Below are 57,671 nucleotides of genomic sequence, written 5' to 3' on the forward strand. Positions count from 1 at the left end.
TGGCATCATACGGTACTCTAGTGTTAGATAAACATATATGTCTAAATATGTATTGTTGATGTCCCAAGCATCTTACAGGCAAAAATGTGATGTCTATCACCTGTAGTAGGATAAGATAGTATATTTTTATTCGCATTTGAATCTGTAAATATAAGCACATTTCTGTGTTGTTTTTTTCTTAAGGACCGAATTGTCGGTCTATATGTACAGAGGGCTGTACTTATTATGCCTTTTGCTTTTTATACACATAAAATACTTTATGTGCGCCTGACCGTGTCCCGATGTCCTTGATGTCCAACAAGGAATCACACATCTGTATGGAAACAGCTCTATAAGACCTGATGAGGCATCACACTGCATGCCTGTACCTGCTGAGTAACAGAAAATACAGAATCTTGTGAAAGCAGCACCGTTAGATCAACAGCAGAACATATTCTTGTCCTGTTTCCTTGTAACCTGATTTCACAACCGATTTAGCACCTGGATTTTTCCTCGAAATGAACCAGACCTCGTTAGACAAAACACTTGAAGCCAGCGCCATTCAGGCTCACCCGGACTTCCAGCGTATACGCAAGGCCGTAGCGAGCAGCGCCAGCTCACGCCTGCGAGAGCGCTATGAGGTAATTCTGAAATTTGCCGAGCTCCAGTCTATATCCAAGGTCAGCAGTGAACTTGGTCTTGATCGCAAGACTGTCAGAAAGTGGCTTAGCCGCTTTCAGGAAAAGGGCATGGAGGGTCTTGCAGACAAGCCCCGCTCCGGCCGCAAGACTGTTCTTAGCGACAGCAAGCAGGACATGATTGATAACGTAGTAGAAAAGAGACTGACCTCAGACAGCCCTGATGAGGCCCGTGACGTCAAGTCTATCGCAAACTACCTGAACCTGCCTTACCACCCTGTTCTTCGCTACCTCAAGAGCAAGGGCATTAACGTTGGCGACCTGCAGAAATCAATGCAGCGCAAGGACGGTGCCGCTGAGCGCAATGCCGACAAGCAGTCAGCTGCCAGAAAAGATACCGACAGCAGCGATAAGAAATAGCCAGGGCTGGCGCGCCCATTCCGCCCACGAACAGCTTCATAAATCTCAATACGGGAGCAGCTGGTTGCGCAGTTTCCGAGCGCCATAACGCTATATCTAAAGGCCAAAATAACGAAGGGGACAGCCTGAAAACTCAGACTGTCCCCTTCAGTTTTTACGCTCTGCAGGGATCCACCATACATATACTAATATCGATTTTAATAGAGCGAGAAAAGGCGGGTATGCCCCGCCTGGAATGATAATAAAAGAATACTGTATTAACGACCTAACAGGCTAAGAGCGATTGTAGGACGCTGGTTGGCCTGAGCAAGCACGGTCTGGGAGGCCTGCTGGATAATGTTGTTCTGGGTCAGAGCTGCGGTCTCAGAGGCGAAGTCTGTGTCTCTTATGCGGCTGCGGGCATCAGACTGGTTCTCAGAGATATTGGCCTGGTTACGAATAGTGCTTTCCATTCTATTTTGTAAAGCACCCAGACCAGCACGCTTGGAATCAACAGCCTGAATAAGAGCATCAATATTCGCCAGAGTATTGGTTGCTACCTGAGCAGTACATACACCAAATCTGATAGTGACATTACCACCAGCTGTCGACTTAACAAGGCCTTTGTCGCCAGTGTCTTTCATATCATTAGCTTGAATGCCGGCTAAAAGACCAATGCCACTTAAAGTGAACTCATTGCCCCAGTCAAGCTGCAGGGTATTACCTGCGTTGGCACCTACCTGGAAAGTAAGCTTGCCGTCTGCTGGAATGAGACTGTTACTATTTTTAGCAGCGTCATATTTTCCGTTAAGCACGAGCTGACCGGCGAAAGTAGTCTGCTTGGCGATACGTGTGATTTCGGCAGACAGCTGGGTAACCTCTTCCTGCAGAGCCTTACGGTCAGCAGCTGAGTTGGTACCGTTGGCAGACTGTACCGCCAGCACACGAATACGCTGCAGCATGTTGGTGGTTTCGTCCAGAGCACCTTCAATGGTCTGGGCCAGAGCGATACCATCATTGGTGTTGCGGTTGCCCTGATTAAGGCCATTGATCTGGGAGGTCAGGCGGTCAGAGATCTGCAGACCGGCTGCGTCGTCCTTGGCTGAGTTGATACGCAGGCCTGAAGAGAGGCGCTGATAGCTGGTATTCAAACTCAGGGTTGCATTACTCAGCTTGCGCTGAGCATTGATCGAACTGACGTTCGTGTTAACGTATAAAGCCATATTCTACTCTCTAAAACCTTTTATACCATACAGGTCACAAGGTATCTTTCTGTATTATTTTCAGTATTGAAGCAGCAGTACGAAACTGGTACTGCCTTCAAAAAAACGTTGTGTGCATACAGCTGAAGCTTCCCTGTTACACAGGGAGCTTAGAAGCACATCAACTTCAGATATAAGAGAGAAATAAGAGAGAAAGTATCGAAAAAATTATGGGGAAACAGAGCGTAGTCTGTTAACCTCCAAGCAGGCTCAGAGCGATAGTTGGACGCTGGTTGGCCTGGGCCAGAACAGACTGAGAAGCCTGCTGGATAATGTTGTTCTGAGTGAGTGCAGCAGTCTCAGAGGCGAAGTCTGTATCTCTTATGCGGCTACGGGCATCAGACTGATTTTCAGAGATATTAGCCTGGTTACGAATGGTACTTTCCATTCTGTTCTGTAAAGCACCAAGACCAGCACGCTTGGAATCAACTGCCTGAATCATCTTGTCGATGTTCTCAAGGGTCTTGGTAGAAGTACTGGCTGAAGATACAGACCAGCGATAGTCAAATTTATTGTTACCAAGTGCGACCTTTGTCAGGCCGTTATTCTTAGCATTAGGCTGATTAATTCCAGCCTGCTTGGCAATGCCTGACATAGTAAAGGCATCTGACCACTCTAAATCTAAGGTATTACCAGCATTGGCACCAACCTGGAAAGTCAGCTTGCCGTTTTGAGGTATAAGACCAGCTTTAGCTCCGTCCAGAATCTGTTGTCCAGCAAATGTTGTCTGCTTGGCAATACGGGTAATTTCAGCAGACAGCTGGGTTACTTCCTCCTGAAGGGCATCGCGGTCCTTCTGGGAGTTAGTACCGTTAGCAGACTGTACAGCCAGCACACGGATACGCTGCAGCATGTTGGTGGTCTCGTCCAGAGCACCTTCGATGGTCTGGGCCAGAGCGATACCGTCATTGGTATTGCGGTTGCCCTGATTAAGGCCATTAATCTGGGAGGTCAGACGATCAGCAATCTGCAGACCGGCAGCGTCGTCCTTTGCGGAATTGATTCTCAGGCCTGAAGAGAGGCGCTGATATGAGGTGTTTAAGCTCAGAGTGGCATTACTGAGCTTGCGTTGCGCATTGATGGAACTGACGTTCGTATTAACGTATAAAGCCATAATCTACTCTCTAAAACCTTTTGAACCTCATCAGCTCACTGGTTGTCTTTATGTAATATTTTTAATGCTGAAAAGCAGTACTTAACAAGTACTGCCTTCCAGGAGTGTTGTGTGCATGCTGGTTACGTACCCTGAATAACGACGGGCTTCACAGCACAGCAACTTGATATGAAAGAGAGAAATAAGAGAGAAAGTTTCGAAAAAGAATTTTCGCTGGACAGAAAACTTTCTGTTAGCCTCCCAGCAGGCTCAGAGCGATAGTAGGACGCTGGTTGGCCTGGGCCAGAACAGACTGAGAAGCCTGCTGGATAATATTATTCTGAGTGAGTGCAGCGGTCTCAGAGGCGAAGTCTGTGTCTCTTATGCGGCTACGGGCATCAGACTGATTTTCAGAGATATTAGCCTGGTTACGAATGGTACTTTCCATTCTGTTCTGTAAAGCACCAAGACCAGCACGCTTGGAATCAACAGCCTGAATCATCTTATCGATGTTCTCAAGGGTCTTGGTAGAGCTACTTGCAGAGGAAACAGACCAGCGGTAGTCGGCCTTGCCTTGACCAAATGCATTATCAATCTTAAACAGACCGTTGTCCTTAGCTGCCGGCGCATTGATGCCTATCTGCTTAATAAGGCCAGACATGGTAAATGCAGCTGACCAGTCAAGAGACAGAGTATTGCCGGCATTAGCACCTACCTGGAATACGATCTTGCCCTTGTTATTACCTGTGCCCGGAATTAAACCTGCACCTGCGCCATCAAGAATCTGGTCGCCGGCAAAGGTGGTCTGCTTGGCAATACGGGTAATCTCAGCAGAAAGCTGGGTTACTTCTTCCTGGAGGGCATCGCGGTCCTTCTGGGAGTTGGTACCGTTGGCGGACTGTACAGCCAGCACACGGATACGCTGCAGCATGTTGGTGGTCTCGTCCAGAGCGCCTTCAATGGTCTGGGCCAGAGCAATACCGTCATTGGTGTTACGATTGCCCTGATTGAGACCATTAATCTGGGAGGTCAGGCGGTCGGAAATCTGCAGACCAGCTGCGTCGTCCTTGGCTGAGTTGATACGCAGGCCTGAAGAGAGGCGCTGATATGAGGTGTTTAAGCTCAGCGTAGCATTGCTCAGCTTGCGCTGGGCATTAATGCTGCTGACATTCGTATTAACGTACAGGGCCATTCTTTATCTCCATGTTCTGGTTCTAATACTGACCCTGACGGGCCTGAAAAACTATGGAAGCCACGCTCATTACTTGTATTTAAGCGATGACACGGTATTCGATCAATCCAGACACTGCAAGACACTTGCCAGACAGAAATTACGTATCTATGTAATCTGACAGCAAATTGCCCTGCATTTGCCTTATTTATCAGTCAGACAGCCATTTCATTATTTCTAAAAATAACTGAAACTATTTTTCCAGCTTTCAATCATCACAGTATCCGAAAGACACATGCAAATCCTTGTGTATAAGCAGTTTCGCAAGTCATGAACTGCTCTGCCTTATGCCACAGGAACTGCGCTATGCTGGGTCCAGAAAATACATGCGTCAAATTAGCTTTACATTTTCAAAATTTTGAAGACCTGCGCTATCTGCGCAAAAAGAAGGGGACAGTCTGATTTGTTCAGACTGTCCCCTTTCTGTTCTGGCATGGCCAATGGACTGCCAGGATAAATGGACTGCCAGGGCCACCGTCCAGCATGGCCGCCGAATCGGTGGATCGTGGATCCGCTGATCGGTGGATCGTGGATCGGATGCTCGGTGGGTCGGCGGATCTTCGGCCGGTTAATAGTTACTTGTGAGGTGGCCACTCGCGGGTGATGCGCTCGAGCTCGCTGTAGATACGCTTGTCCGAGATTGGGCCATTCACACCAAGATGCTGTGCAAAGTAGGATACGCGCAGCTCCTCAATCATCCAGCGTACATCTTTGAGCGGCGGAGGCAGCAGATCTTCGTGATAACTGCGTATAACCTTCTGGTACTCCTCATTGAGGTTATCAAGAGTACGCATATACATCTGGTCACGTACTACATCGCGGTTGAGGCGCTGCAGGCGCTCAAGAGCGGCCTGAAGATAGCGTGGCAGTTCGCTTAAATGTTCAGTGCCACAGTCGCTGATAAAGCCCTTATAAATCAGGCTGTCCAGCTGGGCCTGCATGTCAGCATAAGAGCGGGCCTGATCAAAGGAAATGCTGCGCTTGAGCAGACGACGAAGCTCGTGAGCCTTAATCAGGCTGTCCTCTATGCTGCGGGCAATGCTCAGAGCTTCATCATTGAGCTCACCTCGTACTATCTCCTTGATGCGTACAAAGCTTTCTTCATCCCATGGCACACCGCCATTGCGATCCATGATGTTTCTGATGGCACAGAGCATAAGATCGAAAATCAGCTCTTTGATAGATCCCAGAGGCTGATAGTACATCGACAGCTTGGCCCTGTTAGGCAGATGAGTTTCAAGATAACCAGTTGGGCTCTTGAGACTCAGAGCAATAAGCTTTACTGCGCCCTGCTCCATGGCACGTGCCTGACGCTGCGGATTGTCATAAAGCTCAAGGGTTACACCATCTCCTCTGTCAGTAAGAGCCGGATAGGCAGTAATACGCAATGATCCCTGGCGGGTAACCTGCTCTTTCTTGATAGTGCCATACTCCCACTCCTGAGCCGGAGCACTGACCTTATGAGTACGCACCACCTGATGGAGCACCTCGCGGGCCTTGCCCTGCAGTCGTGATGACAGAGCAGTAAAGTCCTTACCAAAAGCTATTTCCTGACCATTGACATCCTCAATGGAGAAATTGACAAAAAGATAATCAGGAATAAGGCTGCGATCAAAATCATCGGCAGTAACAATCTCACCGCCCATACGGGTAAGCTCGCGTGCTACGGCAGTAAAGAGATTGTCAGAGCCACGGGCAGACTTTGCAGCCATGGCAGCAAGACCGCCTCCCCTTGCAGGATTGCCCGAACTGCCTGCGCCCGCACCTGCGCCTTGTGCAGAGCCTGCGGCACCGGCTGCAGTTGCTGCAGAATCAGGGTTATTGATACCGGATGTGTATATGGACAGGCTTTCCTCGAGGGCCTTGGCATACTCAGGTGCCGGAATCAGATTGCGGCGCAGACGCTTTGGCAGTGAGCGGATTAAGGTAGCAAACAGCTCGTTTCGCATACCTGGAATCTGCCACAGGAAAGCCTCAACCTTGACCTGATTGAGCACAGTAATAGGAATATGTACTGTGACACCGTCTCTGTCAGAGCCTATATCAAAGACATAGCTGAGCTTGAAGCGCATGGAGCCCTGATGCCAGAACTCAGGATAAGAGCGCTCCTCAATGCCCATAATGTCTGTGCGAGCAATAAGCTCATAGCTGAAGTCGAGAAAATGCGGATCTTCCTTGCTCTTTGTCTTCCACCACTTGTCAAAATCGCGGATGTTGCAGATATGCTCAGGAATGCGTTCGGCATAGAACTGCTCAAGAGTGCTGGCATCTACCAGCAGATCACGGCGACGCACCTTGTCTTCAAGATACTCTACATCATCGATAAGAGAGATATTGTGCTTGAAGAAGCGATGGTTGCACTCAAGGTTGCCCCCAACAAAGCCATCTGAAATCATCAGCTCATGACACAGACGAGGATCAATATCCTGATACTGAACCATGCGCTTTTGCACAATAGGCAGACCGTAGATGCTGCGGGTCAGAGAGGCCATAACAGCACCGTTCTTCTTGGACCAGTGCGGCTCGTTATAGCTGTTCTTAATCAGATGACCGGCACAGGCCTCAGCATAGACAGGGTCAATGGAAGCTACAGTACGGGCAAAAAGACGGCTGGTCTCTGAGAGCTCAGCTGCACAGATCCACTTAGGAGGCTTTTTGGCCAGAGCCGAAGCCGGGAAGATGACAAAACGTGAGCCACGGGCACCGATATAGTTGGCGCCATTTGGCTCAAGCATACCCAGATGACTTAGAAGGCCTGATATAAGAGAACGGTGAATGGACTCGTAATCAGCCTTTTCCTCATTGAAGTTAAGCCCCATGAGCTGAGCACTGGCACGCAGCTGACGCAGCACATCAAGCCACTCACGCACTCTCAGGAATGAAATAAACTCCTGCTTGAGCTGACGGCGCAGCGCAGAACCGGACAGTGAGCTCTGCAGCTCTCTGATGTAGTCATAGAGCTTGAGGATGGAAAGGAAGTCAGACTTCTCATCGTTAAAGCGACGATGGTACTGAGCTGCGGCTTCTTTCTTATCAAGCGGGTACTCACGAGGGTCCATGACTGCCAGAGCTGACACAATGACCAGTACCTCGGTGAGAGCACGGTACTTTGATGCCTCAACAATCATACGACCAAGACGAGGATCGCAAGGCAGACGGGAGATCATGCGGCCAACCTGAGTAAGATGCAGCTGATCACCATCACCATTGCGGACACGGCCACTGTGGCCTGAGTTACGCCTACGTACCTCACCTGTATCGCCATCAGCATTGCTGTCACTGCCGCTGCCTGCAACATTTACGTTACCGGAGTCATTGCCACTGCCGCTCCATGGGCGCTCGCTTACAGCGCCAAGCTCATCGAGCAGACGAAGACCATCACTTACCTGACGTGGGGCCGGAGCGTCAATGAAAGGGAAGTTCTCAATTCTGCCAAGACGCAGTGAAGCCATCTGCAGCAGAACCGAGGCCAGATTGGTTCGCAGGATTTCCGGATCAGTAAACTGTGGACGGTTGTCAAAATCCTCTTTGGAGTACAGGCGCACGCAAATACCGTCACTGACACGACCACAACGGCCTTTACGCTGATTGGCACTGGCCTGGGAAATTGGCTCAATTGGCAGACGCTGCACCTTGGTACGTGATGAGTAACGTGAAATACGGGCAAGACCAGGATCAATAACATAACGTATGCCCGGTACGGTCAGCGAGGTTTCAGCAACATTGGTGGCCAGCACAATACGTACACCGCTGTGCTCGGTGAAGATTTTGTTCTGCTCTGCAGTAGCAAGACGTGCATACAGTGGAACAATCTCGGTGTCACGCAGACCGGCCTTGCGCAGGAACTGGGAAATTTCCAGAATATCGCGCTCGCCAGGCAGGAATACCAGGGTATCGCCACGACCACGCTTTTGCAGATAGTGAATGGCCTGCAAAATACCCTGACGCAGATCCATGGTGTCAGCCAGATCACGATCATCATCAGCTGCATTGTTGCGGGCAGCTGCGGCACGGGCAGCAGCAGAACCGGCACCTGCAGAAGATGCAGATGAGGCTGCAGATGCGGCTGCGGCGGCACGTAAAGCCGCCATGGAGCCACCACCTGCGCCAGGACCTGAAGTCTGATAATCACGCCATGCGCCCGGGCCTGAATCGCTCAGAGCTGCATCAATCAGGTCATTACGGTTGCTAAGAATATGGTTGGCACTGCCATGATCATTTTCATAGCGGCCCTTACCATCATGTCCCTCAATGTACAGACCACGGTTGTCATCCATAAGCGGCATATAAACCACTTCCACTGGATAGGTGCGACCGGACACCTCAATAATTGGAGCATTATCGAAGTGGGCAGAAAAACGCTCCACATCAATGGTAGCGGAGGTAATGATGAGTTTGAGATCAGGACGGCTGTGCAGAAGATTCTTCAGATATCCCAGCAGGAAATCGATATTAAGAGAGCGCTCATGAGCTTCGTCGATAATGATGACGTCATAGCCCAGTAACAGACGGTCAGATGCCAGCTCAGAAAGCAGAATACCGTCAGTCATCAGCTTGATGTAAGACTCAGGTGAGCTTATATCAGTAAAACGTACCTTGTAAGAGACACTCTTACCCAGCTGCTCATGCATTTCTTCAGCAATACGGGCAGCGACAGCACGTGCGGCCAGACGACGTGGCTGAGTATGACCGATAAGACCGCGACGTCCATAGCCGGCCTCAAGGCACATCTTAGGAATCTGAGTGGTCTTACCAGAGCCGGTTTCACCGGCAATAATAACCACCTGATTTTCAGCAATGGCTTTGACAATTTCCTCACGGCGCTGACTTACAGGCAAAGACTCAGGGTACTCAAGTGGCGGCACATTGTTATTGCGGCGCTCAATATCAGCCTTCTGCTCTTCAAGCCACAGCAGCAGCTGTTCACGCTTTGCGCTTACAGCAGCACTGCCCAGTGCCAGCTCCTTGAGTTCATCACGACTAAGCTCCCTACCCTGAGCAGCCGCAGCACCAGCAACAGGAGCTGTAACTTCAGCAACTGAAGCTGCAGCCCCTGCAGCCACCTTACCTGGCTGCTCCATGGCTGACTCAGCAGCTGGCGATACAGCGTCCAATGCTGCTGCGTCAGCAGGCTGCTCCATGGCTGACTCAGCAGCTGCCGATACAGCATCCGATGCTGCTGCGTCAACAGGATGCTCCATACCCTCAGCTGGCTTGTCCTGAGAGGCAGATGACTGGTCTTTTACTGGCTGAACATCGGCTAAAGGAACTGATGCATCTGATGGTGCAGCAGCTGCAGATGCAGCCGATTCTGCCTTTCTGGCATCGGCTGCCTGCTCATCCATGAGATCCTGCATGGTTTTGAGGATCAGACTGTCAATATCGTTCAGGCGGCGATAAGCCTGACGACGGGCCTGCCAGGAAATAACATCATCAAGAGCACGTACAGCCTTGAGAGCCTCCAGATCAAAATAGCGTCCCTGCAGGAGCGGAGCACGGTTTTTACGTGCAGCCCTGTCTGAGCGATCCTTGCGGTCGCGCCCCTTTTCTTTTCTGTTCTGTGAAGCATTATGACGCTCTGCAATATATTCTGCAGAGTGTTCTGAAGAGCCGCCAGATCGGCCCCTGTTACGACTTGTGTTGTCCCTGCCGCCCTTGCCAGATGCGCTCTGTGAGCCGTTGCCATTCCTGTTGCGGCCATTATGCTCATTGTGGTCACTGCGGTCGTTGCGCGCATTACTGTCATTGCGCTCGCTGTCTGCATTGCGCTCATTATTTTTAGCGGCGGCGGCAGCTCTTTGCTGATCTTTTTGATGGTGACGGTTAAGAGAGTCAGCCTTGTTCTGCAGACGGTTTAAGGCCTGCTCAAGGCGCTCTTCGGGAGTAGCCTCGTTCTTACGACTATTGCGACGATCACTGTTTCTGCCATGATTGCCATGGGCATCATTGCTGCTCTGGCTGTTACGGCCATGTCCACCATTACCGCCCCTGCTGCCCTGACCATGGTCACTGGCAGCACGACCGGAGCGATCTTTGCGCTCACTGCGGCTGCTGTCATTGGCATGCTCACCACGACCATGGCGCGGCCTGTCGTCCCTGCTGCCTGAATGACTACGGCTGTTACCCAGCCCCTGATCACTGTCTGTATGCGAAGCATTGCCTGTATGCGAAGCACTGCCTTTCTGCTGGATACTGTCTTTCTTCTGAGCACTGTCTTTACGCTCAGCATCACGGTTCATGGCTGCAGTAGTGTACTTCTCAAGACGGGCAGCTTTCTGCTTGAGTGGATTGGTATGTTCAGCGCCCTCCTTTACAACGATGGCATCTGCCTTTGCCTGGGCCTGATCGGCCTCCTGGCGGCGCAGACGTGCCTGCAGATCCTTAAGATCGGCAAAAGAGCTGAAAGAAGTGGAGGATTTATCACTCATCGCAAAAGCTTCCCAAAAGGTAAAAGCCCGCCCCGTCTTACACGAGGTTACAGGCTGAAATAACCATGTCTGCATCAGATTCCCACTGCCAGAGCCCAATATCGGTGCCACTGATGGAAGCCGTTTTCAGCCCCCAGGGCTGTTGCAGCCGCAATATTATACGATAAGCATGGGAATCATGGTATGTACGCCCGCCGCCCACCCTGAACAGCCAGGCCATGAGCACTTCAGCCGCCTGTACAGGTCAAAGCAAAGTCTGGCAGCATGCCGCTCCGGCCAGACCACAGACCAGCTGCCGACTTGCTGGACCAGCCCCAATCCAACAGCCTGCCCTTCAGGCACGATCACATTCCGACAGCCAGACGTGCAGGCCCGGATATAGTCCGCCCCCACTGCCTGGGCTGAGGTTCCATATACGCATGGCTGAGCTGCTACTCGATGACCAGGATTACGCTCTCGCCCCTGCTCTGGTTATAGACATGGCGCCCTGCTATGGTCAGCAACTGCCTGATGTCCTGCACGTCCTCTCCCTGAAACTCCAGGTAGCATACATCCTGGCTGGCCGAGTTTTTGGCTTCATAAAAATCACTGACAGCCACCATGAACCTGTCCAGAATGTCCTCAAGTGGATATTCGGAAATGTCTGACGGTCCACTGCCCTCTCCAAGATCACTTTCCTGCTCGAAACTCAGCGAGGTGACATAGCATGGCTCACCGCTGAGCCTGTCAATGGTGCGGTAGATGTGCTCATCCACCTTTTCATAGCGCGAGCTGTCGCTGTAGCGCTTATCCTCGTAAACACATATGTTTTTCATAACAGTCCCTGCTTTCAACAGTTTCCACGTTCAGCGGCTACAGTCCCTGATCAGCCGGTGCTCAAGCCCGTGCTGCAGACGATGCTGATGCCCTTGATGCCGCCTGTGCTGAAGTCCGTACTGCTGCTCTTGATGCCGCCGGTGCTGCAGACGGTGCTGATACCGATGATGCTGTATGCCTGGCTTCAATTAACACACCATGTTTTCACCTTGCCACCAGGACAGGCTCAGCTCAGGCTGACCTGACCGGAGTAATGATATGGCGGTTTTGCTGCAGTAGCTGGACAACTGGTATCTACATGATGCCGGCCTGCTGGCTGGCCGGCCGGTAGCGCATTGAGCACCAGCGGGCCGGGTATGGCAGACATGGCGGGCTTATGTATGGCGGTTCTTTAAATGAAAAAAGCAGCCACAGGGGCTGCCTTGATGTCTGGTAAGGCCGGGCTGCTGCGAGCTGCCCGGCTGGTGCCGCCGGGGCGGCACCTGAGCATATCCGGGCTGCGCGGCAGACCGGATACGGGCGTTTGCTTTTAGTACTGGAACTTGGTGTTGCCAGGAGCATAACGCGACAGAATGTGAGAGGAAATAAGCTCGTCCATGCTCTCATCGGATACAAGAGAGGAGCTCTCGACCACATCCATGCGCAGTACCTTGACGCTGTGTGCGGCGCACATGCTCTCAAGACCAGACTCGTTGGAATAGCGTCTTGGGACGCCGTCCTCCTCTGAGGAGTCAATCAGGGCATGCCAGTAGCGATCGTGAAGAATGCTTGGCATACGGAACATGAGATCCCTGTCCTCATTGTTGAACATAATGCACCAGCGCTCACCTCTGTAGTTGCGATCACCCACATAGAGCATCAGGTGGTTAATCTCATGGGAGTGCCAGTCTTCATCGCGCAGCAGGCGGCCGTCAGAGCGACGCCACTTGGCAATGTAGTCGTTTTCGTACTTGTAGAAATCATCATCAAAGAGATTGATTTCATTGAGCACACGGCTGGTCTTGAGGGCACCGATAAGCTTGGCAATGAAGTCCTGGAAGTAGCGCTGCTCCTGGGAGATATTCCAGTGCAGATAGTTGAGATCATTGTCCTGACAGTAGGTATTGTTATTACCCAGCTGAGTACGGCTTAACTCATCACCGCCCAGGATATGAGGAATACCCTGTGACAGAATCAGAGTGGCCATGAGATTGCGCTTCATCTGCCAGCGGCGCTTGAGAACCTCAGGATCCTTGGTATGACCCTCTACACCGCAGTTGGTGGAGAAGTTCTCACTGGTACCGTCGGTGTTGTTATCAAGGTTAAGCTCATTGTGCTTGTAGTTGTACGATACCAGGTCCTCAAGAGTGAAACCGTCATGATAGGTAACGTAGTTGACCGAGGCATTAATGGAGCGCTTGCCCTTGTGGAAGACATCACGTGAGCCCAGCAGACGGGTAGCAAGTTCACCAAGCAGACCACGGTCACCACGCCAGAAGCGGCGTACGCAGTCACGGTACTTGTCATTTTGCTCAGACCAGCCACGAGGGAAGTTGCCCAGCTGATAGCCGCCAAGGCCCGGATCCCACGGCTCGGCCACCATGAGGGCCTGATTAGTGTCCTGATTGGCAAAGCATGCCTTGAAGAAACCGCAGTTGGAGTCAAAGGCATAGTAGGTATTGGTATGACTCTCACGACAGATAGTCACAGCAAGGTCAAAGCGGAAACCGTCAACCTGCATCTCATTGAGCCAGTACTTGAGGGTATCCATAATCAGACGGGTAGAGATAATGCTGTCGGCATTAAAGGAGTTACCGCATCCGGTGGCATTGATGAACTGTCCGTAATTTAACGAAGAGTCCTGATTACGCTCATAGGCGTAGTAGTTACGGGCATCAAGGCCCTTGTAGCTCAACACTGGACCATCAATACCGGCTTCGGCAGTATGATTGAAGACCACATCAAGAATTACGGCCAGACCGTTCTGATGGAAGGTCTTGACCATGGTCTTAAACTCATTGACCGCATCATCAGGATTGACGGCATAGGCAGGATTTGGAGCCATGAAGCATACAGGGTTGTATCCCCAGTAATTGCACAGCTTGCGCTTGATAAGGAAAGGCTCTGACATGGAGGCAGCTACTGGCATCAGCTGCACGGTAGTAATGCCAAGATGCTTGAGGTGGGCTATCACGCTTGGATGGCACATGCCAAGATAGGTGCCACGATGCTCAGGTGGTACATCCTCCTTGAGTTTGGTCATACCGCGTACATGAGCTTCATAAAGGATTACGTCAGCACGGTCACGGAAGACCTTGGGAACATTTTCCCAGTTAAAATCTGATTCGCCCTGAATAACAGCCTTTGGAATCCACTTCTCATTGTCGTTGAGATATCTGTCTTCATCATAGACAAAGGCCTTGTTAAGCTGCCTGGCATAAGGATCCACCAGGAAACGTCCTTCCCTGAAATAAAAGCCTCTGGAAGGATCTTCAGTGCCTTTGGCCTCAATGGCGTAGCAGTCGCCTGCTTTGGCGCCCTTTATAAGGCCGTACCACACACCACCTTTTTTCTTCTGCAGAGCAAATTCGCCCAGCTTTTCGTCCTTTTTGGTGTAGAGATGAATAACAATCTCCTGGGCATCAGGCGCCCAGACGGAAAAGTAGCAACCATCAGGACAGAGTGTTGCGCCAAGTCCAACCTGACGCTGTCTGTCCTCAGTAATAAGCTCGAGCATAATGGGTCCTTACCGCACTCACGTCCTGCATGCTGCGCCATGGCGCATCTGCAGGTTCTCTGTGCGGAGCGGTGCCTGCTTTAACAGATCTTAAGCCTGCACAAAAACTGAATAAAAAAACAGCTCTGCTTTCCTTCATCCCCTGACATACCGGTACAGACCGGGCACAGCCAGGCCATGTGACTTGCTGACTGCAAAGGCCGCCATGTCATAAGTCATGAGCCCTCAGGGGCTGTCATGACATCCGACCTGACATGCCAGACTGGCAGTCTCATCACAGTGCTCAGGTATGCGTCCAGTACTTCCATAAGACCACTGTATATCCCACTGACCATAAGTACTGGCTGCCTGATTTACAGCAACTGCCTGCAGCTGCCAGCAGCTTGCAGCGGCTGGCGCCTGCCGCGTCTGATGCCGTATCAGTGCGGATCAGACAGTTGCAGCACTGCAGAAAATGCAGCAATGCTGGAAAGAGCAGCACTGCAGTTCAGGACTGTGGGGTATGTCAATGGCCCTGTCAGCTCATTTAAGAGCCTCAGGCTCTTAAATACCAGCAGTCAGGCCCTCTCCACCTCGGGGAAATGACCTGATGGTGCTGCAGGCGGTACCTGTACTGTCAGCCTGCAGCTGCCGGTGCGGCCTGATCTGCTGGCCGGAAAATGTGCCAGAGTCAGGACACAGGAGCTTTGCAGGGTGATACAGGTGCCGTCCCGTGTAACAAGGATCAAAGGAAAACAGAGCTGTTGTCTTAACGATCAGCTAAAACGGAAAAGACTGATCGCTTAATTAAGCCTGTAAAAAGGGCCGTCGTCTGTACCAGGGGCAGCAGACAGACGGCCCCGGAAAATCAGGCAGCCTTCATAAGATTTAACTGAGGCTGCCATTTATCCGTATCAGTCACCAACTCTCTTGATGAAGATGGTGGCCAGTGGAGGGAGATCCAGCACGAGGCTGTGATACTGACCCTGCCAGGAAATGTTGGAAGCCTCAAGGTTCTCAGGGCCGGTTGAATAACCTGAACCCCAGTACTTCTTGTCATCGGTGTTAAATACCACCTTGTAGGTACCAGGACGTGGCACACCCAGACGGTAGGCCACATAAGGCACAGGAGTGAAGTTGGAGACCATGATGATCTCGTCCTTGTTCTGACCTGATCCTTGAGCATTGTCTCTGTCAGGCAGAGTACGCAGCATGGCAAATACGGAGTGCTCAGCGTCAGATACGTCCAGCCAGCGGAAAGCATCAGGATCGTAATCGTTAGCCCAGAGCACGGCATTTTGCCTGTAGAAGTGGTTGAGGTCCTTGACCAGAGCCTGAACACCCTTGTGCTTGTCGTACTGCAGAAGCCACCAGTCAAGGCTGGCGTCGTGATTCCACTCATTGCCCTGACCAATTTCAGTACCCATGAAGTTGAGTATCTTGCCTGGGTGACCGTACTGGTAGGCAAGGAAAGAACGCAGATTGGCGCACTGCTGCCACTCGTCACCAGGCATCTTGTAGAGCATGGAGTGCTTGCCATGAGTTACTTCATCATGGGAAATGGAGAGGATGAAGTTCTCGTTGTAGGCATAGATCATGGAGAAAGACATTTCGCCATGGTGATACTTACGGAAGTAAGGATCCTGTGACATGTACTCAAGGGAGTCATGCATCCAGCCCATGTTCCACTTGAAGCCGAAGCCCAGACCACCGGTATAGGTTGGACGGGATACGCCGGTGAAGGCTGTGGACTCTTCGGCAATGGTCATGGCGCCAGGGAACTTGCGGTAGACAATCTCATTGAACCACTTGAGGAAGGAGACAGCCTCATAGTTGATGTTGCCGCCGTTTACGTTAGGAATCCACTCACCATCCTTACGTGAGTAATCCCAGTACAGCATGGAAGCTACGGCATCAACACGCAGACCGTCGATGTGGTAGTAATCAAGCCAGATTAAGGCAGAGGCTACCAGGAAGTTACGAACGGTATCACGGCCAAAGTCGTAAATCAGGGAGTTCCAGTCAGGGTGCCAGCCACGGCGTGGATCTTCGTACTCATATACTGGAGTACCGTCAAAGCGGGCCAGACCATGGGCATCGGTTGGGAAGTGGGCTGGTACCCAGTCCAGAATCACACCGATATTGTTCTGGTGACAGGTATCAACGAAGAACTTGAAGTCGTCAATACCGCCAAAGCGGGAGGTAGGTGCAAACAGACCTGTTGGCTGATAACCCCATGAGCCTGAGAATGGATATTCCATTACCGGAAGCAGCTCAATGTGGGTGTAGCCCATTTCCTTACAGTAGTCGACCAGCTCACGGGCCAGTTCACGGTAATTAAGGCTGCCACCGTCCTGACGGCGCTTCCATGAGGCAAGATGCACCTCATAAATGGACATAGGCTGGGTAAGCTTGTCATTGAGCTGAGCTTTGCGCCACTCGTCATCGTTCCACTTGTAGGTGGTCTGATCGGAAATGATGGAGGCAAAGGAAGGATACTGCTCGTGGAAGAAGCCTACAGGGTCGGCCTTGTGAGGCAGACGGTTGCCATTGTTGTCCTTGATTTCAAACTTGTAACGCTGGCCGGCCTCAAGACCTGGGACAAAGAGTACCCAGTGACCAAGGAGGGAACGGGCCATTGGGTGACGACGGCCATCCCAGAAGTTGAAGTCACCGATTACGGCTACGCTGGTAGCTGAAGGAGCATATACGGCAAACTTGGTACCACGTACCTTGACACCGTCAAGCTCGATCTCAACGAGCTGAGCACCCAGAGTCTTGTAGATATTCTCAGGGGTCTCATACATGGTGTTCAGACCGTAGAAAGCCTCCTCACGGAACTGGTAAGGATCAATAACCTCTACAGTGGCATCGTTGTACTGAACTTCAAAGTAGTAATGGAACGGGCCGGTGGCATCCTCAAAGACCTTCTCAAAAAGGCCGTCAGGATTGACCACGTTGAGCTGTCCGAGTTCTTTTCTTCCTTTCAGAGCAAACACACGGCAGGCAGTGGCACCCGGAAGCCAGGCACGCATGATATAACCCTTGCCGTTAGGATCAGGCTGCAGGCCCAGAACCTCAAAAGGTTTGGTCAGACGTGCACTGTTAAGTTCATCAATAAGCATTTGTAGCTCCTTTGTGTTTGGCATTCTCAGGCTGGCCAGCCCTTAGGGCCGCCATGAGCCGCGAGCGCTCAAATCAGGCTGATTGGAGTATATCCTGACAGATTAAGGCGCCCTGAGACGCACAATCCTTTTCCTGCCGGCATAACAGAGCATATGCAGGACGTAGCTTCAGAAAGGACAGCTCCTATGTTATTTCCACACGGATAAAGCACCTGCACGGCAGGGCCTGTGGCTTTCGGGCAAAGATGCCCTGGCTTTCAGCCGCTCTCCTGAAAAACAGCTCTGTATGTCCGTACATGGCATGTCCCCAATGATACTGGCCGCCATATCAGGTGCATCATGTGCACTCAGGGACAGGCGCCAGCAGCTGGGTACAAGGTCCTGCGGTCCATACTCATGAGCCCGGGCTCACTGTGAGCAGGTTTTCAGGAGAACAGCAACAGCTCTGCACAGTTCACACCTGCAGGTTAAACTCAGGGATCAGACTGTTAGCGCAAGGTGCTCAAAACACTACAGAAATCAAAGTACAGAATTAAAGTAAAAATTCAAAGCATGCGTGATTAAGTCTGTTAGGCGCTAGGCGCGCAGCTGTCAGATCTGCCTCCATTAGTTTATATCATGCACTGGCCGTGTGAGTAAGCTAAAAGCCATTATCGTGGCGGGGTTCTCATTATTGATAAATCTAATGCAGCTTTTGCAGCCAAAAGTTTGCGCTGTGATCGAAAAATGGGCGCAACCCCCGCACAGCTTGCCCTGACCACGCAAAAGCCCGAATCAACGGACCATGCACCGGCTCCGGAACAGCCCCGGACATGCCCCTGACAGGCCCCGAACAGGACACACAACTGACTGTACACAAAAATAAACAATGGACATCAGCCATTATAGCCCGCCAGCACGCCCTTGTACTATGACAGCCGTCCTCACCCCGACCAGTTGCAACCCACAGCTGGCCTGTCCTCATTGAGCATGCTTGCAGTGGGCGGCTGGCCGCCATACGTCCATTGGCAGTACGCCCAGACCTCAGGGCCGTGATCGATGACCGGCGTTCGTACTTCCGCCCTGCGAGCCATTGACCGTTCGCCCTGCCTGCGCCCTGGGGCCATTGACCGTGCGGCACGCCTGCGCCCTGCGGGCCATTGACCATGCGCCCGGATCTCGGGGCCATGGTTTCTGGCCGTAAGCCAGACAGTGTCCCCATGGATCCAGGCACAGGCTCCGGCCGCTCCGCATCGTTCAAGACAAAAAGACAGAGGGCCCTGCACTTCATTGCTGAAATGCAGGGCCCTGCAAAGTGGCAGCTGCCCCGGCCGGGGCAGACTGGCGCTTACCGGCTGACCGGTGAGCGCTCTGGCAGCGCCATGGCGCTGCTGATGCAGCGCGGCCATGGCAGTGCGCAGATTTTAGTGGCGTCGATTTGAGGCTTCCTCACGTGCCTGAGTCATGGCACGGGTGAGCTCCTTGACGAAGTTGTCCTTGTCGAGGTCCTCAACATTGACGGTGAGCTTGCGTCTCCAGTTTGGATACTCACGGAAGGTGCCAGGAACGTTCACAGGCTTGAGCACACCGGTCCAGTCCTCAATCTGAGATGAGAACAGAGCACAGGAGCCACGACACATGTGACGCTCAATACCAATGATGAGATCAGGGGTCATTTCAGGAATATCGGCGGCACGACGTGGCACCTCATCACCAATGGAACCAAGGCCATGGAGACTGTCGAGTATGCGCTGCTTGTTCCAGTGACGCTCATCGCCGATCTGCTTTACATTCTCGTCGTTGTAAATGCCCAGCTCCTTGCCCAGCCTGAGATCGTAATCAGACCACCAGCCCATCAGAGTTGGCATGTCGTGAGTGGTTACGGCACTCAGAGCCTGAGGCTCATAGTCCTGAGGCGCGATATAGCCGCCATCGGCAGCCTTTTCACCAAAGAAGAGCTTGTAGGACAGTGCACCTGATTCCTTAAGAGCAATACGCAGCTCCATAGGGATAGTGCCCAGATCCTCAGCAATGATAAGGCACTTGTTGCGCTGTGATTCCAGAGCCAGAATACCCAGCCAGTCGTGGATATTGTTGTAAATATAGGCGCCTTCAGTTGGCTTGTGATCGACAGGTACCCACCAGAAACGGTACAGACCGGCAGCATGGTCGATACGCAGGGCGCCACAGGACTTCATATTGGCACGGAAGAGCTCAATAAGCTGACTGTAGCGGCTGCGGCGCAGGGCATGAGGCTCCATTGGAGCAAGACCCCATGACTGGCCCAGCGGACCTAAAGGATCAGGTGGCGCACCTATCTCGGCAGAACCACGGTAGATATTGTCAGTGTCAGACCAGACATCGCAGCTGCCCTCGCTTACGCCCACAGCCAGATCACGGTAGGTACCAAGCACCATGCCGTCATCCCTGGCAGACTGGTAAGCCTCCTCAAGCTGCTCCTGAGCCAGGAACTGCAGATAGCAGTAGAAGTAGACCTTTTCCTTGTGAGTTTCACGCCATTTTTCAACAAAAGGCCCCTGACAGTCATGGTACTGCTTAGGGAACTTCATCCATCCCCAGGCATTGATACCCTCGTCATAGAACTCACGCTGCATGGCATCGTAGGTGGCCATATTGAGCAGTGACTCACCGCCCTGACGGACGAACTCAAGGAACTTCTTGCCACGGTTGGAGCGACGGTCGGTCATGCGGTTGTAATCGAAGACCATGTCAAGAACCTTGAGCTTGAGATCGAGTACAGCCTTGTAGTCAACATAGTCACGGTCACGCAGCGAACGCAGCTTCTTGGCAAATTCCTGAGTACCGGTAAATTCACGGGCAGCATCACAGCTCATGAACTCAGGGACCTCAGGTACGCTGATGTAAATGATGTTCAGCCAGCGGCGTGAGGAAGGGGAATAAGGGCTGATCATATCAGGGTCAGGATTGGCCGGATAGCCCGCATGCAGCGGATTAAGACCGACAAACTGACCGCCACGGTCATGAACAACCTTGAGCAGCAGGCGCAGATCGTGGAAATCACCTACGCCCCAGTTAACACGGGAACGCAGAGAGTACAGCTGAACGGAAACACCCCACATCTTCTGACCGGCCATCATTGGCTCAGGTACATAACATCTGAGCGGGGTCATGATGAGCAGCTGCTCAATAGACTGAGTGTGCATTACGCCATCTTCAATCACAACCTTAAAGGAGTGATAGCCAAGAGGCAGGCAGCCCAGAGACATTGGCAGCTCATTGGTAAGAATAAAGCGGCGGGTATCGTAGACCCGGCCCTGAACTTCCTCGTAATCGGCAATTTCGATTTCATCAAGCGGGGTGACGCCCTCATGCACATCACCGTTTTCAAGAGTAAGGGTCCAGCGCAGTACTGCAGCCTCGCTTACCTTCTCAGGGGTGCGCACCATGATAAAAGGATGCTCACCCATGCGGATTACGCATACAGGATCAAGAATTTCCTGATAAGGAGTGATTTCCTCCTTAAGCATGCGCTCCTGAATAGCCTGTTCATTGCTAAGGTCATAGCCCATGGCTCCGAGCGTGGCCAGACGGGCTTCTCTGGTGATCCGGGTGTACTGGCCATTGCAGTCTAAATAGTCGCGTGCAATGCCTACCCGATCGGCAAAATTCTCTAAATCAATCATCTGTTATAAACCTCACAGCCAGGCCTCTGCCGCCTGAGCTTCAAAAGGCACAGGCATGGCTGGCGGCAGCCTTATATTTACCTTGTCGCAGCATGGCTGCATCCCGGCCGCATCCCGGCCGCAGTGCGGCCACAGCATGGCGCAGCCGCGTGGTCTCACCAGGTCCTGGTCAGGGCTGTTACTCCCTGATGCATGTGACCACACAGCAAAAGACAATGCCCGCAACGCCACTTTTGAACACGACACATCCCTGCTGACGACATACAGTCCTGACGGCATCAAATAAGCAATCCCATTCCACCCCTGCCCTGTGTAGCCTGAGCAGGCAGCTGCAGGCGGCACAGAGCCGGTCTTTATGGAGATTCCCTCAATCCGCACAGGATAAAGTCCTGTCAATAATGTACCCGATAATTGGGACAATATTAGTCGATCACGTCAAATTTTCACTATCAGGCCCTATAAGCACTGCATTTTGCTGCATTACCGGCCCTGTCCCGGGGAACCTGGCACCAGAGCGCTCAGGTGATGCCCCGTGTCTGGCAGCGCAGGCTGGAACCTGAACACAGCCTCAGGACACATTCAGGGAGCGTGCACCGCCACCCCTGCAGCAGAAGCTGACAAACAGACAGAGTAAACTGATAAACAGGCTAAAGTTCTTAATTTATATCCATGTGTAAACTCAGCAGAATCACGTGGGCACAGGGAGGAGAAAAACAGCTGGTGGCAAAATGGACAAAATTACAAAAATTGAACGATTTTGGGCACTTTTGCCCCTTTTCAGGGCTGAAAATGGCAAAAAACAGCCCCAAATGCTCAAATCTCTAAATCATGGTTCACACGTATGACATGGGCCCTGCAATTTTTCTTTCCATTACGATTAAATGGTCAGAGGCAGGCCTCCGACAGCCTCAAAGCTCATATATAAGCCAGTTACAACATTTAAAAGCTGTGAAGTGTGTGGATATTTGCAAAAATATTTGGTGGAAACTGTACTGGCGAACAAAGAACTTGCTTGAATTTCTCAACAACTGGAGTATATTTGGAAACACTTATCCAAACTAGTAACCACACAGATAGGATACTTTTATAATGACTATTAAAGTTGGTATTAATGGCTTTGGCCGTATCGGTCGTTTCGTATTCCGCGCTTCCATCTACCGCCCAGAGCTCGGTATTCAGGTTGTAGGTATCAATGACTTACTCCCACCTGAGTACATGGCTTACATGCTCAAGTACGACACCATGCACGGCGCATTCAAGGGCACCGTTGATGTCAAGGACGGCAACCTGGTCGTAAATGGCAACGTAGTTCGCGTAACTGCCGAGCGTGATCCTGCTCAGTTAAAGTGGGGTGACATCGGTGCAGAGTATGTTGTTGAGTCTACTGGTTTATTCTTAACTGACGAGAAGGCCCGTCTCCACATTGAAGCTGGTGCCAAGCGCGTCGTTATGTCCGCTCCTTCCAAGGATTCCACCCCAATGTTCGTAGTTGGTGTTAACGACAAGACCTACGCAGGTCAGGACATCGTTTCCAACGCCTCCTGCACCACCAACTGCTTAGCTCCATTAGCCAAGGTTATCAACGACAACTTCGGTATCGACCTGGGCTTAATGACCACTGTTCACTCCACCACCGCTACCCAGCGTACTGTTGACGGCCCATCCTTAAAGGACTGGCGTGGTGGCCGCGGTGCTTCTCAGAACATCATCCCATCCTCCACTGGCGCTGCCAAGGCTGTAGGTAAGGTTATCCCTGAGTTAAACGGCAAGTTAACCGGTATGTCTTTCCGCGTTCCTACCGCTGACGTTTCCGTAGTTGACTTAACTGTTACCTTAAAGAAGGGCGCTTCCTACGCTCAGATCTGCGAGGCCATCAAGGCTGCCTCTGAGGGTGAAATGAAGGGTGTATTAGCTTACACCGCTGATGAAGTTGTTTCCTCTGACTTCTTAGGTAACACTCACACCTCCATCTTCGACGAGAAGGCCGGTATTGCCTTAACCGATAACTTCGTTAAGCTCGTATCCTGGTACGACAACGAGATCGGCTACTCCAACAAGGTTCTCGAGTTAATCCGTTCCATGGTTGACTCCGGCAAGTAATCTGAATTTCAGATAACTTCAGGACCTCGTTTTGAGTTCCAAAAGGAAGGGGCCAAAGGCCCCTTTCTTTACTTTCATAAGGGCGCTGTTTCAGGCAGAGCCCTTTGACATTTCTGGAATATCGATACAGCATCAGGTTACATGGGACCCAGGGCCCGGCAAGGCTGTCCATGCCCGCCGCGCCCTTACAGGCCCGGCCAGGCCGGCAACACAGGCTCTGCCCGGCTCAGCCCGGCAGGCTGCAGCCACTGAAGCTTAACCTGCCCGATACGGCCCCTGCAGGCTACAGCCACTAAGGCTTCGCCTGCCGGAGACGGCCCCTGCAGAAAGATTTCTGTCAAGTAACCTTCCCTGTGTGAGCTGCCCATACCACAGGAGCAGCTGACCTCCAGAGACTCCAGACCACTGCAGGCGCTGCTGCTACCCTGTTGCAACAATAAGGACAGCTTCGCCACGGTCGACCTGAAGCATGTTTCCTACCGGTATTACACCGGCGTGTCTGAACAGCCCTGCCATAATGCGGCTTCAGTCAGGAGGCTTTTGCCCCCGGCTGCAGACATGAAGGCTGAGCATGACTTTCTCCGTGCTCGCGCCCCGGGGCCCTGAGCCCCTGCCAATTAAATCTGTGTGTATTGCGCCCTTTTCAGGGCGCGCTTTGTTTACGGGCCCTGCATTTGCCCCAGACAGCTGCCAGCAGGCACCACCAGGTTACCCCCAACCACATCCAAATCTCTTCCCCATACTATTCACACCTACTCCCTTACCCTGTTCCATCAAGCCTGCACTGCCAGAGCAACCTTGCTTCACTCAGTTATATTGATTTATATAAATCTTTATAAACGCACGTCACCGCTGCCTGGCCGCTGCTACGCAAGTGATTGCAGTGCACTGCACCCTGCAGCTGGGACAGCTCATACTCCTGCTGACAGCTGGTCTGCATACCAGCATGCCTGCCGGTCCGACATAGCAATCGACTTAAGCCGGGCAAGACAGTCCGACATACCAATCGAGTCAGCCTGGCAAGACAGGCCGACATACCGATCGGGCCAGGCCGAGCCTGCTGGCGGGTCGGGCTGGGTGACATACTGGCAGAGAGGGCAAGGCCGGCAGGCTTTATTGAGCCAGCGGTCCTTTTGGTGAAGCCTGAATTAACAGAGCCCTGCTTTTATGACAAAGACAGGGCTCTGTGTGTTTACAGCTGCTGCACAGGGCCATACTGATGAGCTGACATCAGCAGACACTGACGGGCAAGGCCTATGATAAGGCTAATGCGATAATGGAGCCTACTAAACAGACAATAGTGAAGGCCAGAACAATACGCAATTTCTTTGGGATTGGGCACTTGCTGCCGCTGTTCTGCTCGCTCATGTTAAACCTCGTAATTTGAGTGAAAGAAAAGAATTATAGTAACAGATCCTGAAATAAATCCTGAAAGAAGCTCAATCAGCCAGCCCTAATACACGCTGTACTGACCATGAGGCTGGCGTTTATGCCGGCCATGGTGCACAAGCCGGCAGGCATTTAAGCCTGCCAGGTGCTCAAGCCAGATTGTGATTCTTTGCCGGCCATGGCTCAGGCCATGCTGGCCAAAGCTCTTTAGAAAAAGGTAAAGGCAACAATAGCGCCTGCCAGAGCTGCAAGGACAAAAGCCAGTACAACTCGCTTATTATCTGGTGGCGGAGACTTGCCTCCGTTATTCTGCTCGCTCATGTTAAACCTCGCATTTTTAGTGAAAAGTCGGACCAATTAACAGTTAATGTGACGGGTCCTGAGTGGAATCCTCAATGTAATACAGAGATAAGACCTTTTGCCGGTACTCATGCACACTGTGCGTATGGCAAAGCCACAGCCGCCCCTGAGTGTCTGCAAGCCTGGTGCTCAAGCCGCGCCGAGAACACTGATAACTGTCTGCTCATGCGCAGACATACTCTCCTCAAGGCACATAAAGAACAGGAATATACCAGGTCATCATAATGAGCTGAATAGAGCCATTGTATCAGGTGGACTAATAATCACTGCACAGTGCATGGTCTGTGCACTATAGACGGGCATATCTGATACGGAGCACGTCTGTCATACAGACGGGCAGGCTCACACAGCGAGGCGGCTGGCTGGCCACAGTCCGGCCCGGCATTGGGCGCAGCCATGGCAGGCCGCTGGCGAATCAACCATGCTCAGGCGCCGGCGGCATGACGTCATGGCGGCATGGGGTATGCGCTACTGGCCTTTGGCCAGGGAGGCGCGGATTTGCGGGACGAGGTCCTTGACGGCTGTATAAGGGGCCTTGTTGTCCTCAAGGTAAACCATAGTATTGAGATATGGAACCATAGCCTTGAACAGAATTTTGTAACCCTCGCAGAAATAGGTCTTTGGAGCTCCACCAGTTAGATCAATGCGGTGTTTGATGCAGCCACCATTGCACAGCTGCAGATAAGGGCACTGACTGCAGTCGCTGCTCAGATTGAGCTTATGGGCGCTCAGTCGTGAGGCTTTAAGCGGCTTTAAAGAGTACAGCTGGTCACTTTCAGTCTGCGGAGCGTGGCTCTGGCCATTGACCTGACAGTTCAGAGGTTTGAGGTCAGCGGCTCTGGCAATATCGAGTATATTGGCAAGGCGGTACCTGGGATAGACAGCCTGATCGCACTCGTAAATATCACCGTTGGCCTCCAGGACAAAGTTGTCCGGACAGCGGTTTTCAAAGACACAGGAGTGATGTCCCATCCCAAGGGTACGGGAAATAATGCTTTCAAACTGGCGGACTACAATTTTGCCAATGTCCTTTTCTATCCACTCATTGAAAATGGCCGACATAAAGGTGCCGTAGGCAGCAGGTCTGATGGAAAATCCCCTGGTCTCATAGGCAGGAGCAATATTGTCAAAATCGCTGTTTTCAGGAGCAGTCTCCACTACCTCGGAAAACTGCATGAAGGTTGAGCCCAGCTCCTTGAGGAAATTGTAAACCTCAAGAGGGTGATCACAGTTGCTCTGACTGATACAGGTAAGCGTGTTAAAAGGTATGTCATGCTTTTTGAGCAGCTCAATGCCCCTGACTACCTGCTCATGAGATCCCGATCCATCCCGGCCCTTGCGGTACTGGTCATGAAGAAGAGCCGGACCGTCAATTGAGACACCAAGGAGCACCTTATGCTTTTTGAAGAGCTCACACCACTGGTCATCAATCAGCGTGGCATTGGTCTGTACGGCATTTTCAATAACCTTACCCTCGGCATACTGACTCTGAATGGCAAAAGCCTTTTCAAAAAACTTTCTGCCAGCCAGCAAAGGCTCGCCACCCTGCCATGTAAAGAGCACATGATCTGACGGACAGTCCCTGATATAGCGGGGAATAAAGGCCTCCAGCACCTCATCACTCATAATGCCCTTATGAAGCATGCCCTGCTCTTCACCCTTAGGCAGATAAAAGCAGTAAGCACAGTCAAGATTACAGGTAAAAGAAACCGGTTTGATAGTGAAATGCATGGGCAATCCCAGTATTAAGGCACAGACAGAAGCAGCGGCCGCTGATGCGGCTACAGCTGCAGCCCCTGCGGCCACAGCTCCATCTTAAAGTCAGATCCCGAAAAACAAGACAGCCTGCTGCTGACAGCTGACAACTGTCATCCCAGGCTTAAGGCAAGTGCACTGTCCACTGTCCTGCAGCAGAGAGCTGCAGGGGCAGCACCAGTGCATGATAAAAATTCAGGGCCGACAGCTCCGCCGTCGGGCTGCGCCTGGCTGCAGGCTGTGGCAAGGATGCAGCCTGGCAGGCTGGCACCTTTGGCGCCGTAGCGCCAAAGGCGGCGGGACGGTCGGCCCTGAACTCTCATATTACAGAAAAGCCGGGTTTCCGTTAAGCATCAGCCTAACATCGGCCCGGCATGGGAGCAGGTATGGTGGTCCATGCTATCTGGTCAGTCCATCAGCACTGCCATCACCTGCCAAACTGGTCTGTCTGCGCTCATGGAGAGCTGACAGACCTGACTGTGCGCCTGTTACCTGGCTAAGGCATCAACAATCTTCTGATACTTAGGCTGGTTAATCTGGTTTAAAGGTGCCACTGACTCATTGAGACGATCATGGGCAATCTTCTTGAGCTGCTCAACAACCTGAGGCTTGTCCATGGTGAGATCGTTCTTGAGCTGGAGGTCACGCAGATCGTACAGACGGGTAGCATTATCCTCAGCGGTATAGATAAGCTGATAGTCGTTGGTACGAACAGTGTAGGTAAACTCGCTTAAGTTCTCAGTGTTAGGGTTATGAGGATAGTGGTCTGACTCAAAGCGTACGTACTTGTGGTAGTTATCCCAGAATGGAATATTGCGTACGTCAAACCAGTGTGAAAATGAAGTCAGCCATACCAGAGCTTCGTGAGGGTTGCCCTTATTCTTGCCGTTTACGTATGGCAGTAAGGATACGCCGTCAAGCTTGAGGTCCTCTGGAACAGGAATGCCGGCAGCATCCAGAGCTGTTGGGTAGAAGTCCATGGCAGATACGAGCTTGTCGTACTTGCCGGTCTTGAGCTTACCCTTCCAGTACATGAACATAGGGGTGTGAACACCGCCAGGATAAGTCAGGGACTTGTAGCCGGCCTGAGCGCCATTTAATGGCAGAGGTCCGTCAATAACAGCACCGTTGTCAGAGGTAAAGAAGATTAAGGTGTTGTCCAGCTGACCGTTCTTGTCCAGCTGCTCAAGCAGACGCTTTACACCCTGGTCTACAGAGTAGACAGAGGCATAGTAGTTGTCAGCAGTCTTGGATCCGGTGTTGAACTTGCTCTGATAAACATCAGGAGCAGCTACGTCATTTGGAAGGTGAGGAGCGCTGTAGGCCAGATAGAGCATAAATGGCTGATCAATGGCATCAGCGCGGTTTACTGCCTTAATGGCAGCTTCAGTGAGCTGGTCGGAGATATAGCCCTCAGCCTTTACATGCTCACGGTTTTCAAAGAGAGCAGGTGAGTTGTAATAGGCTGTGCCAGCTGGATGGAAGCCAAAGAAGTAAGTGAAGCCGCGATTTTGTGGCTGACCAGGCTCGTCGCCATAGGTGACGAAATTGTCATGGTAGTCACGGGTCTGCTGCTCTTCAGGAACTGGAATATTGGTAATCTTGGACAGATGCCACTTGCCCACACAGGCAGTGTAGTAGCCGTAATTCTGGAAAAGCTCTGGCAGGAAGGTCTCTGATGTTGGAATACCGTCCTGGGAGTCAGTATTACCGTATACACCATAGCGTGATGGCTGACGGGCGGTCATGATGGCGGCACGAGATGGGCCGGACATGGCATGAGCAACATAGCCCTGAGACAGACGTACGCCGTCGTCCATTAAGGAACGCAGTGTAGGAGTGGAGTTACGGGCTGCTTCAATGGCCTTCTGAGGATCGATCTTGAAAGTGGCAACCTGCTCGCGGTTTTCCATGGTCTTAGGATCGAATGAGGTCTCATCGTATGGAAGCTGACCGTAGCCGAGGTCATCCATGGTAATCACGATGACATTTGGCTTTTCTTTGGTGGTGTATTCAACAGGAGTGAAGTCAGCAAAAGCTACATTGGTAGCGGTTGCCTTGCCGTTGTCAGCAGCAAAGGCTGCAGAGCCAAAAGAGGAAAGGGCTACGCCCACTGCCACTGCAGTTGCGGAAAGTTTCAGATTCTTCACAGACTTGTCCTCTGATATATCTAAGTCGTGTACCTGACCTTGTCAGGGTCAGGCCGCATCATCAGCCCTGTAGATAAGAGCACCTTCAGACCGGCAAAAGCCCATGAACTCATGGCCTTAAAGTAGCGGGCATCAGGCTACATACCGACTGTTGCTTACACCTTCCCTCAATGCAAAGTAAGGAGTCATAACAGAGGGAAAATGAGTCAGACCAGTAAGACCTGAGAAAGATAAAGCATACAAACAGCATGTGATCGTGGAAATTCTTTCCCGACGGGCATTGCAAAACAGCCTGTGAGCCTTAAGGCTCAAAGGAGCAATACCGCAGGTTAAGGCATCATCCCCATGTATCAGGCAAGGCTCCCGGGAAAAGGGCACGTGCACGGTGTGGTTGAGATACGATCCGGAGATATTTCTATAACAGACAGGCCTCCACGGTCCAGTCGTGTCATTAATAAAGAGCCAGGAAAGCATTTTCAGGGCGTCAGATGCGCCTTTGCCATCAGTTCAACCTGCCAGTTATCAGTCACACAGACTGTATCAATCGGTAACACATACTGTATAAATCAGTAACACTGACTGAATAAGGCAGGAGGCAAAGAAACTGATGCACTCGTTCTAGGTTAGTACAGTGATGATAAAAATTCACAGGAAATTAACAAAATTGTGAGACGGCTCCTGAATTATTTACACTTGTTTACACATGCTCTTCAAAAGCCGGAAAACCGGGACAGATTCCCATAAAATGCCCATACAACATACGTTGGAGACATGCTTATGACAAGGATCATAATCGGACAAAAATTTATGTCACATCCCGGTTACCACTACGCACCCCACTTGGCATCAAAGAAAAAAGGACAGCTTTTCAGCTGTCCTTTTTTCCTGGCCAGTATCTGACCTGCCAGGCCATGAGGTTCACAGTCACATAGCCATGGTCTACCTGTCCATGGTCAGTACCCAGTGCCATGGCACATGGCCGCTGGCCTATCGCCCTAAAATCCTGAGCTTAGACCAGGAGTTCAGGGCTGGCCGCCTGAGCAATCAGTCAGGCTACTGGTGATGCTGTGATTAACGACCACGGGCACGCAGTGCGGCAATACGCTTTTCAAGTGGCGGGTGGCTCATGAAGAGCTCGGATACGGAAATGCCGCCATTGATGCACAGGGCAGAGAACTGACCCTCTTTTTGTACATTCAGCGAAGACATTCTCTGCAGAGCCTGCAGGGCACCAATCATCCTCTGAGTACCCTCCAGGTCAGCTGAGCCGGCATCAGCACGGTACTCACGGTAACGGGAGAACCACATGGAGATGATGGTGGCCAGAATGCCGAAGAGAATCTGGAAAACGCTGTTAACAGCGTAGAAGATAAAAGGATTGCTGCTGCTGGACTCTGAGTCGCTGCTGGAGCGGCTGAAGAAAGCGGATACGGCCTGAGCTGCAATGTAGGAGAAGAAGTACACAAAGGTATTGAGTACGCCCTGCAGCAGGGTCATGGTAACCATGTCGCCATTGGAAATATGGGAGATTTCGTGCCCCAGTACACCACGAATCTCATCGGCGCTCATATTGTTCATAAGACCGGTTGATACGGCCACCAGGGCATTATCCTTGGAGGCGCCGGTAGCAAAGGCATTTGGCTCGGCAGAGTGGTAGATACCTACCTCAGGCATGCCGATACCGGCACGCTGGGCCATGGAGGCCACTTCGTTTAACAGAAAGGCTTCAGCATTATTACGTGGTGAAGTGATGATTTCGACACCATAAGAGGCCTTGCACATGGACTTTGACATGAACAGAGAAACGATCGAGCCCACGCAGCCAAAGATGGCGCACATGACAAACAGACCGGTGTAGGAGCCAGGAGAAAGTCTGATGCCAAAGAGAGACATAAGAATGGAGCCAACAATGCCTACCACTAAAAGGACGGCTACCTGCATGGCAATGAACAGCAAAATTCGCATGACAACCTCTAAATATGAAAGAAGTGACTGGACAATCCAGCCCGTTCACAGTGTATCTAAAAAAGCTTAGCACCAGGACATTATATTCACAAAAACCGATAAAATCGCAAAAAATCACCTGCACACTTACCCGGCCGGAAAACGTCCATGGCACCAATACCCCTGACCGAAAACGTCCTTCCCCCCACCAAATTCTCCTGAAAACAGTCCCTGCTCTACTAACCTTGCCTGAAAACGTCCATGGCCGAAAACAGTCCCTGCTCCCTCAGCTGCACTTTCATGGCAAGCCCTCGCGCCTGTCTCCTGCCTCACAAACAACTCTTCCCTCTGTGCTGGCCATGCGGGCTGTTCTTACCATGATAGTCAGCTGGCCTTGCTGGCCGTGCAGGCCGTGCCGCTCCTGGTTGCCATTCAGCCCCTGCAGCCTCAAGTATCTGCGGTTAGTCGCCGGGAAGTTTACCAGGCATATGACATATGACCAGCTGCTTTTTTGCGCAGGGTAATTACGCAAATGAGCTGCCCCTTGCAATATGCCAGGGTAAAGCTCGCCTTATCGCATAATACAGCTAACCATATTGTATTAGAAAGCATCCAGGTCATATTAAAGCCAGGTGACCTGTTGATTACACTGTCTATGCCTGACTCAACATTTATCGTCCCTGAGGTGCATGAGTAACATTGTTTGCTGAGCCAATATTTCATAAATAAGGCAATTCGGTTGCGCGCAAAATCATGATGCAAAGACTCTACAAAATTATATGTAATGTGTTATTTCAAATTTCAGGTACATGGTACATATGCAATCTAAAATGAATAAGGTACTGCATAATTCAGCTTTTCCTTAACTGGTGGTTATAGCCTTTGCTGTACGCATTGGCTTTCATATCAGCCCAGTGCCGACAAAAATCCTGGTTCGTCCCGACAATGCTTAACAGAGTCAGCTCATGTCAGTTCATGTCTGCTCAAAGACTGTCATGGCGGTCGTCGAGAGTGGCCGGTACTGGCGCAGGCAGTGGCGGGCTTGCGACAGGAATGCGATGGGCCTGGGCCGGGATGGGGATGGGGATGGGATTGAAACCGGGATAGTGATGGGGATTAGCCTTTTTGGGGAGAGATATGCGGTGCGTGCTATAATTGCCGGGCAAATTTGGAGGATTTTTTTGATGAAAGGCACTGTTATTGCGATCGATCGCGATAAAGGATTCTGCGATATCTACTGCTCAGAAAGTATTGAAACCTACCGTGCTGAGCTGGGTTCCTTTGCCTCTGATGAGGCTATGGCCATGGGCTCTGATGTTGAGGCAGACGTAGAGAGCTCCCCATCCATGTTCAGCCCGGGCAAGGCTGTACTGACCTCAGTAAAAGCTCTGGTCATGCACAATGAAAAGGTAGGTCTTACCACTGAAGCACGCTATCCTGAGCATGAGACCATCAAGGATGAGCGCGAGTATCTCATCGCCGCTGAGGGCGCATCCGAGCGTGAGTGCCGCTCAGCTCTCATCGAAAAAGCAATTGAGTGCAACGTCAATGGCCTGCTGGATATAAAGCTTGAGGTGGTTACCCGTCCTGGCGTAAAGACCGCTCTGTTCCGCTATACTGCCCGTCCTGCAATTATTGAAGGTCCAAAGTATCACCAGCAGCCAGGTCAGGGTATGACCATTCCAGTCAAGCTCGCCCGCCGCAACAGCCCAAATGAGGCCATGGTGCGCTATATCCGCGTGCTGCTTATCAGCTTCCTCTTTGTGGCTATTCCATCCATTATGAGCCTTACTCAGGGTGGCGTAATCCCGTCAAAGATGATGGGCCAGATTATTACAGCCGGTCTGCTTGTAGCCTCCATGGTGCTCTTCTTCCTGGTTTTCTTCCGCAAGAGACAGAGCTTTATCCTCACTCTTAAGAGTATTCGCAGCTGATGCGTCAGCCCCACTGAGCGCATCTGCACAGAGGCACATAAAAAAGCCCGCCTGTTCTGACAATCTGTCAGATTAAGGCGGGTTTTTTTTTGTTTCCGTCTGCGGCCGGCATGCCACTGACATTGAGCAGAGCAACCTTGGAATAAAAAACTAAGCCCTGATAAACACCTGATTTTGCCTGATTCTGTCCCACTCAACCGCTGTTCTGTAAATATATTGGGCTCTTCTAACCAGTGCTTCGGATTCATAGTAGTCCAAGGCATTTTGTCCCAACAGCTTTGCAGCAAGGTAAAAGATTGAATCCTTGTAGCGTCTGGAATAGTGCATACTGGCAGCGTCGAATGTTGCTACAGTTGAGGTTTCATCAGAGAACTTAAGCAGCTGCTTCCATGATGGGCGCTGGCAATCTGGCTCACTGTCGAGTGATATTTTGCGCCCATTATCAATGCAAACAGTTGCGATCAACTCAAGAACTCTTTGAGCGTAGAAGTTAGCAATTGCCATGACTACAACCAGCGCATGCATACGCTTTTCGCTTTTGAAGAAGAAGCTGTCAAAGAAGGTTCCTGTAGCTTTGATGCTCTTCCATACCTCCTCAATGTCTGATTGTCCGTGGTATGTCTGATACAGGATTCTGGCAGACTCACGTGTTGTCTCCATGCTGGTATCAGTTGTGGCTGTAACGTAGTAGAGCTCCTTCTCTATGGCTTTGGCTATAGCCTCATCATCTGTGCAGGCTGTAGCCTTAACTCTCACTCCGATAACAGACTTGGCCTCACCATTCTTTGGTCTGCCTCTGTGAGTGTAGCCGAAGACTTCCTCGAACTCAGGGGTACAAATGGAGCAAAGGCGAAGCTTCTTTTGAATCTCTTCAAAGTCACGCACAGCGTCATTCATACAGGATCCAGGGGTTGTCCAGAGATTTTCCAGCTTTTTGCTGATCTCTTTCAGCTCTTTATTAGCTCTTGCTCTGACTGTCCTCTCCTTGGCAGACCGGTTTGCTTCAGCAATGAACATGATACGTTTTAGCCCAACAGAGGACTCTTCAGATTTGCCGAATTCCTGATTTGGAAGCCATGCGTACTTGACAGTAACAGCTGGCCCATCAGTTTGATTACTGTCCTTGACTTCAAATTCATCGAATGCAAGCAGACCATCTGCAGCCTGTTTCAGCTCAGTCTTGACGCATTTGTCTGGCATTCTTGTAATGACATTGATGCCGAGCTTCTTGCATGCAGAAAGAGTCTCTGGTGTGGCACCTGCTGAGTCCATAACGAGCAAGGAGAGATTCGGATACTTCTGCTTTAAAGAATGCAGCTCACCATCCATTGCGAAAGATTTAAATCTTGAAATATCATTTTCGTTGCCGCTGACAGGGGCAGCAAAAATCAGGTGAGGGCGCCCGCATGCAGATGTTCTTGTAGATACGCCCAGGATGCCTATTTGCGCAAGCTCAGGATGACCATCTCTTGAGTAGTCATGCTTGATTGAAACAGGTTGATTGCCCTTGAGAAGCTCACGAGGCAACTCTTCATTCTCTGCAAGCATAGAACGTATAAGTTCAGGATCAGCAATCTCAAGAGTAGTGTTATCCTGGGGCATCATGTGACTATGGATAGAGGTACTGTCCATATGTGCTTGTTGTACTTCTTCTGCAGGGGTAACGGTAGCCATGAAGTCGATTAGAAAGGAGGCTGGACCATACTCAGATATCTTGTCCAACATGCGACCTATAGCAAACCTGTTGGTTGCCTTTACGATGTTCTCATCTTCACCAACGTAACCAAGTAAGCTTGAAGGTACCGTTCCTGCCCATTTCTGTATGCTGTTCAGACCACCAGGATTGAAATTGCTGGTCATGCGCAGAACCATTATCCTGAACAGCTCTCCTGATGTCAGCTTAACATGTGGACCAATCTCAGGAATCATCAAGTTAACCTTGGAAATAAGATCATCCTCTGACATGAGCGCAGCAACTAACCCAAGGTGATCAATCTTGAATGTGAAGCTGTCATCATCTAATAAAGTATAAGAACTTGTAGTCATAGGGCCCTACTCCGAAATGAGAATGAGCTGGATATGCAATATTGAACCACTATGTGCTCAATAAAGCTGTTATTTATCTTGTTTTCTGTCAGGTTAACATTATTTTGGCATTTATTCCTGGAAAGCTCAGCTCAATGTCAGTGCCATGGGACGCACCTGGCAGCACCAGGCGCTGCCATGCTGGTCTGCGGCAGTCCAGTCAGCGGCCCTTACGGCGGCCGGTCAGCGGCCCTTACGGCGGCCGGTCAGCGGACCTTACGGCGGGCGGCCGCTGACCTGGCTGCTGGCCAGATTATTCGGCTTCGGCCGGCATGTCGCTGGCGCTGTTGAGATTGCCCTCAACCAGTGATGGCAGATTCTCCTGAGCGCGCTTGGCAGCTTCAATTTCAGCCTCCAGAGCTGCCTTATCGGCCTGCTCCTGAGCCTGCTGCTCCTTAAGGGCACGCTGCTCCTCTTCGTAGAGCAGGTCATCCTGAGTCTTGAGATCAGTAAGAGGAATACCGTTCATGGTGACGCTCTTGCCCTGAAGCTTTACTTCGGTGGTGTACTGAACACCATCATCAGTAATCTGACCTGCAGCTACACCATCATGGATCAGACGTGAGTAATCCTCACCGGCAACCTCCAGCACCAGATTGCGGTCAGCTCTGATCTTATATTCAGAGTCAAAGCGGGAAATCTTTGGCTTGGCGCCATGCTCGTCAAAGGAGAGCAAGGTCTTACCGCTGATATTAAAGCTCTCACCTTTATGGCTGTAGCCAAAGTTATTAACAGTGAGAGTAATGAGATCGGTAAAGCCACGTAAGATCTCGTGCACCACCTTTTTGGTATCAAACTCACTGTCGGCAGACTTCACAATATTCTGAGCAGCGGACAGCAGGTTAGGAATGGAGATGCGCTCAATATCCGCATCAATTTTGAAATTATCGAGCTGATAGTAAGGCTGAACCACGTTGTAGCGTATATAAGGGAAGGCAAAGCCGTAATTACCGCTGTTTTCAAAGGACAGACGGGTCATGCCCTCACTGTCAGGCTGGGTCAGGGTAATCATGGTTGAGATATTGTTAAAGGAAATGGCGTCCTGAATGGAAGGATCGCGCACATTGTCATCAGGGTCAAAGCCAATGGCATAGAGGGTGGAGAATTTGAACTCCAGCTGCTGGAGATTGACCACCAGGCTTTCAAAGTGCGGCTTTTTGTCGATGATACGTGGCAGGAAGCGCACATCAAGACCGGTCAGATCAAGGCGGTAATTAGGCTTGTCGTTATAGCGCATTGCGCCTTCGCAAACGGCACCTGCTGAGCGGAAAGACACATCCACATCTTCAGTGGAGGTGGCATGGAAGCTCAGCGAGTTCTGGCCCAGTTTACAGATACCGGTACTGGTAGGAATAAGGAAAGAATCAGTCTTTAAACTGCCCTCAAGCTTTGGTGAGACTGCAGTTGCATTGAACACACCGGTAAAGGAGACAGGATCAACATGGTACTTGGCCAGAATAGCCTCCAGGTTACCGGCACCGGCTACTGACTGCACAGCACCGGACAGGCGCAGCGGACCGAAGAGCAGACGCAGGTCTATGGCACCTGAAATAAAGTCCTCTCCCAGAGTATTGCCTGGTTTTAACGGCAAACGGTAGAAAAGGCGGCCCTTGCGCTCGGTAAAGCTGTCATTAGAAGGTGTGTACTCAAGCTGCAGTCCAGGAACGCGGTTTTCAATTTTGGCAAGAGTACTGCCAATTTTGCTGTCAAACAGCCAGGTAGCCGTCTTAATCTGAGCTACCAGCAACAGACAGAAAACAGCCAGCAGCACCAGCAGCCAGAACAGAGTCTTTTTGAGGAATCCCAATGTGAACATACGCCAACCTTTGCGCCTTTGCTCTTAACTTTTGACATCAATGACGGTCAGAAAAACAGTCAATAATAATAACACAAGCACCCCAATGATAAGCCGTCATAACCTTGCCCCCCTGGCAGCTGCAATGGCATATGCGCGGCAGCTGAACCGGCATCTGCATGGCAGCCGTAATGCCGTCTGCACGGCACCTGCACGGCAGCTGCAATGCCGTCTTCAGGGCAGCTGCACGGCACCAGCAATGCCGTCTGCAGGGCAGCTGCACGGCACCAGCAATGCCGTCTGCAGGGCAGCTGGACCGGCAGCTACATGGCAGCAGCCATGCTGCCGCGCCGGGCGCGCCTGCAGCCAGGAACTGGCCGGGCGGCGGAAGGCGGCCGGGCTGCAGGTTACAGGCGGCAGCTGTCCTGCACCAGGGCAAGCACGGTACCGCTTTCCCTCAGGAACATGCGGGCAAAGTCACCAAAGAAAGCGTTTGTTTCACGGAACTGCTCAATAAAGCCTTCCTTGTCATCATTACGCAGCATCTGCAGGGCGCGGGAAGCACAGTCCACATATTGCTCAATAAGCTCCAGATTAAGCTCTGACGAAGAAATAATCTCACAGTACAGCCCAGGATCCTGAGCAAAAAGACGGCCCACCATCATAAGCTCCAGACGGTAAATAGGAGAGCTCAGCTGCAGCAGCTGCTCAATAAAGCGGCTGCCCGGCTGACCAGCTTCATGCTGCCCTGCACTGGCAGGTGATGCTGGATTTGCCTGGGTAGCGGCAGCCCCATCTGCAGCCGGGCTGCTGATGCTGTTGCCAAAGCGCTGTCGCAGGAAGTTGCCGTAGGCAATGGTGGTGAAGTGGCGCAGTGCCTGAATCACCCTCATGGCATCATCGTGCTCACGGGCGCTGCAGGTGACCACACGGGCTCCAAAGATACGCAGCTGCTCTTCGATAAAGGCACAGCTTGAGTGGTCGCGTCCAGGCACACTCACTACTACCTGCTTTACCAGGGAGAAGGTATCAGGACCAAACATTGGGTGCAGTCCCAGCACCGGTCCCTTATGGCAGCGCAGCATGGCCTGCAGCGGCTCGCCCTTGACCGATGTCAGATCACTGAGCACACAGTCAGGACGTATAAAGGCGCATACCTGCTCAATTACCCTGGCAGTAACATCAATAGGCACGGAAACAATGCACCAGTCAGCCTGCCTGAGACGGGCTGCAGCCACTGAGTCCTCAGGAGAGCTTATAGCCCTGCCCTGCTCATCTACAGCATAATCCCCAACATCCACAGTGCTTACCTGATATGCCGCAGCCTCCAGATAGCGGGCAAAGAAGCGGCCCATGGCGCCCTGACCACCAACAATGCATACATGACAGATGTCGCTGTCAGCAGCTGGAGCGGACGAAGACGCTGCAGCACCGGCTGCTGTGGATGCAGCCGGTGCTGCCTCGGATGCACATATGTCGTTAGTGGCCATTTCGTCATGGTGGTGTTCAAAGTGGGCCTGAGCAAAGGCACCTGATCCTTTGTCGACATAAGACTCGCGCAGAATACGGCGCTGCAGATCCTGCATCAACGACGGTGGCAGGCCGTACTTGCGCTCCAGGGCGGCACCATGCTCAAGAATGCTCTGCTCGCGTACCGGGCTGACCGCTCCCTCACCAGAGCTTGATTTGATGGCGGCTGCGCTGTGAACCAGATTCATACGGGACTGAATCAGACTGGCAATTTCATCATCCAGGTCATCAATGCGGCTGCGCAGCTCATCAAGCTGCTCTCTGTGCAGCTGAGCATCTGTAGTTTGCTTAATCACCATGTACTCCTTTTAAGGCAGCAGCACTGCCCCTCCACACAATCACTCATAAGTTATGCCCGGGCAATGCTCACCCGGCTGAGTCAGGCCAGGCCAGGCCACGGGCGGCCCTGGTCCTGACTGGGCATGGGTCAGGACCACAACGAGCCAGGGCCCGACAGGGTCATGGCCATGGCTGCAGCCTTGCCAGGGCAGGCAACAGCCGGGACGGAGCCCTACAGGGACTGCCCGACAGGGATGGGGCCCGTAAAAAATCAAAAGGCCCGGAAGTGCCCTGTTGAGGGCACTGACCGGGCCGGGTATGGACAGCTTAAAACTGTCAGCCGTCAATCTCGTCGAGCAGGCTTTCGTCAAAGCCGTCATCGCTCTGTACTTCGCCGTCCTGAACCGGATTGACCTTGTTCTCACCATACATGAGGAAGACATCACGGGTCTGAATGTATGGGTCTACAGCATTGTCAATCACACCTTCCTGATCGATAAGCTGAGCACGGTTGTGCACGCCCTCAATCACGAACTTGCCCAGTGTCACCGGCCATGACAGGAAGGCAAATGGCATACCGTCGATGGTGTCGCCATGGACCTCACGGGCAGTAGTTGGACCATAAAGTGGAACCATCATGAAAGGACCCTGCTCTACTTTGCCTTTGCCCAGAACGGTACTCATGCTCATAGGGCGGTACTCAAGGCCAATGTATGAGGCCACATCAAAAAAGCCCAGAATGCCAATGGTGCTGTTGATGGCAAGACGCAGCAGCGAGGTACCAGAATCAGCAAAACGGCCTACCAGAATATTGTTAGGCACGTTATTGACCTCAGAGAGGTTGTTAAAGAAATTACCTACCGAGCTCTGTACTCCCTTTGGCAGCTTTGCATAGCCGTGAGCTGCCGGACGGAGCACATAATTGTCGAGAATATTGTAGTTGAGATACCACATGTAACGGTTAGGAGTATCAAGGGTATCGATGGCATGACCTGACAGAATACTGTAACCGTACGAATAATCAGTCTGAGAGGCCTCAGCAGTAAGCTGACGAGGCATCATGGGATTGTAGCTGCCATGAGCGGCCTGTACCTGTGAGGCAGCCATCATGCCGCTGGAAATCACGGCACATACTGTAACAGTGCCACAAAGGCGTTTAAAAAAGCTGCTGATCATAAGCATCCCTGATGCAGGTAATACCTGCTGACTGGAAATAAATATTTAATGCCCGCAAAACGGCTGTTTTATCTCGCGATCCTGCAAGCTCTGGCCATGCCAGGAAAGTTTAGAGGGCATACACTGTGCCTGCGGGATTCAGGGCCATTATACGGCAGCCCTCAAACAATCCCAACAGCCTTTATAAAGCGATCTGAACACGCCCCACCGTGGCTCAAAATGCCCCCTGAGGTTGCGTTCCCTGCGCACAGGCGCACTGGCGCAGGCCATGCCATGCCATGCCATAAGGCGCGGACCTGGCATAGGCACGATCCCCGTGGATCCGGGCAGCACTGGCGTTGTGCAGGGCCTAATCAGGGCAAAGGCACCGCAGCCTTAGCTGCGATGCCTTTGAGGGGACAGGCTTTTGCTGTCAGTAATGAAGTTCAGTAATGACCTTAAGCAAGTACTGTCAGAAAAGCCGGCCATGGCTGTTATCAGAGGTCGTCCTCGTCGTCATCCTCAATGACCAGTTCGTCAAGAGAATGCTCATAATGAGGTTCCTCTTCCTCTTCCTTAGCCTTCTTTTTGCCTTTCTTTGCCGAAGCGCGCTCCTCATTGAACTCAGGCTCAAGGTCATACATAAAGACCTGATCCCCATCCTCTGAGGTACCCTTTGCTGCATCGTAGCCCCTGGAGTCGTCAATGGAGATATCGACCACTGAGTCCTCGTCCCCCGGAGTGCTGTACAGCGAATCCAGGAAATCCAGACGGGACAGAGCCTCATCAGTACGACGGGCCTCATTGAGCTTGCGCTCTTCTTTCAGGCGGGAGGCGTAGACCTCAGGGTCGAGGTATTTGCCATCATCACCCTTAAGATGCATGTGGTCTTCTTTATTTTCGACATTTTCCTCAGGGACGCTGTCAGCGGCGCCTTCAGCCTCACTGTCAGTGCTGCTCTCTGCAGCGCTCTGAGCGTTGCCACAGGCACCGACCTCTGAAGCATCGCCAGTGGCAGCCTCAGCGCCTGCGCTGCCTGTACCCTCTGCAGCGGCGTCAGCTGCAGAGGATGAGGCGGCGTCAGCTGCAGCGGCGGCTGCTTCAGCTTCTGCTGATGCTGCAGCCTTGCGGCGGCGGGAGCCGGCCTTTGGTGCTGGCTGAGCATCGCTGCCAGAGGCACTGCCAGAAGTGCTGTCGGCGGCGCCTGCGCCACCGGAGGCGCCATCATTGGCGCTGGAGGCTGATGCGGTTGCTGGGCGCTCAGGGTTGACCCTTGGACCGGCAAAGCGGTCCTGCTCGCTGATAATGCGCTCATCGAGCTCATTGTACAGACGGGTAGCCTCCTCAGGGCTCAGGCCGCTTAAAGGATCGCCCTCAATCTTGCGATTGAGTATGGCCGGACGGGCAATCTGCTCCTTGAGACGGCGCTTGACGATATAGTCATCGAGCTCGTAATTGAGTACGGTGGACTCATGACTGTCCTCATCGCGGTATACAAAAGCTACATGGTTGACATACTTTTCAATGATGTCGAGCTTCTGCATAGGGGTAGCTACCAGCAGCTGCAGATTGAACTTGCTGAACAGAGTCAGAGCATAGTCCACAGACTGAGGTGAGCCACGGCCGAAGGCTTCGTCAATAATTACGAAGCGATAAGAGCGATCGGAGCTGTTGTAGCTCTGATTTTGCTGGGCTGCAAGGGCAGCAGCCTCAGCAGCGGCTGCGTTCTCATCATTGCCGCTGGCGCTTTCCATCTGGGCACGGTCCAGGGCCTCATTGACCTCAATACCACCCTGACGGCGTGCCTTGGAGCGGTACTGATAGGCAATGGATGAAGCAAGTACGGTATAGGCCAGCTTTTCTTTCTGACCACCGGACTTACCACCTGAGTCCTCGTAGTAGTCAACCTGGCTGTCATCTTCACGGGTATGTTCGGAGGCAGCAAAATCAAACCACTGCTTTACGTCAGTTACCTTGTTACGCCAGCGACGGTCAATTTCAGCACCGTTGACCTCACCCTTGAAGCGGTCGATCAGGGCTTTAACCTTGTAGAAGCGCTGCTCGGCACGCTCAAGTGCTGATGAGCCCTCTTCTTCCTCACCCTCAACCTGTTCCTGAGTGGTGCAGCTGCGCAGATCAATGCGGAACTGCTTAATCTCATTGTCAGGGCTTTCACGGGCTTCCATCTGAATGTAGTGGTCAGGATTGAAGTCCACATCCTTCATGATGGAGTTAATGTCGGAGATGCGCTCCTTAATCTTGCGGCACTGAGTAATCAGAGCGGCATTGAGGGTACCGAGCTGGTCGATGGTCTCGCGGTTGAGCTTGTCCTTGAAGGCATCGACAAAGCGTGGCAGATCGTCACGCATGAGCTTGTCAAGGAAGTCACGGAAGTCCTCCCAGGCTGCAGCACGGGATGCATCAAGATTACGTCCGGCTACAACAAAGCTCTGAGTAAAGCGGCTCTGCAGATTTACCAGCTCCTGAGCCAGAGCGTTTTCACGCACGGTCAGGCTGGCACTTTCATGCTTGAGCACAGAAACAATTTCGCTTACCAGGTGCTCCACACGGTCATAGGTCAGGGTGGTGTACTTAAGACGTTCCTGAGCCTTCTCTACCAGGTGGTTGATGGCATTGATAATTTCGGCGCTCAGATACTGAGCAGAAATGGACAGATCAAGAGCATGACGATGCTCATTCATGTGCATTTCATTACGGGACTGGAGCTGACCGAGCTCACGCTGACAGTTGCTCAGACGGTCCTCGAGATTCTTCTTGTCCTGACGGTACTCTTCGAGCTTGTGAGTAAGTGTGGCCACAATGTCGTTGGAGCGGTTGATCTCATCAAGATCAGCCTGCAGACGCTCAATAGTGGCGTCAATGCTCATATAGTCCACATACTCATAGCCCTGAATTTCGCTCAGGCGGGCAATCATCTGCTGCTTGTTGGCGATAGTACTCATATCGCTGCGCAGTCCCTTGATGGTCTCCTCAATGGTAGACACCATGGTGTTGCAGCGGGTGTACTCGTTTTGCAGGAAGAGGATCTTTTCTTCGTTGGACCAGCCCAGAATGAAGTCATTACCGTGCTGGGAACGACGATCGTCCTTTTCGTTGCGTCCGCCTACCTTGCTAAGACCGCTTGGAGTAAGGGCCATACGCTCCTGACGGAACTCGGTCATGTCCTCAGTACAGACATAGTTGAAGTTCTTTTCAAGGTGATTGCGCAGGAAGCCCTGGAAGACAGGATCGTTTTTGATCTCAATCTTGCGTGGCAGAGTCTCAGAGCCTGAACGCATGCCAAAGCCATTGAGCTGACGGCCAAAGACCGAGCCCATGGTGGTGGATGCTGCTGCACTGGTGGAGGCATCAGCCTCACGGATGCGGTAGAACACCAGACGCATGCCAATATTGTTGCTGTTTACGAAACTTGCAACCTCGGCATAGTGCTCCTCAGGAACCAGCATTGACAGAGCAAAGCCATGGAGAACCTTTTCAATGGCCAGCTCCCAGCGAGCCTTTTCATCAGCACGGATCTGCATGAGCTCACCGGCAAAAGGCAGATCGGTATCCTTACAGCCAATGTGGGCGGCAATACGGTTACGCACCTCAATATGACGGCTTGGCAGATTGCTCTTACGACCACGCAGGGAACGCAGTTCATCGTTGATTTCCAGCAGACGTGAGCTCTCCTGTTTGAGTTCTACATTACGCGAGGTAATGCTTTCCTCATAGCTTTGAATGCTGGAGGCAAACTTGTCGCTCAGAGTACTGAGGCTGGACATCATGCTCTTGAAGCTGCGCTCATCAGTAACAGGATTGAGGTCCAGAGTTGTGATAAAGGTTGCCATAACGTTGTAGTTACGGAACACACGCTCACGGGAACTCTTTTCGTGATTGATGCTCTGCACCAGCATTTCACGGCGGTTACCGCCATGCTGAGACATTTCCTGCGTGGTGGACATCATATGAGCGCTGATGGACTCAATCTGCTCTGCAGTATGAGCAGCTTCAGCCTCAAGCTCGGAAATTCTTCTGTTGTTGCGCTCGATTTCCTCAGTAATAAGCTCGGCCTTTTTCTTGTACAGATAAGGGCCTACGCCGTCAGAGCAGCGATTGAGGAAGTCCTTCTGGGTGCGGATATTCTTGTATTCCTCACCCTTGACCACAATTGGCTCCAGAGCCTGAACCTGCTTGCGGGCCTCCTCTACTGAGCGGTAGGAGGCATCAAGATCATTAAAGCGCTCGACCATCTGATCAACCAGCTCATCGCCGTTGAAATCCTCGAGCATCTGGTTGCGCACGAAGTCCGAAATATTGTTAATGGACTTCATGGAAATGGTCTTGTAGAACAGGTCGAGCACCTTGGTATTCTCAATACCAAAGAGACGCTGCATCTGGCTGTAGTACTGGGAGAAGCTGTCATAGCGCTGTGCACCCAGAGCAGAAAGTCTGCGGCCCAGATCGCGTATGTCCTTTACCGGCAGTACGTCATTTTGCAGATTGAAGTCGCGGTTACCAATGAAGTAGTAACGGCTTGGAGTGTTCTTGGGACGGGCAATGACCATGCACTGTACCAGTACCACATACTCATTGAGGGCCTTGTTGTAGAAGGTGGCCATCAGTACGGTAAGCACAGCCTTGTCGCGTGAACGCAGACCCATTTCGGTCTTGACGCCCGAGCTGTTGTCGTTCTTATAAAGACCGAGCACGTATGACGACAGAGAGCGTTCGCCCTTTTCAGCACCGGCTGCCTGGTTGAAGGTGACCTTCTTGACGTCGTAGAGCAGTACGGTAATGGCGTCAATAATGGAGGACTTGCCCGCACCGTTATCACCGGTCATGAGAACGTTCTGGCCGCCAAAGTACACAGACTTTACGTTGTTGTTAAAGCTGCCCCAGTTATAGACGTCCACACGCTCAAGACGGAAGCCCTCAAAACTGACTGGACGGCGGGCAAAGCGGGCCAGCTCCTCATCAGAAAGGGACATTACATCCTGATCATCGGCAATCTCAAGCAGACTGTCGCTGCCCAGGTTGACTACTTCAGCCTCGGCATCAGGGATCTTTTCCCCGTCAGAGCCCGCAGCTGCGCCCTCGACGCCGCCGCTTGCTGCGCTGGCGGTGCCGTCAGCAGCAGCGCTGTCAGCTGCGTCAGCAGCCGCATCGGCGGCCGCCTCGATGGCAGCATCGACAGCCGCCTCAGCTGGCGCAGCCTGCTGCTCCTGAGCGTCGAGCTCAGGATTCTGGCTCTCGTTGATATCCTTGTCAGAGTCCATTACTTCGTGTCCGTCCTCAGTTAAAGAATAATCCTGCATGAAAAAAGTGCTCCGCAAAGCTACTGAGCAGAGTCAGAGGCAAAGCCATCGTCCATGCCTGCCTCTCCATCACCGTCCATAATGCGGTTCTTGGAACGGCCGCCTTCACGTATGTGCTTAACGTAGCTTTCCAGAATGTCATCGGCCTGTTTGAGAATCTCAGGGGTAATGATCACACTGATAATGCGCTTGACCTCGTAGCGCTCCATATCCTTGCTTTCCCTGCCCTTATTCCTGCCTGCAGCACCGGAGTTGTTGCGGGAGAGCAGACCAAGGCTGCACAGCTCATCAATGGAACGGTTGAGATTGTCATCAAGACGCTTGTCATTGTTGACATTGAGCAGGAAGGTCTTGACCAGGGAGAGAATCTCCGAGCGCTCCATAACGAGACGGCCAAAGTGACCTGACATGTCAAACTCAAGCAGACGCTGACGCAGCAGAATAAGCATCAGGCTGTCGTAAAAGCGCAGGGCACGGCGGGTCAGCAGCTGTGGAGGACGCTGACTGTTGTCCTCAGGCATTTCCTCTTCAGTAAGAGAGCGCACATAGGCATAGCCGGCATCATGGTCAACTACCAGACGCAGATACATGCGGCGGCAGAACTCCTCAACCTCACGCTCCTGACGCAGCAGAGATTCAAAGAGCAGCTTATTGTCCTCACGGTCGATATAGCCCTTGAGCAGATAGACCACCAGGGCTCCCGGAGTTACAAGTCTGATGCGTGCTGATCGATCACCCTGACCATCTGCGTCTTCGGGTGTCTGGTCCATGCCATTGCCATCACCGTCAGCATCGCCCTCCTGGCTGCCTGCGCCCCACTGGTTTGCCCAGGCAGAGTTGCCGCCCCAGGCGTCATCAGCGCCGGAACCGGCAGAGTCAGAACTCAGGGCAGCTCCCTGCTCAGCAAGACTGTCGAGCTGACCATAGAGCATATCGTAATCCTGCTTATTGCCCTGACTGTTGTCAGTGCTGTCATCAAATCCAGACATGGTGGCTCCTGTCCAACGCAATGCACCATCAGCGGCGCTTTAAGGTAAGGTGTTTGAGGCGGGCAACGCGGGCAACGCGGTTGCCATCAGGGTCAACGGCCTCCCAGCGGTACAGATCGTAGCGGCTGCTGTCCTCAATAAGGTCAAATCCGGCCATAGCCAGCTTCACATAGGTGGTAAGCTCGGTAATGCCGTGCTCCAGAGGATGTTTCTTAACGATATCGATAAGATCAGCCTCCTCTTTTTCAAGCATGTATTCGGCAATGTGATGAGCCAGCAGCTCAGGGTTTACCACTACCTGATCAAACAGACGGTGGTCATCCGGTCTGAACTCGTCATTCCTGATTTCAGTATTGAACTCAAGACGGTCAGAAACGGTAGCCAGAGGCCTGTCAAAAGGAATTTTGATATCAGCACGCGGAATCTCAAGTTCGATGAGCTTAGGCGGCAGATTATCAAGGCCGTCCTCACGGGTAAGGGAGATTACCTTGGAGGTAATGGACTTGATGCGCTCCTTAAGGAAGCGGTTGGCATCAAGATTGGCCGGCTGCAGGAAGCTCTTGATACGCTTGGTCGAGGCACCCATGATGCGCTCGATATTCTGTCGTGAGGCCAGCCAGGTATCGTGAATATTGTGGATACGCTCATCCTTGTGCAGATCAGCTACGGCCGGATGATGCATAAGGTTGTCAATGCGTTTGATAATGAGCTCGTCATCTGAAGATGACAGCAGCAGGCGGGAGAAGGCCTTTACCGAACGGCCCTGGTCGGTATTTTCAATGTATTCATTCTGATTGAAGTACTTGTCGAGCAGCTCACCACGCGGACCGGTCCAGTTGAGAATGTCCTGCATGATTTCCTTGTCCAGATTACCAAGATTGAACTCCACCTGACGGAAGTCATCAACCAGCTCAATGGCATCATGCTGGAACTGCAGGAAGCGCTCACGTACCTGAGAGTCAGAAAGGGTGATGATCTCACCACGGCGGGCCTTTTCAATCTGACGGTCCAGAGCCTCACGCTGGGCCAGCAGATCCTCAAGATATACCTCAACATTACCCTCAGTACTCATATGCACTTCCTTGAGGATCTCAAGGAGTTCCTTGAAGCGCGACTCGGTAGGAATAAAGTTGCGGTTCTGATCGTGCATGCTCACGATAAAGGAATAGGCACGCTGCAGGTCAGGGGTAATTTTGTAAACAGGCTCACTGTCGCTGCTGCCTTCATATTCGCAGAAGAAATAGCGCTCTTCTTCAGAAGACCAGCGGCGCAGATAGTACAGCGGCTCATCCTTGAGTTCATTGCTGTCAAGACGCTCATCAGCCTTGCGGCGGCGCTCAACAGCGCGGGCTGCAGCACGCTCAGCACTGGCCTGCACCGAATCCTCTGCATCAGCGCCATCAGCTCCTCCGTCGCCGCCTGAGGCACCTGTGGCGCCGGAAGCACCATAGCCCCCATGCTCAGCCTCGCCATCGTCACCCTCATCATCAAGGCTTCCGTCAAGACCGGCACCAGGCAATGAGGCGGCATCAGCTCCGGTTTCATTCATGAAATCGCGGAAGAAAGCTGCATTATCAAGGGCAGCTGACTGATGATTGAGGCGGCCGCCATTGATATTGAAAATGATGTCCTTGAGGACTTCGACCAGCTCAGACTCAGGGGCTGCAGTACGTGACTGCCTGATAAAGGCCTCATGAACAAAGGTCAGAATCACCGGCGCATGAGTTGCGCAGAGCAGTTTCCAGGCAGGATTCTGCGCCCTCTGTGTGACAAAGAAACGATAATCGACAGTCATGAAACCTGTTCCTTAAAGGAAATTAACCCGGCTGCACCTTATACAGGATGGCAGCCCCCTGAGCACTCCCGCCCTCTTCATCATGAGCGGAGGTCCCTGCCCGGCATCGCGGCAGTATGACGCCTTACGGCGCTGCGCACACCCGGGCGTGCCGCATGGCTTGCCCTATGGCATGCCTCATGGCGTGCCCTATGGCATGCCTCATGGCGCGCCCTATGGCATGCCCAACGGCTTGCTATTTTGCGTGCCCTTTTGCGTGCAAAAAGCAAAAGCTTACTTTAATCGGCGCCTCCTAAGCAAGATCCAGGATGGATTTTACTGAGGATGCCACCGTGCAAATCACGTAAATATCAGAAATTCAGGCAGCCCGTCAGCCAGTCTGACCGCAGCCCGGGCACAAGCCCAGGCAATGACGCAGGCCGGACACGTCCACACCGCCCCGCCGGGGACAGAGCAGACAGCAGTTTTGAAGAAAGATGCCGCCGGGCATGCTGTTACCGTCATCAGAGCACAGAGCAGCAAGAGGTGACGCACACTGAGCCGCCCTGCCCGTCAGCCGCACACGGCGCCGGGCGCGGCGCGCACAGGCGCGCCTGTCAGGTCCTGCTCACAATGGCAGGCCCCGCTGATCCTTTGCAAAGTCTGATACAGATAATAAGAAGATACCCATTTGGACAGCTGGGAGCTTTCCTCATCTGGGCCACAAGAAAAGAAACAAAGAAGACAGGGTCACAGGCCTGTCAGAGGGCACAGCCGATCGGCTCAGCCCGGTAAGGATTACACCTATCCTGATGGGGCGCATTATACCATTAAGAGTGTGAAGCTGCTCATAAAAATCAGCTTCAATGCCAGCTCTGCCCGCCGCAAATCCCTGCTGACAGTCCCTGCCTCCAGGTCCCCACTCATGCCGCTATGGCATGCCCCATTGAACATACCTGGGCATGCCCGGAACACGACCTCGGACATGGCCCCTGCCATGCCCCATTGCTGGAGCCTGGTTACTGTGGATGCCCTGGAGCCAATGGCCAGGCTGTCCCAGGCGTGCCCCATGCCTGCACTGAGGGCTCAAAAGGCAGGAACTGCATTGGGAGTTGCGGGGCGACTGCCAGGTGCAGTGCATGGGGATGGGGTTGGGGCGAAAACGGGCCTTTTGAGGTATGGGCTGGCACTTTTGGCCTTTTCAGACACTAAATTAAGGTGCCATGATGCTGTTGTGGTGTGTGCTGGATCAAAAAAGGATGACACCCGCGCACCATACTAGTGCAAAATCATGATTTGCACCGGGTCTGGCCATTTTCCACATATATAATGGACCTGTTTTTGTGCGTAATGAGCTCCCTTCTGCCGGATCATGTCCTGCTGTGTGCGCCCAACCTGCTCATAAGATGCCATGCCCGTTATGGGCGGCATTGAGGTTAATGCCCGCAGCTGTCATTTCTTACGCACCGGATACTGAGCTGCAGCCGCCCTTATGCCATGGCAGTCTGCCTGAGGGTCAGATGCCCCGTGGCGCAGACTGTGGCAGGCTTTCAGCACGTCAAAAGATGCCAGTATCCAGAGCGCATCAGAGTATCGAGCACCTGACTGTCTTCGGGGAACCGCCCGTCAAGGCTCCCTGACAGCCTGGTTTTATACTCATGATGCACTCCAAAGAGCGCCTGCATGGTAGGCAGGGCCCTGGAGTATGCTTCATTCATCTGACCGACCACCTGTACTTTTTAACTATGGAACTGCACTGAGGCTGTGCAGGCTGAACACACAATACTCAGCCGTATGGCCGGGGCCTTGTCACAATGAGAGCATAAGGCACCCCAAGGTGGTTTGCCTGCATCGACAAGCAGCGCATCCTATGGTCAGCTAACATTGGAGTTTTTCCAAATGTCAGAACCAGTCAACAACAAATTCCCACTCGCTCAGACTCTCAACCGCGTACCTTTCATCCTGCAGGTTGTCATTGGTCTTATTGCCGGTATCGTGCTGGCCCTTATTTTCCCAAATGACAAATCTGTAATTCCCATGTTCGGTGACCTCTTCGTAAGAGCGCTTAAGGCCATTGCTCCGCTGCTGGTATTTGTTCTGGTAGCAGCCGCCATTGCCCGTCACCAGAAAGGTACCAACTCCAATGTTAAGCCGGTAGTTTTCCTTTATATAGTTTCCATGCTGATGGCCTCTACTCTGGCCGTAGCCATGAGCTACATTTTTCCAAGCAACTTCACCCAGCTGCAGGATGCCGTAGAGGGCGTTACCCCTCCAATGGGCATTGGCGAAGTGCTTTCCAATGTCATCAGACAGGCCATTGATAATCCTTTCAATGCCCTGCTCACCGGCAATTTTATCTGCATTCTGCTGTGGTCCATTGCACTTGGTCTTGCTTTCCGTGCTGCTCACGACAATACCAAGCGCGTACTTGAGGATCTGGCCCAGTCCGTAGCTGCCGTAGTCCGTATGGTTATCCGCTTTGCTCCTCTGGGTGTTATGGGTCTGGTATTCAGCTCAGCTACTGCCGAGGGCGGTTTTGCCAACCTCTTAAACTACGTCCATGTAGTAGTGGTTCTGGTAGCCACCATGCTGATTATCGCTTTTGGTATCAATGCCGCTCTGGTCTATGCTGCCACCCGCGAAAATCCATATCCTCTTATCATGACCTGTATTGCCAAGTCAGGTACCACAGCTTTCTTCACCCGTTCATCTGCTGCCAATCTGCCAGTGAACCTTGCTCTGTGTGAAGAACTTAAGCTGCCACGTGAGACCTACTCCATCACCATTCCTCTGGGCAGTGCCATCAACATGTCCGGTGCCGGTGTTACCATCGTTATCATGACCATGGCTGCCGTACACACCCTGGGTGTAGAGGTGGACTTCTTCTCCAGCGTGCTCATGAGCGTAGTTTCCGTAGTCTGTGCCTGCGGCGCCTCAGGTGTAGCCGGCGGTTCCCTGATGCTTATTCCTCTGGCCTGCTCCATCTTCGGCATTCCAAATGACGTTGCCATGCAGATCGTAGGTATCGGCTTTATTATCGGCGTAATTCAAGACTCCTCTGAGACTGCTCTGAACTCCTCTACTGACGTACTGTTCACTGCAGCTGCCTGCCGCCGCGCTGATCGTCTTGCAGCCGGCAAGGCTAAGGCCTGATAATCCAATGCCCTGTTAAGGGCAACTCAGTCAGGCACAGATCTGAAATCCACAGGGCCGACAGCTCACGCTGCCGGCCCTGTGTTTTGTGCACCGCCACAAAGCGGACAGCCTCCCGGCCTGACACGTCGGCCCGGCCGGCCTGAACGGCAGAGCTACCATGGCGCTGCACCTGGTGCGCTGCGCCATGGTGCGCCGCCGCCGTACATGCTCCCTGCGCTACAGGGCGCTGCGTGCATTAAGTGACTGGACAGGACAAACTTATTTTCAGGGCGGGATGGTCGTCATAAAAGCGGCTCATTCATACTGTTATAATAATCATCTGTCTGCGCTTCTAATGTGGGGCGATCATATGTTTTGTGCAACTGCACCTGCCTGATAAGAACAAAAGGGAAATGTTATGTCCAAACATGCTGTCATACTCTATACCATTGGATCTCCTGAAAATCTTGATCCGGCCTGCATCAGAGACTATATCAACCGCTTTTTGTCAGACAAGCTGGTAGTAAAGCTGCCACGCTTCTTATGGCAGCCAATACTGAGGAACATGATTTTAAAATCACGACCTCAGCGCCTTGTAGGCCGTTATGACAAAATATTCGTTGACGGCAAAAACCCTTATCTGCGCGACATGGAGCAGCTGTGTTCAGAACTGCACACCCTGCTGACCGAACATAACCAGGCAGCAGCCCAGGCAAAGCGTGCTCAGGGCACAGCCTCTGAGGTAGCGCCCGCCGCAGCTGCAACCTCTTTTGCCTCCATTGCATCCCCTTCAGCATCTTCCTTTTTCGGAGCTGGTGGTTTTGCAGGTAATGACAGCAATGTTCTTTTTGACGCCTCAATGTGCAAAAGCACTGCAGCCCGTGCAGCCTGCAGCGGCGAGAATGTCGAATACGTGGTGGTTCCTGCCTATGCCTACACTGGCGATGGCCTCAAGGAAATTGCCAGTGCCCTGATTTCAAAGGGCTTTGGTCATATCACTGTTATTCCGCTCTTCCCTCAGTATTCAGACACCACTTCAAAGCGCCCACGCCTTGAGCTTGAAGAGCTCAAAAAGACCTTCCCTCAGGCTACCTTTGCCATGGTACGCAGCTACAGCACCAACGATTTCTACATCTCCAGCGTTGCCTCCATGGCAGCTCAGTCCCTTGCTGATCCGCGCTCCCACCTGTTGCTGACCTATCACAGCCTGCCAAAGACCTATATCACTCTGGGCGATCCTTATCTCAACGAGTGCCGCAACACCTCTGATGCCATTTTCCGTCAGCTGGGACTTGATGATACCCGCAGCTCCATTGCTTTCCAGAGCAAGATGGGCCCTATGCCATGGCTGCAGCCATATCTTGAGGAGCATGTTGATGCCCTGCTGGCCAAAGGCGTAACCCGTCTGGTAGTAATGGCGCCGGGCTTCTCTACTGACTGCCTTGAGACCCTTTATGACATCGACATCAATCTGCGTGAACAGTTTATGAATCACGGCGGCGAGTCTTTCAGCTACATCCCATGCTTAAATGCCACAGCACAACATACCAGGCTGATGGCAAGACTGCTCATGTATTCAAGCGAAGACCTCTAATCCGCCCCGGCCCCGTCTGACCTTGCAATGAAAGGGCAGGCGCTGCCAGACCATGCCGTGCCATGCCCAGTCAGGCAGCATGGCCGTCCTGCCATGGCCCTGCAGTGCAGGACCATGGTCATTTGTGCCCCTCAAACATAATGATTTGCCATGAGCATCAGTCTTATCCTTTCCTTTGCTCTGACCTCACTTATCCTGTCTCTGGCTCCCGGCCCTGACAATATCTTTGTACTTACCAACAGTGCCCTTTATGGCGTAAGGCGTGGCATTGCTGTCATTACCGGCCTCTGCCTTGGCATTTTGGTCCAGACAGCCTGCATGATAGCCGGAGTAACGGCCTTTGTATCGGGGATGCCGGTACTGCTTACTGTGATAAAGCTCGCCGGTGCCGGCTATCTGCTCTGGCTTACTCTGGGCGCCACGCGCGCTACCATTTCCCTGCTGCGCGCCAGTCGTGCGCCATCGGCACCAGCATCCGCCGCCGCTGATGCGGCTGCTGCGGGCACTGCCGCAGGTGATGCAACCGCCCCTGCAGGCAGGCCTGCGGCTGCCGATTCAGCTGGCCCTTCTGATGGCGGGTCTGCGGCGGCAACTGAGTCACTGAGTATGGGCAGGCTGGTGCGCCGTGGCTTTATCATGAACATCACCAATCCCAAGGTGCAGCTGTTCTTCCTGTCATTCTTCCCTCAGTTTCTGCCCCCAAATGCCCATGGCCTTGAGCTTATGGCATGGATGACGCTGCTGGGCCTGATTTTCACTGCCGCTACCATTATTGTGTTCAGTGCCATTGCTGTTTTTGCCGGCACTTTAAGCACAGCATTCAAGTCACCACGCTTTAACCTGATACTCAACAGCGCCTCCGCCCTGATCTTCTTCAGTCTGGCAATTTACACTCTTATAACGCTTTAGAAAGCGCATTACACACAGCGTCCACTACCGCAGCATACAGCGTCCACAACCGGCTACAGACAGCGTACACTACCGGCTGCATACAGCGTCCACTACAGGCCACAGACAGCATCCGCGCCTTGCTGCCATAACCGGGCTCAGCGCAGTGGGCTGTGTCAGGTGATGCAGCCCGCCGGGTTGTTTTTCGCTGTCCGTAATGACAAAAGCCAGAGCATCCTGCAAACAGGGAGCTCTGGCTTTTTGTCTTGTTGAGGCCTGGCGGGTGACAGCCTGATGCCTGCAAATATCTAATATGGGGTCTTGGCGGTGCGCACAGTGGTCATACGGGCGCCCTCCTGACCTGGACGGGCCATGATTTGTTCAGGCTTAACCCCAGAACCAGCCGAAGCTGGCAGAGCTGTACCTGGAATCAGGGCACAAGACTGATCTGAAGCAGAGGTGACCACTTCAGATGCTACACGCAACGTCGCCTGCCCGTCATCTGCCTGTGACAGTACTGGCTGGGACTGACTGTCAGCAAGTTCCTCAGGACGGGTCTGAACCTGTCCCACAGAAGGGTCATGCTCTTCAGAGGCTGCTGCCAGTGCAGCGGCAGCCGGTGTGCCAGCCGGAGCAGCGATGGCACCTGGAACGTTCGGTATGGCTCCAGCTGCAGCGGCAGCTGCAGCTGCCATATCAATAGCGGCGTCAGGTACACCATCGTGCATGTGCTCGCGCTGCTCAGGTGAGAGGTATTCAAGACGACGGCCATCACGCATGGAAACAGGACGTCCCTTGCGCTTTTCAAGGTAAACCTTGAGCTTGCCGTAATTGTCCTTGCGGTTGGCGTCCTTGTTGGCCTGCATGCGCACGTCAGCACGCTCAATACAGGCGTGCAGGGTATCCTGCTCTACCTCGCCCATGGTGGCGCGTCCAAAGCCCACGAAGGTAGGCATAACCTCAGGAGAGCTGTTGTGCCTGTCGATATAAGCCACCATATCGTTCATAATGGCGGCGCATTCATCGGCATCACAGCGGGTCATAATAACCAGGAACTCATCACCGGCAAGGCGCATGATATCGCACGGACGGGTAACAACTGTGGTCAGGGCCTCGGTTACAGTCAGCAGCAGAATGTCGCCATCGGCATGACCAAGCACATCATTGGTAATCTTAAGACCGGTAACATCAGCATAAATAACAGAAACGGGAGCGGAGCGCTCATCCTGCCACCTGGCTGAATTGTGCTGGAAGAAGGAGCGGTTTTTCAGGCCCGTAAGAGTGTCGGTGTAAAGCAGCTGCTTGATGTTGTCAAAGTTATCCTGGACAAGATTGATGTCCGAAAAGCTGCCAATCAGAGAGGTAGCTACGCCGTTTTCATTACGGCCCAGCACAATGCCACGGCCCAGTGCCCAGATGTAGTGACCATCGTAGTGACGCAGGCGCAGACAGAACTCAAAGCTGTCGCCGTAGTAAGGAGTTACAGTGATGTGATGTTCGATTTCCATCATGTCCCTGTCATCAGGGTGCACCAGGGCAACCCACTCATCCCAGGTCTGAGGGAACTCACTTTCATCATAGCCCAGCAGACGGCAGTAGCTGGAGGAAAAGCGCAGGCGGCCTGATTCAACGTCCCAGGAGAAGAAGTCATCTCCGGCAATTTCCCTGGCGATAAACTCCGAGAAAGTAGACTGGGCATTAACCATATAGCCGGTGGCGTAACGCACCTTGCCATCGGGGAAGCGGGTCAGAACAGAGCCATTGATGACATAGGACTGACCGGCATTAGGTCCCTGAGTGATTCTGATGTCCTCAAAGATAATGCTGCCCAGATCCCGGGTATCAGTTACACGGAAGTAGCGCTCCATATTGGTCATGGTGATATGCTCAAGCACCACATCCTCGGAGATCCACTCATTGATTTGCTCGATACCAAAAATCGCGGCGCAATTAACATCCAGCATGAACTGGCGTGTATCACCACGGAAAATCCAATAGCCAGGCACCTGCCTGCCTTCAAGCAGATTCTGCTTACCCGACTGGCTGCTGTTCATCGTAAAAACCTCGTGCTAAAAAGGCACCCTCAAGTGCCACCCGGCTGAAAACCAAATGCTGCTGATATCCTCAGGCCCAGCGGCCCGCCTGCCCAGTACCGCCCTGGCTTGCCAAGGCAGTGCAGTGCGTCTCCGGCCCAGCGGCCGCTGCCTCTGACTGCGGCACGACAGCTGCGGCACGGCAGCTACGGCGCTGCCGCTGCGGCCACAGTTGGCAGGTTCTGAGCTTAATTGTCCTGAGGCTCGACCTCATGGAGATTGGACAGTAAAGCCTGTGCGGCCTCAAGCGCGCCTCTGGTATCGGAACTTTGCAATACTGACTGAGCGCTGGAACGATCTACTTCTTCGCTTTGCAGATGCTCAGGACGCACCAGATCATGGCCCTCATCATGGGCATGGTTGAGCACATGGCTCTGCACATCAGGGTCTTTGGCATCAACAGCTTCAAAACCGGCGCTGAGATCTTCAGGTACGGTAACCGAATTAGCCGCATATTTCATATCATCCATAGCGGCCTGCTCGGCCTCCATAATCATACGGCGGTGATACAGATCATTGCTGTCAAAGCTGCCTGCTGCCTGACTGCCCTCATATGACATGGCAACACAATTGCCATCAATCAGATCTGACGGGAAGTCTTTGGTAGATACCGAGCTGATTTCCTGTGACTGCACGGCCCAGGATCCATCAGCTACCTGCAGGACATGCGGGTCAGCCCCTCCGGCTGCAGCGGCAGTAGCCTCGGCAGCAGTAGCTCCCTGAGCGGCACAGTGCACATCAGATTCACTATGCAAACCGTTTTGTACAGCAGCTGCAGCTGCACCAGCAGCAGCCGCAGCGCCTGCATCTGAAACCTCATATGGCTGAGGCTGAATGCTGCTGTCAGCTGCTGCATCAGTAGCGGCGGTGACAGCGGCTGCAGCTGCGGTGTCGGCGGTGGCGGCTGGGGCCCTGCCGTCGGTGGCGGCCATAAAGACCTCAGCTGATGCCTGAGCATCAGGGCGCTCACTGTACTGCATCATGTTGGCAGCCTTGACCACATCACTGGAATGATTGCGGGCTTTTACCTCAGCAGGCTCATTGCGATTGAGCAGCGGACATCCCTGCACCTGCAGACGCATTACCGAGGAGACGAAGTCATCGTCCATGGCCAGCTCACGGCTCATGCCGCGGGTTGAGCTTACTGCCAGCTGGCTTACGCTGCTGAAATCAATGGTGGCAGGAGTTATGCGCCGTGCAGATCCTGATCCTGACTGATCATGTACCTTGCTTGAGGCGCGCATATCTGAAATGCTGGACATGCCAAGGTTGTTATCAGTACTGCCGTTTTGAGTAAGGCGCTCATCCTCGAGCTTTTGCTCCTCAGGAGAGCGCAGCTCAGTAAGAGCACGGCCAATCTGATAGCGTGGGCTTTGCCAGCGGGAGCCGGCAAATGATCCCTTAAAGCGGCGCAACACTTCACTGTAAGGTGATGGTGCCGGAGCCGGTGCCGGGCTTGAGTTCTCCATCTCTGGCAGAGGCTCAAGACCACGGGCTTCGCGCTCACGGGCATCAAGCTGAAATTCAGGTACTACATCAGGCTGATCTTCCTTGTCCTTTTCAAGATACTCAAGGCGTCTGTTGTCCGTAAGATCCACAGGGTGACCAAGAGCAGCCTCGATAAAGGCACGCAGTGCGGTATATATGCGCTCACGGTGTACAGTCTTGTACTCCTGCAGACGTACGTCGGCACGGGCTTCGCAGCGCAGGAAGGTATCACCGTCATCAATTTCATTAAGAGTGGCTATACCAAAGCCAAAGTAGATTGGCAGCGGGAATTCGTGGTTGCGGTTACGCTCATCCAGAGCACAGGCAAATTTGTTAATGAAAATCTTGCACTGCACATCTGAGCAGTTGGTGAAAATCAGCAGGAACTCGTCACCGGACAGGCGTACCACCTCGTGGTCAAGATAGACATCGGTAGTAAGAATCTGAGCTGACAGTTTGACGAGCTCATCACCCTTGGCGTGACCAAGATAGTCGTTGATAACCTTAAGGCCTGAGATGTCCACATATACCAGTGACAGCGGCTGACTTTCCTCCATGGTGAAGTACTTGTAGCGGCTATTGAGGTACAGGCGGTTGTGCAGGCCG

27 protein-coding genes (1 of these 27 running past the window's edge) are annotated in these 57,671 nt (G+C 52.4%); 7 read left to right on the forward strand and 20 right to left on the reverse strand.

Annotation, left to right across the window (positions count from 1 at the left end):
* The first annotated feature begins 497 nt into the window (after window positions 1–497).
* The gene (locus MXE39_RS08860; protein WP_246978303.1) at window positions 498–1,037 is read left to right on the forward strand and encodes a helix-turn-helix domain-containing protein; all 540 of its coding nucleotides are present in this window, start codon (window positions 498–500) and stop codon (window positions 1,035–1,037) included.
* Window positions 1,038–1,294: 257 nt separating this feature from the next.
* On the opposite strand, the gene MXE39_RS08865 is transcribed toward MXE39_RS08860, so the two are convergent.
* The 5 genes from MXE39_RS08865 to MXE39_RS08885 all read right to left on the reverse strand — a co-directional run bounded on the left by MXE39_RS08865 (window position 1,295) and on the right by MXE39_RS08885 (window position 11,845).
* Window positions 1,295–2,239 (reverse strand): flagellin, encoded by a 945-nt coding sequence (locus tag MXE39_RS08865; RefSeq protein WP_246978304.1) that lies wholly within the window; start codon window positions 2,237–2,239, stop codon window positions 1,295–1,297.
* A gap of 232 nt (window positions 2,240–2,471) precedes the next feature.
* Complete coding sequence (locus tag MXE39_RS08870) at window positions 2,472–3,392, reverse strand: flagellin (RefSeq protein WP_246978305.1); 921 nt, start codon at window positions 3,390–3,392, stop codon at window positions 2,472–2,474.
* 232 nt (window positions 3,393–3,624) lie between these two features.
* Window positions 3,625–4,563, reverse strand: a complete 939-nt coding sequence (locus MXE39_RS08875; RefSeq protein ID WP_246978306.1) for a flagellin — start codon at window positions 4,561–4,563, stop codon at window positions 3,625–3,627.
* Between the two features lie 614 nt (window positions 4,564–5,177).
* Complete coding sequence (locus tag MXE39_RS08880) at window positions 5,178–11,030, reverse strand: DUF3418 domain-containing protein (RefSeq protein WP_246978307.1); 5,853 nt, start codon at window positions 11,028–11,030, stop codon at window positions 5,178–5,180.
* A 431-nt stretch (window positions 11,031–11,461) separates the two neighbouring features.
* Window positions 11,462–11,845 carry a hypothetical protein gene (locus MXE39_RS08885; protein WP_246978308.1) on the reverse strand — a complete coding sequence of 128 codons (384 nt, stop codon included), beginning with the start codon at window positions 11,843–11,845 and terminating at the stop codon, window positions 11,462–11,464.
* 57 nt (window positions 11,846–11,902) lie between these two features.
* On the opposite strand from MXE39_RS08885, the gene MXE39_RS08890 reads away from it, so the two are divergent.
* Window positions 11,903–12,091, forward strand: coding sequence for a hypothetical protein (locus tag MXE39_RS08890; protein WP_247073999.1), 189 nt, complete (start codon window positions 11,903–11,905; stop codon window positions 12,089–12,091).
* A 284-nt stretch (window positions 12,092–12,375) separates the two neighbouring features.
* Here MXE39_RS08890 and glgX read toward each other — a convergent pair whose 3' ends face one another.
* From glgX to malQ, 3 genes are all read right to left on the reverse strand, one after another.
* Window positions 12,376–14,562, reverse strand: a complete 2,187-nt coding sequence (glgX, locus tag MXE39_RS08895; RefSeq protein ID WP_246978309.1) for a glycogen debranching protein GlgX — start codon at window positions 14,560–14,562, stop codon at window positions 12,376–12,378.
* An 893-nt stretch (window positions 14,563–15,455) separates the two neighbouring features.
* On the reverse strand, window positions 15,456–17,666 hold the full coding sequence (glgB, locus tag MXE39_RS08900) for a 1,4-alpha-glucan branching protein GlgB (protein ID WP_246978310.1): 2,211 nt from the start codon (window positions 17,664–17,666) through the stop codon (window positions 15,456–15,458).
* A 1,403-nt stretch (window positions 17,667–19,069) separates the two neighbouring features.
* The gene (malQ, locus tag MXE39_RS08905; RefSeq protein WP_246978311.1) at window positions 19,070–21,310 is read right to left on the reverse strand and encodes a 4-alpha-glucanotransferase; all 2,241 of its coding nucleotides are present in this window, start codon (window positions 21,308–21,310) and stop codon (window positions 19,070–19,072) included.
* Window positions 21,311–22,399: 1,089 nt separating this feature from the next.
* Between malQ and gap the strand changes: the two genes are divergently transcribed.
* A complete protein-coding gene (gap, locus tag MXE39_RS08910; protein WP_246978312.1) occupies window positions 22,400–23,410 on the forward strand; it encodes a type I glyceraldehyde-3-phosphate dehydrogenase in 1,011 nt (336 codons plus the stop codon).
* A 2,217-nt stretch (window positions 23,411–25,627) separates the two neighbouring features.
* Here the strand turns inward: gap and MXE39_RS08915 are convergent.
* From MXE39_RS08915 to htpX, 3 genes are all read right to left on the reverse strand, one after another.
* Entirely contained in the window at window positions 25,628–26,890 is a 1,263-nt protein-coding gene (locus MXE39_RS08915) for an anaerobic sulfatase maturase (RefSeq protein ID WP_246978313.1), read from the reverse strand.
* A 512-nt stretch (window positions 26,891–27,402) separates the two neighbouring features.
* Complete coding sequence (locus MXE39_RS08920) at window positions 27,403–29,064, reverse strand: sulfatase (protein ID WP_246978314.1); 1,662 nt, start codon at window positions 29,062–29,064, stop codon at window positions 27,403–27,405.
* Window positions 29,065–30,135: 1,071 nt separating this feature from the next.
* The gene (gene htpX / locus MXE39_RS08925; protein ID WP_246978315.1) at window positions 30,136–31,029 is read right to left on the reverse strand and encodes a protease HtpX; all 894 of its coding nucleotides are present in this window, start codon (window positions 31,027–31,029) and stop codon (window positions 30,136–30,138) included.
* 1,163 nt (window positions 31,030–32,192) lie between these two features.
* On the opposite strand from htpX, the gene MXE39_RS08930 reads away from it, so the two are divergent.
* Window positions 32,193–32,942: a hypothetical protein gene (locus MXE39_RS08930; RefSeq protein WP_246978316.1), complete on the forward strand. Its 750-nt coding sequence runs from the start codon at window positions 32,193–32,195 to the stop codon at window positions 32,940–32,942.
* A gap of 150 nt (window positions 32,943–33,092) precedes the next feature.
* Here the strand turns inward: MXE39_RS08930 and MXE39_RS08935 are convergent, their stop codons facing one another.
* The 7 genes from MXE39_RS08935 to MXE39_RS08965 all read right to left on the reverse strand — a co-directional run bounded on the left by MXE39_RS08935 (window position 33,093) and on the right by MXE39_RS08965 (window position 47,888).
* Window positions 33,093–34,988 (reverse strand): IS1634 family transposase, encoded by a 1,896-nt coding sequence (locus MXE39_RS08935; RefSeq protein ID WP_246978317.1) that lies wholly within the window; start codon window positions 34,986–34,988, stop codon window positions 33,093–33,095.
* A gap of 292 nt (window positions 34,989–35,280) precedes the next feature.
* Window positions 35,281–36,843 carry a hypothetical protein gene (locus tag MXE39_RS08940; protein WP_246978318.1) on the reverse strand — a complete coding sequence of 521 codons (1,563 nt, stop codon included), beginning with the start codon at window positions 36,841–36,843 and terminating at the stop codon, window positions 35,281–35,283.
* Between the two features lie 386 nt (window positions 36,844–37,229).
* A complete protein-coding gene (locus MXE39_RS08945) occupies window positions 37,230–38,651 on the reverse strand; it encodes a prephenate dehydrogenase/arogenate dehydrogenase family protein (protein ID WP_246978319.1) in 1,422 nt (473 codons plus the stop codon).
* Between the two features lie 316 nt (window positions 38,652–38,967).
* Window positions 38,968–39,807 carry a VacJ family lipoprotein gene (locus MXE39_RS08950; RefSeq protein ID WP_246978320.1) on the reverse strand — a complete coding sequence of 280 codons (840 nt, stop codon included), beginning with the start codon at window positions 39,805–39,807 and terminating at the stop codon, window positions 38,968–38,970.
* Window positions 39,808–40,283: 476 nt separating this feature from the next.
* Window positions 40,284–45,104: an SbcC/MukB-like Walker B domain-containing protein gene (locus MXE39_RS08955; protein ID WP_246978321.1), complete on the reverse strand. Its 4,821-nt coding sequence runs from the start codon at window positions 45,102–45,104 to the stop codon at window positions 40,284–40,286.
* A 20-nt stretch (window positions 45,105–45,124) separates the two neighbouring features.
* Complete coding sequence (locus tag MXE39_RS08960; protein WP_246978322.1) at window positions 45,125–46,093, reverse strand: DUF4194 domain-containing protein; 969 nt, start codon at window positions 46,091–46,093, stop codon at window positions 45,125–45,127.
* 28 nt (window positions 46,094–46,121) lie between these two features.
* Entirely contained in the window at window positions 46,122–47,888 is a 1,767-nt protein-coding gene (locus MXE39_RS08965; RefSeq protein ID WP_246978323.1) for a DUF3375 family protein, read from the reverse strand.
* Between the two features lie 1,878 nt (window positions 47,889–49,766).
* Here MXE39_RS08965 and sstT point away from each other — a divergent pair.
* The 3 genes from sstT to MXE39_RS08980 all read left to right on the forward strand — a co-directional run bounded on the left by sstT (window position 49,767) and on the right by MXE39_RS08980 (window position 53,505).
* Window positions 49,767–51,020, forward strand: a complete 1,254-nt coding sequence (gene sstT / locus MXE39_RS08970) for a serine/threonine transporter SstT (protein ID WP_246978324.1) — start codon at window positions 49,767–49,769, stop codon at window positions 51,018–51,020.
* 400 nt (window positions 51,021–51,420) lie between these two features.
* Entirely contained in the window at window positions 51,421–52,596 is a 1,176-nt protein-coding gene (gene hemH, locus MXE39_RS08975; protein ID WP_246978325.1) for a ferrochelatase, read from the forward strand.
* 150 nt (window positions 52,597–52,746) lie between these two features.
* Window positions 52,747–53,505 (forward strand): LysE family translocator, encoded by a 759-nt coding sequence (locus MXE39_RS08980; protein ID WP_246978326.1) that lies wholly within the window; start codon window positions 52,747–52,749, stop codon window positions 53,503–53,505.
* Window positions 53,506–53,792: 287 nt separating this feature from the next.
* Here MXE39_RS08980 and MXE39_RS08985 read toward each other — a convergent pair whose 3' ends face one another.
* The gene (locus MXE39_RS08985) at window positions 53,793–55,538 is read right to left on the reverse strand and encodes a diguanylate cyclase (RefSeq protein ID WP_246978327.1); all 1,746 of its coding nucleotides are present in this window, start codon (window positions 55,536–55,538) and stop codon (window positions 53,793–53,795) included.
* Window positions 55,539–55,765: 227 nt separating this feature from the next.
* Window positions 55,766–57,671: the 3' end of a diguanylate cyclase gene (locus MXE39_RS08990; RefSeq protein WP_246978328.1), read on the reverse strand. The gene runs 5,156 nt beyond the window's last position; 1,906 of the gene's 7,062 nt are visible here — the last part of the coding sequence; its start codon lies beyond the right edge, outside the window — the gene reads right to left on this strand; it ends in the stop codon at window positions 55,766–55,768.

This window comes from Anaerobiospirillum sp. NML120511 (assembly GCF_023050955.1).
GTDB lineage: Bacteria > Pseudomonadota > Gammaproteobacteria > Enterobacterales > Succinivibrionaceae > Anaerobiospirillum.

Bases quoted from the DNA above. Each gene is read 5' to 3' on its own strand.
- MXE39_RS08860 (WP_246978303.1), top strand. From the start codon at position 498: ATGAACCAGACCTCGTTAGACAAAACACTTGAAGCCAGCGCCATTCAG.
- MXE39_RS08865 (WP_246978304.1), bottom strand. From the start codon at position 2,239: ATGGCTTTATACGTTAACACGAACGTCAGTTCGATCAATGCTCAGCGC.
- MXE39_RS08870 (WP_246978305.1), bottom strand. From the start codon at position 3,392: ATGGCTTTATACGTTAATACGAACGTCAGTTCCATCAATGCGCAACGC.
- MXE39_RS08875 (WP_246978306.1), bottom strand. From the start codon at position 4,563: ATGGCCCTGTACGTTAATACGAATGTCAGCAGCATTAATGCCCAGCGC.
- MXE39_RS08880 (WP_246978307.1), bottom strand. From the start codon at position 11,030: ATGAGTGATAAATCCTCCACTTCTTTCAGCTCTTTTGCCGATCTTAAG.
- MXE39_RS08885 (WP_246978308.1), bottom strand. From the start codon at position 11,845: ATGAAAAACATATGTGTTTACGAGGATAAGCGCTACAGCGACAGCTCG.
- glgX (WP_246978309.1), bottom strand. From the start codon at position 14,562: ATGCTCGAGCTTATTACTGAGGACAGACAGCGTCAGGTTGGACTTGGC.
- glgB (WP_246978310.1), bottom strand. From the start codon at position 17,666: ATGCTTATTGATGAACTTAACAGTGCACGTCTGACCAAACCTTTTGAG.
- malQ (WP_246978311.1), bottom strand. From the start codon at position 21,310: ATGATTGATTTAGAGAATTTTGCCGATCGGGTAGGCATTGCACGCGAC.
- gap (WP_246978312.1), top strand. From the start codon at position 22,400: ATGACTATTAAAGTTGGTATTAATGGCTTTGGCCGTATCGGTCGTTTC.
- MXE39_RS08915 (WP_246978313.1), bottom strand. From the start codon at position 26,890: ATGCATTTCACTATCAAACCGGTTTCTTTTACCTGTAATCTTGACTGT.
- htpX (WP_246978315.1), bottom strand. From the start codon at position 31,029: ATGCGAATTTTGCTGTTCATTGCCATGCAGGTAGCCGTCCTTTTAGTG.
- MXE39_RS08930 (WP_246978316.1), top strand. From the start codon at position 32,193: ATGAAAGGCACTGTTATTGCGATCGATCGCGATAAAGGATTCTGCGAT.
- MXE39_RS08935 (WP_246978317.1), bottom strand. From the start codon at position 34,988: ATGACTACAAGTTCTTATACTTTATTAGATGATGACAGCTTCACATTC.
- MXE39_RS08940 (WP_246978318.1), bottom strand. From the start codon at position 36,843: ATGTTCACATTGGGATTCCTCAAAAAGACTCTGTTCTGGCTGCTGGTG.
- MXE39_RS08945 (WP_246978319.1), bottom strand. From the start codon at position 38,651: ATGGTGATTAAGCAAACTACAGATGCTCAGCTGCACAGAGAGCAGCTT.
- MXE39_RS08950 (WP_246978320.1), bottom strand. From the start codon at position 39,807: ATGATCAGCAGCTTTTTTAAACGCCTTTGTGGCACTGTTACAGTATGT.
- MXE39_RS08955 (WP_246978321.1), bottom strand. From the start codon at position 45,104: ATGCAGGATTATTCTTTAACTGAGGACGGACACGAAGTAATGGACTCT.
- MXE39_RS08960 (WP_246978322.1), bottom strand. From the start codon at position 46,093: ATGTCTGGATTTGATGACAGCACTGACAACAGTCAGGGCAATAAGCAG.
- MXE39_RS08965 (WP_246978323.1), bottom strand. From the start codon at position 47,888: ATGACTGTCGATTATCGTTTCTTTGTCACACAGAGGGCGCAGAATCCT.
- sstT (WP_246978324.1), top strand. From the start codon at position 49,767: ATGTCAGAACCAGTCAACAACAAATTCCCACTCGCTCAGACTCTCAAC.
- hemH (WP_246978325.1), top strand. From the start codon at position 51,421: ATGTCCAAACATGCTGTCATACTCTATACCATTGGATCTCCTGAAAAT.
- MXE39_RS08980 (WP_246978326.1), top strand. From the start codon at position 52,747: ATGAGCATCAGTCTTATCCTTTCCTTTGCTCTGACCTCACTTATCCTG.
- MXE39_RS08985 (WP_246978327.1), bottom strand. From the start codon at position 55,538: ATGAACAGCAGCCAGTCGGGTAAGCAGAATCTGCTTGAAGGCAGGCAG.